General features: G+C 72.2%; 43 protein-coding genes and 2 pseudogenes (1 of these 45 only partly in view). 25 read left to right on the top strand and 20 right to left on the bottom strand.

Annotated elements, in window-relative coordinates:
- Positions 1-750, top strand: the end of a protein-coding gene (locus AC07FA_RS31425; protein ID WP_479079728.1) for a DNRLRE domain-containing protein. 2,847 nt of this gene lie to the left of the window's left edge; only the last 750 of its 3,597 coding nucleotides appear in the window; the start codon falls outside the window, past its left edge; it ends in the stop codon at positions 748-750.
- 458 nt (positions 751-1,208) lie between these two features.
- Here AC07FA_RS31425 and AC07FA_RS31430 read toward each other — a convergent pair whose 3' ends face one another.
- Positions 1,209-2,291 carry an N-acetylmuramoyl-L-alanine amidase gene (locus AC07FA_RS31430; protein WP_479079729.1) on the bottom strand — a complete coding sequence of 361 codons (1,083 nt, stop codon included), beginning with the start codon at positions 2,289-2,291 and terminating at the stop codon, positions 1,209-1,211.
- Between the two features lie 401 nt (positions 2,292-2,692).
- Here AC07FA_RS31430 and AC07FA_RS31435 point away from each other — a divergent pair, with 401 nt between their 5' ends.
- Positions 2,693-4,081, top strand: a complete 1,389-nt coding sequence (locus AC07FA_RS31435; protein WP_479079730.1) for an MFS transporter — start codon at positions 2,693-2,695, stop codon at positions 4,079-4,081.
- Between the two features lie 82 nt (positions 4,082-4,163).
- Here AC07FA_RS31435 and AC07FA_RS31440 read toward each other — a convergent pair whose 3' ends face one another.
- Positions 4,164-4,658 carry an NUDIX hydrolase gene (locus AC07FA_RS31440; protein ID WP_479079731.1) on the bottom strand — a complete coding sequence of 165 codons (495 nt, stop codon included), beginning with the start codon at positions 4,656-4,658 and terminating at the stop codon, positions 4,164-4,166.
- Positions 4,659-4,667: 9 nt separating this feature from the next.
- Positions 4,668-6,314, bottom strand: a complete 1,647-nt coding sequence (lnt, locus tag AC07FA_RS31445) for an apolipoprotein N-acyltransferase (RefSeq protein WP_479079732.1) — start codon at positions 6,312-6,314, stop codon at positions 4,668-4,670.
- Between the two features lie 234 nt (positions 6,315-6,548).
- Here lnt and AC07FA_RS31450 point away from each other — a divergent pair, with 234 nt between their 5' ends.
- Positions 6,549-7,580 carry an O-antigen ligase family protein gene (locus tag AC07FA_RS31450; RefSeq protein ID WP_479079733.1) on the top strand — a complete coding sequence of 344 codons (1,032 nt, stop codon included), beginning with the start codon at positions 6,549-6,551 and terminating at the stop codon, positions 7,578-7,580.
- A 78-nt stretch (positions 7,581-7,658) separates the two neighbouring features.
- Here the strand turns inward: AC07FA_RS31450 and AC07FA_RS31455 are convergent, their stop codons facing one another.
- Both AC07FA_RS31455 and AC07FA_RS31460 read right to left on the bottom strand, forming a co-directional pair.
- On the bottom strand, positions 7,659-8,225 hold the full coding sequence (locus tag AC07FA_RS31455) for a hypothetical protein (protein ID WP_479079734.1): 567 nt from the start codon (positions 8,223-8,225) through the stop codon (positions 7,659-7,661).
- 70 nt (positions 8,226-8,295) lie between these two features.
- On the bottom strand, positions 8,296-9,081 hold the full coding sequence (locus AC07FA_RS31460; protein ID WP_479079735.1) for a glutamate racemase: 786 nt from the start codon (positions 9,079-9,081) through the stop codon (positions 8,296-8,298).
- A gap of 58 nt (positions 9,082-9,139) precedes the next feature.
- Between AC07FA_RS31460 and AC07FA_RS31465 the strand changes: the two genes are divergently transcribed.
- Positions 9,140-10,321 (top strand): glycosyltransferase, encoded by a 1,182-nt coding sequence (locus AC07FA_RS31465; protein WP_479079736.1) that lies wholly within the window; start codon positions 9,140-9,142, stop codon positions 10,319-10,321.
- Between the two features lie 33 nt (positions 10,322-10,354).
- On the opposite strand, the gene AC07FA_RS31470 is transcribed toward AC07FA_RS31465, so the two are convergent.
- Complete coding sequence (locus AC07FA_RS31470) at positions 10,355-11,662, bottom strand: TerD family protein (protein ID WP_479079737.1); 1,308 nt, start codon at positions 11,660-11,662, stop codon at positions 10,355-10,357.
- Between the two features lie 259 nt (positions 11,663-11,921).
- Between AC07FA_RS31470 and AC07FA_RS31475 the strand changes: the two genes are divergently transcribed.
- The 4 genes from AC07FA_RS31475 to AC07FA_RS31490 all read left to right on the top strand — a co-directional run bounded on the left by AC07FA_RS31475 (position 11,922) and on the right by AC07FA_RS31490 (position 16,681).
- Positions 11,922-12,386 carry a DUF6643 family protein gene (locus AC07FA_RS31475; protein ID WP_479079738.1) on the top strand — a complete coding sequence of 155 codons (465 nt, stop codon included), beginning with the start codon at positions 11,922-11,924 and terminating at the stop codon, positions 12,384-12,386.
- A gap of 20 nt (positions 12,387-12,406) precedes the next feature.
- A complete protein-coding gene (locus tag AC07FA_RS31480) occupies positions 12,407-13,255 on the top strand; it encodes an MOSC domain-containing protein (protein WP_479079739.1) in 849 nt (282 codons plus the stop codon).
- A 147-nt stretch (positions 13,256-13,402) separates the two neighbouring features.
- Entirely contained in the window at positions 13,403-14,017 is a 615-nt protein-coding gene (locus AC07FA_RS31485; protein WP_479079740.1) for an Rv1733c family protein, read from the top strand.
- Positions 14,018-14,242: 225 nt separating this feature from the next.
- Positions 14,243-16,681 (top strand): right-handed parallel beta-helix repeat-containing protein, encoded by a 2,439-nt coding sequence (locus tag AC07FA_RS31490; RefSeq protein WP_479079741.1) that lies wholly within the window; start codon positions 14,243-14,245, stop codon positions 16,679-16,681.
- On the opposite strand, the gene AC07FA_RS31495 is transcribed toward AC07FA_RS31490, so the two are convergent.
- Entirely contained in the window at positions 16,651-19,035 is a 2,385-nt protein-coding gene (locus AC07FA_RS31495) for a hypothetical protein (RefSeq protein ID WP_479079742.1), read from the bottom strand. The genes AC07FA_RS31490 and AC07FA_RS31495 overlap by 31 nt on opposite strands.
- A gap of 227 nt (positions 19,036-19,262) precedes the next feature.
- Between AC07FA_RS31495 and AC07FA_RS31500 the strand changes: the two genes are divergently transcribed.
- The 4 genes and pseudogenes from AC07FA_RS31500 to AC07FA_RS31515 form a co-directional block, all read left to right on the top strand.
- The gene (locus AC07FA_RS31500; RefSeq protein ID WP_479079743.1) at positions 19,263-20,102 is read left to right on the top strand and encodes a DeoR/GlpR family DNA-binding transcription regulator; all 840 of its coding nucleotides are present in this window, start codon (positions 19,263-19,265) and stop codon (positions 20,100-20,102) included.
- Positions 20,103-20,171: 69 nt separating this feature from the next.
- Complete coding sequence (locus tag AC07FA_RS31505) at positions 20,172-20,624, top strand: SRPBCC family protein (protein ID WP_479079744.1); 453 nt, start codon at positions 20,172-20,174, stop codon at positions 20,622-20,624.
- A gap of 81 nt (positions 20,625-20,705) precedes the next feature.
- Positions 20,706-22,739, top strand: a complete 2,034-nt coding sequence (locus AC07FA_RS31510; protein WP_479079745.1) for a hypothetical protein — start codon at positions 20,706-20,708, stop codon at positions 22,737-22,739.
- A gap of 25 nt (positions 22,740-22,764) precedes the next feature.
- Positions 22,765-23,004, top strand: a pseudogene (locus AC07FA_RS31515) (SRPBCC family protein); the annotation flags it as partial.
- Between the two features lie 49 nt (positions 23,005-23,053).
- Here the strand turns inward: AC07FA_RS31515 and cds1 are convergent.
- Positions 23,054-24,187 carry an L-cysteine desulfhydrase Cds1 gene (gene cds1 / locus AC07FA_RS31520; protein ID WP_479079746.1) on the bottom strand — a complete coding sequence of 378 codons (1,134 nt, stop codon included), beginning with the start codon at positions 24,185-24,187 and terminating at the stop codon, positions 23,054-23,056.
- 182 nt (positions 24,188-24,369) lie between these two features.
- Between cds1 and AC07FA_RS31525 the strand changes: the two genes are divergently transcribed.
- Positions 24,370-24,687, top strand: coding sequence for a hypothetical protein (locus AC07FA_RS31525; protein ID WP_479079747.1), 318 nt, complete (start codon positions 24,370-24,372; stop codon positions 24,685-24,687).
- A gap of 194 nt (positions 24,688-24,881) precedes the next feature.
- Positions 24,882-25,394 carry an ATP-binding protein gene (locus tag AC07FA_RS31530; RefSeq protein WP_479079748.1) on the top strand — a complete coding sequence of 171 codons (513 nt, stop codon included), beginning with the start codon at positions 24,882-24,884 and terminating at the stop codon, positions 25,392-25,394.
- A gap of 27 nt (positions 25,395-25,421) precedes the next feature.
- Here the strand turns inward: AC07FA_RS31530 and AC07FA_RS31535 are convergent, their stop codons facing one another.
- Genes AC07FA_RS31535 through AC07FA_RS31545 form a run of 3 tightly spaced genes read right to left on the bottom strand, consistent with a single transcriptional unit; the run spans position 25,422 to position 29,058 of the window.
- A complete protein-coding gene (locus AC07FA_RS31535; RefSeq protein WP_479079749.1) occupies positions 25,422-27,992 on the bottom strand; it encodes an ABC transporter permease in 2,571 nt (856 codons plus the stop codon).
- Positions 27,989-28,774 (bottom strand): ABC transporter ATP-binding protein, encoded by a 786-nt coding sequence (locus AC07FA_RS31540; RefSeq protein WP_479079750.1) that lies wholly within the window; start codon positions 28,772-28,774, stop codon positions 27,989-27,991. Before AC07FA_RS31540 ends, AC07FA_RS31535 begins: the two co-directional genes overlap by 4 nt.
- Positions 28,771-29,058, bottom strand: coding sequence for an SHOCT domain-containing protein (locus AC07FA_RS31545; protein ID WP_479079751.1), 288 nt, complete (start codon positions 29,056-29,058; stop codon positions 28,771-28,773). The genes AC07FA_RS31540 and AC07FA_RS31545 overlap by 4 nt, the downstream gene beginning before the upstream one ends.
- A gap of 201 nt (positions 29,059-29,259) precedes the next feature.
- On the opposite strand from AC07FA_RS31545, the gene AC07FA_RS31550 reads away from it, so the two are divergent.
- The 3 genes and pseudogenes from AC07FA_RS31550 to AC07FA_RS31560 all read left to right on the top strand — a co-directional run bounded on the left by AC07FA_RS31550 (position 29,260) and on the right by AC07FA_RS31560 (position 31,308).
- Positions 29,260-29,829: a TetR/AcrR family transcriptional regulator gene (locus AC07FA_RS31550; protein ID WP_479079752.1), complete on the top strand. Its 570-nt coding sequence runs from the start codon at positions 29,260-29,262 to the stop codon at positions 29,827-29,829.
- 10 nt (positions 29,830-29,839) lie between these two features.
- A complete protein-coding gene (locus AC07FA_RS31555) occupies positions 29,840-30,421 on the top strand; it encodes a DUF4865 family protein (RefSeq protein ID WP_479079753.1) in 582 nt (193 codons plus the stop codon).
- Positions 30,415-31,308, top strand: a pseudogene (locus tag AC07FA_RS31560) (phosphotriesterase family protein). Before AC07FA_RS31555 ends, AC07FA_RS31560 begins: the two are co-directional and overlap by 7 nt.
- A 39-nt stretch (positions 31,309-31,347) precedes the next feature.
- On the opposite strand, the gene AC07FA_RS31565 reads toward AC07FA_RS31560, so the two are convergent.
- Positions 31,348-32,562, bottom strand: coding sequence for an ROK family protein (locus AC07FA_RS31565; RefSeq protein WP_479079754.1), 1,215 nt, complete (start codon positions 32,560-32,562; stop codon positions 31,348-31,350).
- Between the two features lie 217 nt (positions 32,563-32,779).
- On the opposite strand from AC07FA_RS31565, the gene AC07FA_RS31570 reads away from it, so the two are divergent.
- Together AC07FA_RS31570 and AC07FA_RS31575 are read left to right on the top strand one after the other, a co-directional pair.
- Positions 32,780-33,907, top strand: coding sequence for an MFS transporter (locus tag AC07FA_RS31570; protein WP_479079755.1), 1,128 nt, complete (start codon positions 32,780-32,782; stop codon positions 33,905-33,907).
- A 55-nt stretch (positions 33,908-33,962) separates the two neighbouring features.
- Positions 33,963-34,718, top strand: coding sequence for a maleylpyruvate isomerase family mycothiol-dependent enzyme (locus AC07FA_RS31575; protein WP_479079756.1), 756 nt, complete (start codon positions 33,963-33,965; stop codon positions 34,716-34,718).
- Between the two features lie 48 nt (positions 34,719-34,766).
- On the opposite strand, the gene AC07FA_RS31580 is transcribed toward AC07FA_RS31575, so the two are convergent.
- Entirely contained in the window at positions 34,767-35,168 is a 402-nt protein-coding gene (locus tag AC07FA_RS31580) for a MarR family winged helix-turn-helix transcriptional regulator (RefSeq protein ID WP_479079757.1), read from the bottom strand.
- An 86-nt stretch (positions 35,169-35,254) separates the two neighbouring features.
- Between AC07FA_RS31580 and AC07FA_RS31585 the strand changes: the two genes are divergently transcribed.
- Positions 35,255-36,847, top strand: a complete 1,593-nt coding sequence (locus AC07FA_RS31585; RefSeq protein ID WP_479079758.1) for an MFS transporter — start codon at positions 35,255-35,257, stop codon at positions 36,845-36,847.
- 92 nt (positions 36,848-36,939) lie between these two features.
- Here the strand turns inward: AC07FA_RS31585 and AC07FA_RS31590 are convergent, their stop codons facing one another.
- The 3 genes from AC07FA_RS31590 to AC07FA_RS31600 form a co-directional block, all read right to left on the bottom strand.
- Positions 36,940-37,605, bottom strand: a complete 666-nt coding sequence (locus AC07FA_RS31590; protein ID WP_479079771.1) for a response regulator — start codon at positions 37,603-37,605, stop codon at positions 36,940-36,942.
- Positions 37,602-38,876 (bottom strand): sensor histidine kinase, encoded by a 1,275-nt coding sequence (locus tag AC07FA_RS31595; protein WP_479079759.1) that lies wholly within the window; start codon positions 38,874-38,876, stop codon positions 37,602-37,604. The genes AC07FA_RS31590 and AC07FA_RS31595 overlap by 4 nt, the downstream gene beginning before the upstream one ends.
- Before the next feature lie 117 nt (positions 38,877-38,993).
- Positions 38,994-39,773 carry a TetR/AcrR family transcriptional regulator gene (locus AC07FA_RS31600; RefSeq protein WP_479079760.1) on the bottom strand — a complete coding sequence of 260 codons (780 nt, stop codon included), beginning with the start codon at positions 39,771-39,773 and terminating at the stop codon, positions 38,994-38,996.
- Positions 39,774-39,921: 148 nt separating this feature from the next.
- Between AC07FA_RS31600 and AC07FA_RS31605 the strand changes: the two genes are divergently transcribed.
- Positions 39,922-40,407, top strand: a complete 486-nt coding sequence (locus AC07FA_RS31605; protein ID WP_479079761.1) for a nitroreductase family deazaflavin-dependent oxidoreductase — start codon at positions 39,922-39,924, stop codon at positions 40,405-40,407.
- Positions 40,408-40,491: 84 nt separating this feature from the next.
- On the opposite strand, the gene AC07FA_RS31610 is transcribed toward AC07FA_RS31605, so the two are convergent.
- Complete coding sequence (locus AC07FA_RS31610; RefSeq protein WP_479079762.1) at positions 40,492-41,718, bottom strand: geranylgeranyl reductase family protein; 1,227 nt, start codon at positions 41,716-41,718, stop codon at positions 40,492-40,494.
- A gap of 194 nt (positions 41,719-41,912) precedes the next feature.
- Here AC07FA_RS31610 and AC07FA_RS31615 point away from each other — a divergent pair, with 194 nt between their 5' ends.
- A complete protein-coding gene (locus AC07FA_RS31615) occupies positions 41,913-43,277 on the top strand; it encodes a M20/M25/M40 family metallo-hydrolase (protein WP_479079763.1) in 1,365 nt (454 codons plus the stop codon).
- Positions 43,278-43,395: 118 nt separating this feature from the next.
- Positions 43,396-44,094, top strand: coding sequence for an MBL fold metallo-hydrolase (locus tag AC07FA_RS31620; protein ID WP_479079764.1), 699 nt, complete (start codon positions 43,396-43,398; stop codon positions 44,092-44,094).
- 71 nt (positions 44,095-44,165) lie between these two features.
- Here the strand turns inward: AC07FA_RS31620 and AC07FA_RS31625 are convergent, their stop codons facing one another.
- Positions 44,166-45,203, bottom strand: a complete 1,038-nt coding sequence (locus AC07FA_RS31625) for an NUDIX hydrolase (RefSeq protein WP_479079765.1) — start codon at positions 45,201-45,203, stop codon at positions 44,166-44,168.
- Between the two features lie 219 nt (positions 45,204-45,422).
- On the opposite strand from AC07FA_RS31625, the gene AC07FA_RS31630 reads away from it, so the two are divergent.
- Positions 45,423-45,599 (top strand): hypothetical protein, encoded by a 177-nt coding sequence (locus tag AC07FA_RS31630; protein ID WP_479079766.1) that lies wholly within the window; start codon positions 45,423-45,425, stop codon positions 45,597-45,599.
- Between the two features lie 94 nt (positions 45,600-45,693).
- On the opposite strand, the gene AC07FA_RS31635 is transcribed toward AC07FA_RS31630, so the two are convergent.
- Positions 45,694-46,668, bottom strand: a complete 975-nt coding sequence (locus tag AC07FA_RS31635) for an ROK family protein (RefSeq protein ID WP_479079767.1) — start codon at positions 46,666-46,668, stop codon at positions 45,694-45,696.
- A 183-nt stretch (positions 46,669-46,851) separates the two neighbouring features.
- Between AC07FA_RS31635 and AC07FA_RS31640 the strand changes: the two genes are divergently transcribed.
- Positions 46,852-47,880 (top strand): LacI family DNA-binding transcriptional regulator, encoded by a 1,029-nt coding sequence (locus tag AC07FA_RS31640; protein WP_479079768.1) that lies wholly within the window; start codon positions 46,852-46,854, stop codon positions 47,878-47,880.
- Between the two features lie 47 nt (positions 47,881-47,927).
- Here the strand turns inward: AC07FA_RS31640 and AC07FA_RS31645 are convergent, their stop codons facing one another.
- Complete coding sequence (locus AC07FA_RS31645) at positions 47,928-49,226, bottom strand: DUF6986 family protein (RefSeq protein WP_479079769.1); 1,299 nt, start codon at positions 49,224-49,226, stop codon at positions 47,928-47,930.
- Between the last annotated feature and the right edge of the window lie 257 nt (positions 49,227-49,483).

The raw sequence follows: 49,483 nt of genomic DNA on the forward strand, positions 1-49,483 counted from the left end.
GGCCTTCCCGCCTACGCCGCCGCCCCCTCCGGGTACTGGAAGAACACCCTGATCACCCACCTCGGTGACTTCTACGGCGGTGACGGGCTCCAGGATCTCGTGGCTGTCCGCGAGAACGCGCTGTGGGTCTATCCGGGCGACGGCTACGGCGCTGTCAACATCGACAAGCGCCAGCGGGTGCTGCTGCCGTCGAACGCGCCCGCCCCCTCCACGATCACCCAGATCGTGGCGGCCGGGGACGCCACAGGGGACGGGAAGACCGACTTCTTCCTCACCGTCGGCGACGCGATCTGGACCTTCACCGGCTACAACGGCGCCAGCGTCGAGCAGGCCGTCCAGCTGTCCAGCTCGCCGTGGACCGAGCGCGACATCGTCACCGTCCAGGACGTCACCGGCGACGGGATCACCGACCTGATCTACCGCACGGACGTCTCCAGCCGGCTCCTGCTGCGCACCGGCAAGCCGGCCGCGTCCGGGGGCGGGGTGGACCTCAACTCCCTCGCGGCGGCCGTCAACTCCGCGAACGGGGTGGACGACGAGTACGGGGCTTCGGGCTGGGGCAGCACCAACATCCGCTTCCTGTTCGGCACACCCGACTCCAACGGCGACAACATCCCGGACATCTGGACGGTCCGCACCGACGGCGCGGTCCGCTTCTACCCCGGCTCCCGTACCACCCTGAGCGGGTCCGGCACGGAGATCGTGAGCAACAGCGGAGGGGGCTGGGTCAACAAGAAGGCCATCGGCTGAGCCCACGCTTGAAGGAGCCCGGCACAGAGAACGGCTCCGCACCCCCGCCCGGGTGCGGAGCCGCTGGGCTTTTGGTCAGTTCGCACGCCTGTGGGAGAGTACGGGCCCCTTACGTGGCCGTGTCGTGCGCCGGCTACTTCATGGCATTTCGGGCCGCTCGCCCCGTGCGTGAGTTCCCCGGGGGTGCGGTCGGCGCGGCGAGGTGGGGCCGCCGGTCTCCGGCGCTGCTCACACCGACCTGGTCCGGGACCTTGGCCGCATCATTTGTCTTTGCGCGCAACCCTGGGGCGTGGTCGAGCCCGACTACGGCGGCGATGGAGCACGGCACCCGGAATGGGCCGAGGGCGGCAGGGGAAAGCAGAGGGGGGCGACCGCGCTGGGCGGCCGCCCCCGATGACGGCCACGCACACGGGCGGCGGCGAGCGTACAGCCGGCGCCGACGGGCGTACGGCCGTCCGTCAGCCGGAGAAGACCGCGGCGACGTCCGCCCGCAGCGCGGGCAGCTCGCCGTACAGCGTGGTGCCGGGGCACTCCGTGGCGAGCCAGTCGCGGTGGCCGCTGATCATGTGAACGTTCCTCGTGACCCCGTTGACCGGGTTGACGAAGGTGACGTCGGCCTGCGGGTCGAAGTCGTGCACCGCGGACAGCGCCGCCAGGAGCAGGGTGAGCGAGTCACGGGCCGCCGCGGTGGTGGACTGGTCGCTGAAGGTGCCGAGCAGGGCGATGCCGAGGTTGCCCGAGTTGAACCCGGCGGCGTGGAAGGCGGTCACCATGTTCCCGGTGGTGTCGTGCGCCGGGAGGCCGTCCTCGCCCGAGTACCGGCCCTCGTAGATCCGCCCGGCCTCGTCAATGAGGAAGTGGTAGCCGATGTCGCCCCAGTCGTTCGTGATCGCGTGCTGGTGGTAGTACGCACGGATCGTGGCCGCCGGGTCCGGGTCGCCGTTGACACCCGCCGTGTGATGGACGGTCAGGGTCTGCGCCGGGTAGTAGGTCGGCGGCGAGTTCTCGCTGCCGTCCGCCTTGAAACGCAGCGACTCGTCGGCTCCCCAGCCGGCGCGCGTGACGTACTCGACGCTCCCGATGCTGCGAGTCGCGGGGGCGCTGGAGGCCGCAACCGTAGGGCCGTTCACCGTGTCGAGCGCGGTCGCGCGCACGTCGCCGGCGCCGTCCGGCAGGCGGAGCTCGTATCCGGCGGCACCGCCGGCCGGCACCAGCACGCCGACGCGCGTGGCGGCGTCACCGTCGGCACCGCCCGCGCACATCGGGTGCAGCGCGGTCCACTCGCCGCGGCGGCCGTCCTGTCCGAGCAGCCGGATGCCCGCCCCGCGCCGGGGTCCGTTCCAGGAGACTCCGACGTACTCGATGGGGAAGTCCGCCCGGACCGTCCGTCCCGCCGCGCTGCTGACGGGCGTGGCGAGGGTCCGGGGCACCCGGGCCGCCCGGGCGGCCGGCGCGGCCGAGGCGGGGGCCGCGGTGGCGGCGGTGGCGAGTCCCGCAGCGGCGGCGACTCCGGCCGCCTGGAGGACGGTTCGCCGCTTCATGTATGGCTGGTGACGCAAGGTCAGTCCCTTCACAAGAGGACCAGCATCATAGACATGACACCTCCCGGCGTGACCAGCAGAACTCTGACGGCACCGGCTGCGGACCGCTTCGACTCCGGTGGTTTCCCAGGGCTCGGACCGCTCCGCCGCCGCTCCCGCTCCGGTGCATGCCCGACCGCAACGCACCGCCCACGCGAAATATGCCGAACGGCGCAACTCGGGCACCCCTCTCCCTCCCGTCCCCCCCACCGCAGGAAGAGCCCCGCGACACCACCCCGTAGCGCCCGCCCGCACACCGCGCGCCCGAACTATGGTGTCCCACCACATACGCCCCTGACCTGCGCCTTCCTACGGTATGGCGACACGGAAACGTCCCCGCCAACCGCCCGGAAGTGGTACCCATGGCCGCCCCAGCAACCTCTCCACCAGCACCTTCGAACCTTCGTCGGATCGTCGCCGCGAGCCTCGTCGGCACCACCATCGAGTGGTACGACTTCTTCCTGTACGGATCGGCCGCCGCGTTGGTCTTCAACAAGCTGTTCTTCCCCGGGTCCGATCCGCTCGTCGGCACCCTGCTCGCCTTCCTCACGTACGCGGTCGGATTCGCCGCCCGGCCCCTGGGTGCTCTCGTGTTCGGTCACTACGGTGACCGGCTCGGGCGCAAGAAGTTGCTGGTGCTGAGTCTGCTGCTGATGGGCGGCGCGACGTTCGCCATCGGGCTGCTGCCTACGCACGCCACCATCGGGACCGCCGCCCCCGTTCTGCTCACCGTCCTGCGTCTGGTGCAGGGCTTCGCCCTCGGGGGCGAGTGGGGTGGGGCCGTGCTGCTGGTGTCGGAGCACGGTGACGCCAAGCGGCGTGGTTTCTGGGCCTCTTGGCCGCAGACCGGAGCGCCGGCGGGGCAGTTGCTGGCTACCGGCGTGCTCTCGGCGCTGACGGCGCTGATGTCCGACTCGGCGTTCCTGGCCTGGGGTTGGCGTATTCCCTTCCTGCTCTCCGGTGTTCTCGTGATCGTCGGCTTGTGGATTCGTCTCTCTGTCGATGAATCACCCGTGTTCAAGGCCGCCCTGGCGCAGGCATCGGCGCGCAAGGCGACCAGCGGAACCGTCGAGAAGATGCCCCTGGTCGCCGTCCTGCGCCATCACTGGCGGGACGTGCTGATCGCGATGGGCGCGCGGATGGCGGAGAACATCAGTTACTACGTCATCACGGCCTTCATCCTCGTGTACGCGACCGTCGCGGCGGAGATGAGCAGGCAGACGGCGCTCAATGCCGTACTCGTCGCTTCCGCCGTGCACTTCGCGGTGATCCCGATGTGGGGCGCGCTGTCCGACCGGATCGGGCGCAGGCCGGTCTACCTCGTCGGCGCGGTCGGCGTGGGGTTGTGGATGTTCCCGTTCTTCGCCCTGATCGACACCCGCAGCTTCGGGAATCTGCTGCTGGCCATCACGGTGGGGCTCGTCTTCCACGGTGCGATGTACGCCCCGCAGGCGGCCTTCTTCTCGGAGATGTTCGCGACGCGCATGCGGTACTCGGGTGCGTCCATCGGTGCGCAGTTCTCGTCGGTCGCGGCCGGTGCGCCGGCGCCGCTGATCGCCACCGCGCTCCTCGACCACTACGACAGTCCGACGCCCATCGCCCTGTACGTCATCGCCGCCGCGCTGCTCACCATGGTGGCGATCGTCTGCGCGAAGGAGACCCGCAACCGGAATCTGTCGGACGTCGGGGCGGAGCCCGAGGGCGTACCGGACACACAGGCCCCGTTGTCCGCCGACGCCCGCACCGCCTGAAGGGGCCGCTCGACCTCGCCATGATCCGCCGAGGGGCCGCCTGCCACGGGCGGCCCCTCCGCATGGAGCCGGTGGCCGCCGCCTACGACTGCTGGGGCTCGGGCTGGGGGGTGCGTGCGAACCAGGTCGGCCCGTCGGTGAGGGCCTGCTTGATCCGGAACAGGCAGAACTCGTTCATCGGCGGCAGCGCGTCGACGGAGAACCAGCCCACCTCCAGCGACTCGTCGTCGTTGACCCGCGCCTCACCGCCGGTGGCCCGGCAGCGGAAGGTGATGTCGAGGTACTGGCACCGGTCGCCGTTGGCGTACTGCACGGGCTTCAAGGCCTGGGTGAGCACCACACGCTCCGCCACGCAATGCACGGCCGTCTCCTCGTACACCTCGCGTTCGGCTGTCGCCGCGGGCTCCTCCCCCGGCTCGCTGATACCGCCGATGACGGACCACTGGCCGGTGTCGGAACGCCGCGCGAGCAGCACCCTGCCCTCGTCGTCGAAGACGATCGCGGTGACCCCGGGCAGCAGGAGCAGTTGATGGCCCGCGGTCGCGCGGATGTCTCGGATGAAGTCGGGAGTAGCCATGCGCCGAGCCTACGTGTCCGTACCACCACCGGACACGGGGGCGGTGGACACGGAGGCGGCGGCCCCGCGCAGCTTGCGGGTGCGTACGCCGCGGACCGTCACCCAGCCGAGGCCGCCCACGGCGAGCAGCGCGAGAATCCCCTCGGGAAGCGGGCCCATGCAGGTCGCGGGGGTCAGCGAGGACCGCAGCGGCACCTCGTCGACCAGGGCGGCGGGGGTGAACATCTCCGTCTTCTGCGCGATCGTGCCGTCCGGCCGGATCACGGCGCTGACGCCACTGGTGACCGGGACGACGACGGACCGTCCGTGTTCGACCGCCCGCACCTGGCTCATCGCCAGTTGCTGGTAGGTCATCTCGCTGCGCCCGAAGGTCGCGTTGTTGCTCGGTACGGCGATGAGCTGCCCCCCGTGCTCGACCGTGTCGCGTACGGCGTCGTCGAACGCCGCCTCGTAACAGGTGACGAGCCCCACCTTCGTACCCGCCAGGTCGAACACGCCGACCTTTGAACCCGGTCCGAAGTCCCGCTGCACCCGGTCGACGTCCTTGCTGAAGATACGGACGAAGGAGCGCATCGGCATGTACTCGCCGAACGGCTGGATGTGGCGCTTGTCGTACGTGGCGACGGGCCCGCCCGCCGGGTCCCACTTGATGAGGGTGTTGCGCAGGGGGCCCGTTTCGGGGGTGACGACGGCACCGATGACGGTCGGGACGCCGATCGCCTTGACCGCGTCGTCGATCACAATGCGGGCGTCGGGGTTGCGGTAGGGATCGAGGTCGGAGGAGTTCTCCGGCCACAGGACGAAGTCGGGCTGGGGCACCTTGCCCGACTTCACCTCACGGGCGAGCTGTTCCGTGCGGCGGGCGTGGTTGTCCAGGACCGCGCGGCGCTGGGCGTTGAAGTCGAGGCCGAGGCGCGGCACGTTGCCCTGGATGGCGGCGACGGTCGCGGTGCCGTCCTCCGCCGAGGCGTCGACGAGGGGCAGCGCGGCGAATGCGGCCGCCAGGGGTACGCCGACGGTCGCCGCCGCGGCGGCGACTGCGGCCCGGGGGACGGTGCCGGTGGCACGGTACGTACGGAACTGGCGCGCCGCTTCGAAGAGTCCGAAGCCGCACAGCACCACCGCGAAGGAGAGCAGCGGAGTGCCACCCACTGCCGCGAGCGGCAGGAACACGCTCTCCGCCTGACCGAAGGCGATCTTCCCCCAGGGGAAACCGCCGAACGGCACGCGGGCCCGGACCGCTTCGTCGAGCGCCCAAACGGCGGCGGCCCAGACCGGCCAGTACGCGAGGCGGGTGACAGCGCTGATCCCGACGCAGCCCACCGCGATGAAGAGCGCCTCCGCGGCGGCCAGCGCCAGCCACGGCACGGGGCCGACCTCTTCTCCGGTCCAGTGCAGCAGCGGCAGCATGAAGCCGAGTCCCGCGAGGAGGCCGAGGCCGAAGGCGGCGCGCAGCCTACGGCCGAAAAGGACCCAGCCGAGCAGGGCGAAACCGGGCAGAACCAGCCACCACAGGGGGCGTGGCGGGAAGCTCGCGTACAGCAGCGCACCGGAGAGTGCGGCCGCGGCCGGGCGGACGAACCGCGGCAACAGCCTTCTGCCGCGGGAGGCGGGGGCGGACGGCGGCTCGTCTACGGAGGTGATGGTGGCGCTCACCTGGCGGAGTCTACGGCGGCGGCCTGTGGGGACCGCCGACCGGGACGGTCCGCCAGCGGTGCCTAAGTGCCGGACGGCATCCAGTCGCCGGCCCTGAGCGCACGAGGTCGCAACGTTTCTGCGCCATTTCCCCACACGGCGCCTCCACGGCCGTTAGCGTGTGCGCCAGTCTCTGCCGATCGGCCGGATTCCGGCCGTCGTGGGCGAGACGGTCGAGGTCGGGGGGTCGACACGATGACCGCATCAGTGGGCCGGTACGGCGCCAGGGGGCACGGCAGTGCCTCCGACGCGGCCGGAGCCGTGATTCTCGCCGCCTGCGCCGTCTGGTCGCTGGTCAGCGCCGCGGGCCGTGACACCAGACCCGAGGGGGTCCTGCTCGCGCTCCTCGCGGTCGCTGCCGGGTTCACCTGCGGCCGGATCTGCGGGACCCTCCTCCCGGTCGCCGCGGCCTCCGCCGCCGCGCTCGCCGCCCTGGTCATGGCCCTGTTCTCACGCCACGGCATGCCGGGCGCCACGGCCGCCGCCGATATCACCCCAGGTCACACGGGGGCCGCCGCCGCCCTGCTGGTACTCGCCGCGGGCTCGGCCTGCTGCGCGGCGGCCGCCTCGGACCGGGCATCGCTCGGCGTCACCCTGCGCCTGCTCGCTCTCGGTACCGCGTGCGCCGCACTCACCCTCGGCTCGGTCTTCGGCTTCATGGCCGCCCTGGGGGTGCTGCTCTGTTCGCTGGCCGCCACCCGGATGCGCCACAGGCTGCTGGGTCTCGCCGGGCTCGGGCTGGTCGCCGGGCTGATGGTGGGGCTGTCCTGGGCAGTCGCCGAGGACACGTTGCCGGAGGGCCTCTCGGTCTCGCTGGAGGGGCCACTCACCCGGAACCGGGTGCTGCTCTGGCAGGACGCCGTGCAGCTGGCGAAAAAGAACCCCCTGCTGGGCGTGGGCCCGGACCGCTTCGGTGAGCTGAGCCCCACCGCACGCGAGTCCCTGCGCTCCGACGGCAAACCGCACTCCGCGCCCTTTCAGCAGGCCGCCGAGCAGGGGGTGGCCGGTGTCGCACTGCTGGGCATCGCCTTCGGCTGGCTGCTGTACGTGCTGTGGCGCTCGCCCCGGACGACGGCCGTGGTGCTGACGGCGGGTGCTGCGCTCACCGCGCTCGCGGCCCTCGCGGCGGTCGGCAACGCCCTGAGCTTCACCCCGGTGACGACGGGAGCGGGCCTGCTCGCGGGACTCGCCTCGGCACGGCGTCCGGTGGGAGAGGACGCGGACTGAGGGGTGAGCGGACCGGGGGTAAGGGTGAGGGGTGAGCGGACCGAGGGGTGAAAGGTGAGGGGTGAGCGAGCGGCCGCTTCAGGGGCCGGTCGGCCGGGGCCCCGTCGTCGACAGGTGCAGGCGGTCGCGGATGAACCGTACGGCCGCTTCCGCGTCGTCCACCGTGACCGTGAAGGTTCTGCCGTCACCGAGTCTCAGCACCAGGCCCTCGCCCCGGCGCACCACCACGGCCGTGCCCCGTTCGGGGCGCCAGCGGTAGCCCCAGCCGCCCCATTCCCGTGGGGTGACCTTGGGTGCGAACTCGGCTCCGACCACATGGGTGAGCAGGATGCGGCGGCGCGGCAGGCCCATGTGGCCGCAGCGCACCTCCAGGGCGTCGCCGTCCACCTTGACGGCCACGTGGACGAAGGCGAGGGTGCCGAACAGGATGAGCAGTCCGGCGGCGATGCAGCCGATGACGGACATCAGCAGGGGCGCGATTCCGGAGGTCCACGCCGAGCCGACGGCGAGCTGGATGCCGAGGGCCATGCACCCCGCGCCCGCGACCGCGAGCAGCCACTGCGCACGGTTGGTCGCGCGGCCGTGCCAGACCGTGGACGGGGCCTCGCTCGAACCGTGGCTGCCATTGCCGGTGTGGTCCCTCATGCCAAGCAGCGTACTCAGATTCCGCCTGCCGGGGAGGGGGCGTGAGCCCGGTCGAGGGCCGTCCGAGCGGTCAGCGGAGGGGGCTGAGCGCCTTCAGCAGACGCCCTTCCTCGTAGGCCAGAGCGGCTTCCGGCAGCTCGGCCGCGCGTCCGCTGAGGATGACGGCGAGCGTGCCGGCCGGTTCGGCCGACGGGGGGGTCCCGGCGCCGATGCGGCGCAGCGCCTGGGCGGCGACGGCGCCGGCCGAGCGGTGCAGCGTGACGGGGCCGCGGCCGGACCGCTGGACGGCGGCACGGATGCGCTCGCCGACCAGTTCGTAGTGGGTGCAGCCGAGGACGACGGCCCGTACGTCCGGCGGAGTGAGGGCCGCCGCCGCCGCGATGGCGCGGTCGATGGCGGGCTCGTCGGCGTACTGCACGGCGTCGGCGAGGCCGGGGCAGGGGACCTCGGTGACGGCGACGGAGCCGGCGAAGTCACGGATCAGGGCGCGCTGATACGGGCTGCCGGTGGTGGCCGGGGTGGCCCAGATGGCGACGGGTCCGCCGTCCGTGGCCGCCGGCTTGATCGCGGGCACGGTGCCGATGACCGGCAGCGCCGGCTCCAGTTCGGCGCGGAGCGCGGGCAGGGCGTGGACGGACGCCGTGTTGCAGGCGACGATCAGTGCGTCCGGCCGGTGCGCGGCCGCCGCCCGGGCGACGGCGAGAGCCCGCGCGGTCACGACCTGCGGTGTATGCGGCCCCCATGGCATCCCGTCCGGGTCGGAGGAGAGCACCAGGTCGGCGTCCGGCCGCAGTCGACGCACCGCCGCCGCCGTCGGGAGCAGGCCGATTCCGGAGTCCATCAGGGCAATCTTCACCCGGTCACCATAGTCGACACCCCTTGCGGCCCTGCGGAAGTGGGGCAGACTTCGGCGGATGAGCGCCATTGCCTGGATCGCCGTTGTCTCGCTGATCGTGTGGGTCTGGCTGCTGCTGGGGCAGGGGTTCTTCTGGCGCACCGACCAGCGGCTTCCCCGGCGTACGGACCCCGCGCGCTGGCCCTCCGTCGCCGTTGTCGTGCCGGCCCGCGACGAGGCCGACATGCTGCCCGTGAGTCTGCCGTCGCTGCTCGCACAGGATTATCCGGGCGAGGCGGAGATCTTCCTGGTCGACGACTGCAGCAAGGACGGCACCGGCGACCTCGCCCGCGCGCTGTCCGTACGGTACGGAGGGCTGCCGCTTACGGTGTCATCGCCCGGTGAGCCGGAGGCGGGGTGGACCGGCAAGCTGTGGGCCGTCCGGCACGGGATCTCGCTGGCCCGGACCCGCAAGCCGGAGTTTTTGCTGCTGACGGACGCCGATATCGCTCATGAACCGGACAGCCTGCGCGAGCTCGTCGCCGCCGCGACCACGGGGACCGAGGAGGGATTCGACCTGGTCTCGCAGATGGCCCGGCTGCGGGTGGTCAGTGCCTGGGAGCGGCTCATCGTCCCGGCGTTCGTCTACTTCTTCGGACAGCTCTACCCCTTCCGCCGGGTGAACCGGGCGGGCTCGGGGACGGCCGCCGCCGCGGGCGGCTGCGTGCTGCTGCGCACCGAGGCCGCCGAGCGGGCCCGGATTCCGGAGTCCATCCGGGATGCGGTGATCGACGACGTCTCGCTGGCGCGTGCGGTACGGCGCAGCGGTGGCCGGATCTGGCTGGGGCTGGCGGAACGGGTGGACAGTGTGCGCCCGTACCCGCGGCTCGGGGATCTGTGGCGGATGGTGTCGCGGAGCGCGTACACCCAGTTGCGGCACAGCCCGCTGCTGCTCGCCGGGACGGTGCCGGGGCTCGCGCTCGTCTATCTCGCCCCGCCCGTCACGCTCGTCACCGGGCTGCTGACGGGCGACGCCGTGGCCGCGTGGGCGGGCGGGGCGGCGTGGGCGGTGATGGCGGGGACGTACATGCCGATGCTGGCGTACTACCGGCAGTCGCTGTGGCTCGCGCCCCTGCTGCCGGTCACCGCGCTGCTGTACCTGCTGATGACGGTCGACTCGGCGGTGCAGCACCGCCGGGGGCGCGGGGCGGCCTGGAAGGGGCGTACGTACGCCCGTCCCGAGGCCGCACCGGACCGGTGAGCCGCACCGGACCGGTGGCGTGGCGGCGCGGGCTCACTTACGGCCCGGGGTCCAGTTCATTCCCCAGCCGTAGGCGGCGTCGATGGTGCGCTGCGGGCTCACTCCACGCTGCGGGACGAGGTAGCGGGCCTCGCGCTGCACCGTGAGGTCTCCCCCGTTGTTGGTGATCAGTGCGAGGGCGCAGACGGTGGACGGCACGGTGCACTCGTCGAGGGAGAAGTCGATGGCCGCGCCGTGCTGCGGCTGGAGGGTGACCGTGGCATGCAGATCGGCGAAACTCCGGGCACCTTCATAGATGGTGACGAAGATCAGAAGGCGGCGCAGCCGGTCCTTGTGGTCGAGGTTGACCGTGAGGTTCTCACCGGTGGAGAGTGCGCCGGTCCGGTCGTCGCCGTCGAGATGGATATAGGGCGGCCGGCCGAGAGAGCCGAAGGCGTTTCCGAGTGCCTGGACAACTCCCTTGCTGCCGTCGGTGAGTTCGTAGAGTGCGCAGAGATCGAGATCGAGGTCTGCGTGCATCGCGACGGCCCGGCCGAGTTTGGCGCCCCAGCTCTTGAACTGTTTGCGCACTTCCCAGTTGAGATTTACGCGAAGGGCGCCGGAGGTGCCGCCCTGTTTGGCGAGGGAGACGGAAGGCGTTTCCTTGGTGAGCGTCACCTTCGTCAGCCTCACGGGCTGAGTCGCGGGCGGAACCGGCGGGGCGGGCGGGGCGGCGGGTGCGGGAGGCGGTGCCATGGGGACCGGCGGGGGCGAGCTCGGGGTCCGTTGTGACGCCTGGGGCCGGGGAGCCTGCTGTGCCTGTTGTGGTTCGTCGACGGAGATACCGAAGTCCGTGGCGAGACCCTCCAGCCCGGTGCCGTACCCCTGGCCGACGGCCCGGAACTTCCAGGCCCCCTGGCGCAGGTAGAGCTCTCCGAGGATGAATGCCGTCTCGACGGTGGCGTCGGCGCTCTCGAACCGGGCTGTCTCCGCGCCGCTCGCCGCGTCCACGACCCGTACGTACAGCCCCGCCACCCGGCCGAAGCTCCCGCCGTCCGCCGAGGCCGCGACGACGATGCGGTCGATGGCGGGCTCGATACGCGAGAAGTCCACCGCGAGGGTGTCCGTGACCCGGTCGCCGTCCGTCGCCTTGCCCTCGTGTCGTACCGCGCCCGACGCGTGGGCGGGCTGGTTGTAAAAGACGAAGTCCGCGTCGCTGCGTACCTTTCCGGAGACAAGGAGGAGCGCCGAGGCATCCACGTCCGGCGACCCGGGGGTGGTACGCCACCCCAATTCGACCCGCACGGCCTGAGCCCGCACCGGAACATTGGTTCCTTTTAGCATGGTCATGATCGCCCCCATCGCGAGTCCGGCTGCCCGAAAGCCTTTCCCGGGACAACCTAATCCTTGGTGCGGCGGGGAGCCCACAGCCGTGACGGGCCGGTCCGGGCGATCCGCCGGTAACCCCCCGTGAACTCGCCCTTTACACGATCACGGAGCGGTTTGGTGCCCTTTTTTCCCAAGTTCGCTCGCATTGGGGATCGCTGTTCACTCACAACACCCAAATCAACCCTCTTATCGGGCTCCCCAATCAGCACATCGTGGGCTTAACTTAGGTGCCATGACCTCCCCCCGCTCCACCTACGGCGGCGGCTACTACGCCGCACCGTCGTTCCCCGACACTCCGATCTACGACTCCCTGGTCGCGGAGCGGGGCACCCCTCAGATCGCACCGATCCGAGTGCCTGCCGCCTATGACACCGGCAACAGCTATCTGCCGGCCCTCCCGTCGGCGCTGCCCGCCCTTCCCGCGGCTCCCTCCCAGCCGTCCTACGGGTACCAGCAGCCCACGCCGCAGCAGTACCAACAGGCGCCGATGCAGCCCGTGCAGCTGCAGCACGCCCCTGCGCCGTACATCCCGCAGCAGCCGAACGCGCCGCGCGGCTACCAGCAGCAGCCCCAGCCGCAGCGCCCCGCGCCCGGCACGGGTTACGAGTCGATGCGCCCGGCTTCGCCCCGGCCCGCCCCGGTGCCGTCTCCGTACGAGGACCCGTACAACCGCCCGTACCAGGGCCGGGGGTACTGACCGGCTGGCAGGATGGCCGCATGGATCTTCCCGTGCTTCAGGCCGTCCATATCCATCCGGTCAAGTCACTGGCCGCGTATGCGCGAAGCGAGGCCGCCGTCGAGCCATGGGGACTCGACGGCGACCGGCGCTGGATGGTCGTCGACGCGGCGGACAAGGCCGTCACGCAGCGTCGGAACGCCCGGATGGCGCTGGTATCCGCCAGGCCGCTGGCGGGCGGCGGGATCGAGCTGTCGGCGCCGGGGAGCGCGCCACTGGTCGTGGAGGTCCCGGCACCGGGCCGCACGGTGACCGTGGATCTGTTCAAGCAGAAGACCGAGGCCGTGGAAGCGGCGCGGGCCGCCCACGAGTGGCTCGGCACCTGCCTCGGCGCGGAGGTCCGGCTCGTCCATCTCGACGCGCCCGCGGTCCGCAGGCCGATCCCGCCCGAGCACAGCAGACTCCTCGATCCGGCACACGCGCGCCCGGGAGAGACCGTCAGCTTCGCCGACGAGTTCCCGCTCCTGCTCACCGGCACCGCCTCGCTGGACGCGCTCAACTCCCTCATCGCCCAGGGCGAGTACCCGCACGAGGGGCCGCTGCCGATGAACCGGTTCCGGCCGAATGTCGTCGTGGCGGGCACCCCCGCCTGGGCCGAGGACGCGTGGCGGCGGATCGCCATCGGCGAGGTCTCCTTCCGGGTGGTGAAGTCCTGCGGGCGCTGCGCCATCACCACCACCGACCAGGTGACCGCCGAGCGCGGCAGGGAACCGCTGCGGACGCTCGCCCGCCACCGCCGGACCGGGACGGACCTGATCTTCGGCCGGTATCTGATCCCTGACGGAACCGGAGTGATCCGCGTCGGTGACCCGGTCCGCGTCCTGGAGTGACCAGCTGCCCGGCAGCCTGGCTGACGCTGCTGCCCCGGGAACTCTCCCGGACAGACCGGACGTTGGCAGCGTGAGGTTGCTCTCTCTTCGCTTCTCCGCGGTGCGAAACCTGCCGTATCGGGTTATCACGGATACGGAAGGGGGTGGGTGGCTGTGCGAGCGGTCTCGGGAGTCTGGCGTTGGCGGCACAATCCTTTGCGCCGTGCCACCGATCGCACCGAGGCGTGGGTGGCGCTGCTCGCCCTGCTCCTGATGCTGCTGGCGGCGCCGGTGGCCGGCTGGACGTGCGGTGCGCTCACGGACGACGCCCTCCAGCGGTCGGTCCGGGCCCAGCAGGCCGAGCGTCATGTCACGAAGGCCGTCGTGGTGCGCCGGGTGGACAGGCCCGGTCAGTTCGCCGGTGATTCCGAAGTGGCCTCGGAGCGTGCGGCCCAGACCTCGGTCGTGGCCCGCTGGCGCGCCCCCGACGGCACGATGCGTACGGGAAGAGTCTCCACGGCTTCCCGGGTCACCGGCCCCGGTTCCGAGGTGCGGATCTGGACGGACGACCGGGGCAGGCCCGCGCTGCGGCCCATGGACGCTCCCACCGCGCACACCCACGCGGCACTGGCCGGATTCGGTGTGTTCCTCCTCTCCGCCGGCCTGGTCGAGGCGGCCCGCCGGCTGATCGTGTGGCGGCTGCTGTCGCAGCGGTACGCACGGCTGGACCGGGCCTGGGCGAAGGCCGGTCCTGACTGGGGCAGGACCGGGACGGGCAGCTGACGAAGCGCCTCCGGGAAACCGCCGACGGGCCCCCGTGCGGCTGATGAGCAGCCGACTCGTCAACTCCCGCCCGTCGCGCGCGCTACGGTGGACCGGCCCGCCCGACTCCTCGGCAGGCGGACCCGGACACAGCGCTGCCGGAAGGCCGGCCGCACCGGCAGTCGTACAGGATGCGGACAGGCACGAGGCAGCGCACACAGCACGAGGTGGGGGCACAGCAGCGCCATGGCACAGGGCACGGTCCAGGTGACGCACACCGGCACATCGCGATGGCGGCGCCGCACGGGTGAATACGCTTCCCTCACCGCCGCCCTGGAGGCCGCGGCCGACGGGGACGTGCTTACCATCGCCCCCGGCACGTACCGGGAGAATCTCGTGGTCCAGCGCGCGGTGACGCTGCGCGGCCCCGAAGGGTCCGTCGGTTCCGTGCGGATCGCGCCGGTCGACGGAGTACCCCTGACCGTGCGGGCATCCGCGGTCATCCAGGATCTCCATGTGGAGGGCCAGGACTCGGCGGCCCCCGGTCTGCTCGTCGAGGAGGGCACTCCGGAGCTCTCGGATCTGCGGATCGTGACCCGGTCGGCCGCCGGGATAGAGGTACGGGGCGCCGCCAGGCCCTCCGTGCGCCGCTGCACCGTGGACAATCCGGCCGGCGTCGGCATCGCCGTGCTGGACGGGGCGGGCGGGGTGTTCGAGGAGTGCGAGATCGTCTCCGCCGGGCAGTCCGGTGTTTCCGTCCGCGACGGCGCACATCCGCGGCTGGAGCGCTGCCGGGTCCACCACGCCTCCGGCGCCGGACTGAGCGTGACCGGCGAGGGCAGTTCCCTGGAGGCGGTGGGCTGCGAGGTGTACGAGATCAAGGGCAGCGGGGTCCAGATCACGGCCCGCGGCACCGCGCACCTCACCGACTGCACGGTGCACCGCACCGCCGCCGACGGCATCACACTGGACACCGACGCCGTCCTCACACTGGCCGACTGCGACATCCACGACATTCCGGAGAACGCGGTCGATCTGCGGTCCCGTTCGGTCCTCACCCTGACCCGTTCGACCGTGCGCAGATTCGGCCGCAACGGCCTGTCCGTCTGGGACCCCGGCACGCGGGTGGACGCCAACCAGTGCGAGATCCACGACAGCACGGGCGACTACCCGGCGGTCTGGGTCAGCGACGGCGCCACCGTGATACTCGATTCGTGCCGCGTCCACGACGTGCCGGACGCGCTCTTCGTCCTCGACCGGGGCTCGCGCGCCGATGTGGTGGACAGCGACCTCACACAGATCCGCAACACCGCCGTGTCGGTGAGCGACGGGGCCACCGCCCAGCTGGACGACTGCCGCATCCGGGAGGCGTCCACGGGCGCCTGGTTCCGTGACCACGGCAGCGGCGGCACCCTGAACAACTGCACCATCGACGCCGCGCAGACCGGTGTCATCGTCACCAAGGGCGCCGACCCCACCATCGAGCGGTGCACGGTCACCTCGCCCGCCGAGGCCGGTTTCTACGTCTCCGCCGAGGGGCGCGGCACCTTCGACAGCTGCCGCGTCACCGGGAGCGACGGCTACGGCTTCCATGTCATGGACGGCTGCCGCACCACGCTCAGCCGCTGCCGTACGGAGCGCTGCGCCCGCGGCGGGTACGAGTTCGCGGACGGCGGCACGTCGCAGGGCGACGGACACGGGACCGGTCCCGTGGTGGAGGACTGCACGAGTGACGAGAGCGGTGTGCGCGGCGCCGCGACCCCGCCGCCCGCTGTGCTGACGGCGACCCAGTCGACGCCGGGACTGCTCACTGCGCTGCCGGACCAGCGGGTGCGCGCCGTCGAGCCCTCCCCCGCGCCTCCGGCCGAGCCGGTACGCGACTCGGGAGCCGTCCTCGGTGAACTGGACGCGCTGGTGGGCCTCGACAGCGTCAAGCGCGAGGTGCGGGCCCTGACCGACATGATCGAGGTCGGCAGGCGGCGCAGGGAGGCCGGACTCAAGGCCGCCTCGGTGCGCCGCCACCTCGTCTTCACCGGCTCCCCCGGGACGGGCAAGACGACGGTGGCGCGGCTGTACGGGGAAATCCTGGCCTCCCTCGGGGTGCTGGAGCGCGGCCACCTCGTCGAGGTGTCCCGGGTGGATCTCGTCGGCGAGCACATCGGCTCCACCGCCATCAGGACCCAGGAGGCGTTCGACCGGGCGCGCGGCGGGGTCCTGTTCGTCGACGAGGCGTACGCCCTGTCGCCGGAGGACTCCGGCCGGGACTTCGGCCGCGAGGCGATCGACACGCTGGTGAAACTCATGGAGGACCACCGGGACGCGGTGGTGGTGATCGTCGCCGGATACACCCACGAGATGGAGCGGTTCCTCACCGTCAACCCAGGTGTGGCATCCCGCTTCTCACGGACCATCACCTTCAGCGACTACCTTCCCGAGGAACTGCTGCGCATCGTCGAGCAGCAGGCCGAGGAGCACGAGTACAGCCTGGCGGACGGCACAGGGGAGGCCCTGCTCAAGTACTTCACCGAGCTCCCCAAGGGCCCCGCCTTCGGCAACGGCCGTACCGCCCGCCAGACCTTCGAGTCGATGGTGGAGCGTCATGCCGGAAGGGTCGCCCAGCTCGCCGAGACGAGCACGGACGACCTCACGCTGCTCTATCCGGAGGACCTGCCCGAGCTGCCCTGAACCTCCCCCTCGGTCTGCCGGGGCAGGACCGGGCCGAGCCGTTCGAGCAGGCCGGCGCGCTCCTGGGCGAAGACCGGGTCGGCCTGGTAGTCCGAGTGCCCCAGGATCGGTTCGGGCAGCGGGAGTTCGGTGGTTCGGCCGTAGACCAGCGGGTCCTTCAGCGGCCCCCGGTCCACCTCGTGCCGCCCGCCCTCCTCGATGCGCACCGGACCACCGATCGGGTCGGTCGCGCGCCACAGGTTGCGCCAGCAGTGCACGGAGCGGTGCAGCCCTTCCAGGGGTACGGGGCCGAAGTAGGCCGGGAACCAGCGCCCGTACAGCCGCTCGATCGGCGAACCGTAGGTGAGCAGCGCGACCCGGCGGCGGGTGGCGGCGGGGAGCTGCCAGACCGCGGACGCGGCCAGGACGCTGCCCTGGGAGTGCCCCGAGATGACGAGCCGGCCGCGGGTGCGTCCGGTCCAGGCCGACATCCGGGAGGACAGGTCGGGGACGGCCCGCTCGGCGTAGCAGGGCGGCGCGAAGGGGTGGGCGGCGCGCGGCCAGAACGTGCCGACGTCCCACAGAATGCCGATGGTGCGCCTGGCGGAGACATCGCGGTAGGCGCGCCGGCCCCAGGTCACGAAGAGTATGAAGCCGACGCCGACCATCCAGGAGCCGGTCGACTGCGCGGCCTCGGCGAGCGATTCGACGACGGGGGCCGATCCGTCCATGGCCAGTCCGGGCACCTGTCCGGTGGCCCAGGAACCGGCGACCGCCCCCGCGCCGAGCAGCAGCGTGGCGCCGGAGAGTGCGCCGATGAGCCGGGGCGCGGAGTCGGTGAGCGCGGCGGTGGCCCGGGTCCTGGCGATCCGCCGCGTCCTTTCGGGGTCGGGGCACAGCTCTCCGTACTCCTCCTCGACGGCAGGGCCCATGCGGCGGGCGCTGCGCGCGGTGCGGACGATCAGGGCGAGGACCGGGACGAGCAGGAGCAGGAGGAGCACCGGGATCACGGACGCCTGCCAGCTGAGCAGGACGGGCGGGCCCTCGATGACGGAGCCGCGGCCCATGCCGGGGGTGCCGGAGCCGTCGAGCCAGTCGGCGACGCGCTGGGCGACCCCGCCGGTCATGACGCCGCCGAGTGCGCAGGCGAGCATCGCCACCGCGGGGCCGCCCAAGCCGTAGAGGGTGGTGCGGGGTTCGGGGTTGCGGGCGTACAGGCTCAGGGCGACGGCGGCGAGAGCGACGATCAGGACGCCCTGGCCGACGACGAGGAGCCGGAAGGTGGCCTCGCCGGGCAGTGCGCCGTCGGACACCCAGCCGGGGCGCGACCAGGAGGCGTACACCGCGATGAGGAGGAGCAGGACCATGGCCGTGCCGGGCAGGAAGGTGACGACGGCGCGGTCGAGTGTGTTGTCCAGGCGGCGTTCGCTGCGGCCCCGGCGGCAGACCACGAGGACGACGACGAGGCCGCACGCCACGAGAGCGGCCCCGAACAGGCCGCCCAGGACGCCCAGGACGGGGCTGTCGGCGGTCCGGTCGTGGCGGGCGGCGGCGCCTCCCACGGCGGCGGCGACGGTGAGGAATCCGGCGGCGGTGTGCGCGGCGCGCAGCCGGGCGACGAGACGGCGTCCGTACCAGAAGCCGGGCCTGCCGAGCGCGGGGCGGACGGCGGGCGGGACGACCGTCCCGGTACCGCCGGCTTCCGCCCCGGCCGCGTCCGCCTCGTCCGGCTCGGGTTCGGAGCCCGTGAGCGGGCGCGCGGACTCGTAGGCGCTCCAGGTCCGGTTGGAGAGGTACCAGAGCAGCCCCACCAGCGCGGTGGGCACGAGCGCGGCCACGACGAGCCGGCGGCCGGGCTGCGACCACCACCCGCCCTGGGCCGTCGAGAGGAAGCCCAGCCAGGAACGCCGTCCGGAGCACGCCGGTTCCCCCGCGCACTGCCAGGCCGCCAGGTCGAGGGCGACTTCGCAGGCCGCTGCCGTGAGGAGCACGGTGAGGCTGAGGGCCAGGAGGCGCACCACCAGCCCGTACAGGCGGATCGCCCGGGTGCGGCCGGGCGCGCTGGGCCGCATCCAGTGGGCGAGGTTGACGACCATGAAGGGGAGCAGGAGCAGCCAGAGGGCGCGGGAGCCGTTGCCCGACGTGAGGTTGCACCAGCAGTACGCCTCGGCGACCGGTTCGTCGCGGTGCCGTTCCGGGTCGTGTTCCGCGGCGATGTCGTCCGTGCGCCGGTAGATGGCCGCGGTTGCGTCACCGGTGACGCGGGTCGTGCGCGGGTCGCGCAGCATTTCCTGGGGGGTGGTTCCGCCGACACCGTGGACCAGGAGTTCCAGCGCGGCTCCGGCGCTCTGCGGGGGCGGGATGGCAGGGTCCAATTCGGTGACTCGCTCTCTGGACCGCGCGGCCCGTGGGGGGCCGGCGAGAAGGGACGGTGCCGCGCGGGGCGGCGCGCTGTCTCCAGAATCGCGGACGCGGGCCGCCGGCGGCACCCGTGTCACCGAATCTCCCCAGTGACGCGGCCGGAAGGGGTGCGTGGCAGGATGAACACGTCCGGCAGGCCGCTGCGGGACCGTACGGCCAGAGGGAAGGACCGGACCCGACGTTGAGCGAGAATCAGAATCTGCTCGCGGAGCAGCGGCGTGCCCTGATCCTCGACGAGGTGCGCAAGCGTGGCGGAGTCCGGGTCAACGAGCTGACCCGCAGGCTGAGTGTCTCCGACATGACGATCCGTCGGGATCTGGACGCGCTGGCGCGCCAGGGTGTCATCGAGAAGGTGCACGGCGGTGCGGTTCCGCTGGTCGGGACGAGCACGCACGAGCCCGGTTTCGAGGCCAAGTCGGCGCTGGAGCTGAGCGCCAAGGAGGACATCGCGCGGGTCGCCGCGGCGATGGCGGCGCCGGGCAGCGCGATCGCCCTGTCCGGCGGGACGACCACGTACGCGCTGGCCCAGCAGCTCCTGGACGTGCCCGACCTCACGGTCGTGACGAACTCGGTGCGGGTCGCCGACGTGTTCCACGGCGCGCAGCGCACGGCCTCGACCGGCGGTGCGCGGGCGGGGGCTGCCACGGTCGTGCTGACCGGTGGCGTGCGGACGCCCTCGGATTCCCTCGTCGGCCCCGTCGCCGACCAGGCGATCGCTTCGCTCCACTTCGATGTGCTGTTCCTCGGAGTGCACGGCATCTCGGTCGAGGCCGGGCTGTCGACGCCGAATCTGGCGGAGGCCGAGACGAACCGCCGTTTCGTGCGGGCCGCTCGACGGGTCGTCGTGGTGGCCGACCACACCAAGTGGGGCACCGTGGGCCTGAGTTCGTTCGCGACTCTCGACGAGGTGGACACCTTCGTCACCGACGCCGGGCTGCCCGCCGGTTCGCGCGCGGAGATCGAGGAGCATCTGCCGGGCCTGGTGGTGGCGGGCGATTCCGCCGACGCGGGCGCGGTGTAGGCGCTCACCGCCCCCGACCGGCGGTTCCGCTCAGCTCGCGGCGCTCCCGTGAGGTCCTAGGATCGTGGTGTGGCCGTTTTCCGGATCGAGCGCTTCACTCCCCTTCCCGCCGCCGAGGCATGGCGCCGGGTGACCGACTGGGAGCGGCACGGCGCGCTCGTCCCCCTCACCTCGGTGACCGTACCCACCGGCCCTCCCACCAGGATCGGCACCGTCTTCGTGGCCCGGACGGGCCTGGGTCCGCTGGCGTTCGACGACCCGATGGAAGTGGTCAGGTGGACGCCGCCCGCAGCCGGGCGGGCGGGTCTCTGCCAGCTGGAGAAGCGCGGCTCCGTGGTGCTGGGCCGGGCGGCGATCGATGTCTATCCGACGGATTCCGGTTCCCATGTGGTGTGGGTGGAGGAGCTGCGCGTGCGGTCGCTGCCGCGGTGGGCCGATCCGCTGGTCGCCTCCGCGGGCCGCCGGGCCTTCGCGCGGGTGCTCGACAGGCTGCTGGACGGGGCGACGGGGCGCCACCCGTAGCGCCGGCGGTGTGACCGTCACATGATTGGCTCGTTTGTCGGTGTGACGGTTTTCGCCTACGGCTCAGAAGGCACCGATTTCATGCCGATCCACCACCCGCGGCAATCGCGGCAGTTGTCCGACGGCGACAGCGCGCGTTCCGGAGTACAACAGGCCGAGGCCGCGCTCGTCGAGCACTATCCACGTCTCGTCCGGCTCGCCTACCTCGTCCTTCCGCCGTCGCTCGGCCGGCACCGGCGGGTGCTCGCCGCGCACGCCACGGTGCAGCGGGCGCTCCCCGGCCCGCGAACGAGCCCCGAGCGGCCGCCCGTTCCCGTTCTCTCGCGGATTCCGGCGCAGACCCGCGGCGCCATACCGGCGGGGGGCGCGGGCACCCGCCCGGAGGCTCCCGCGTACGTCTGGATGCGGCTACGGGTGCTCCGTACCGCACTGGCGTACGAACGGCGGCCCCGCTGGTGGCCCGGCCGGCTCCCGGCGCCGGCCGCTCTGCGCCCGACGGTCCCGCTCGTCTGGGGACTGCGGCTCTTCCCCCGGGCGGGCGGCGTCGAGGAACTGGTGCTGGACCGGGCGCTGTCCCAGGTGCCCGGGCCCGTGCGCGCCGCGTTCGCCCTCCAGATGCTGGAGGCACTGTCCGACGCGGAGGTCCGTGCGCTGCTCGGGCAGGCGGGCGCCGTCGATCCGGCGCTCGCGGTGCGCGCGGCCGGGCGGCTCGCGGCGCCCGACCGCCCAGGAGCCGAACTCCTGCTGCGTTCGGGCGAGTTCGATCCGTGCATGGTGCAGACGCGGCCCAGCGATCTGCTGCGGCGCAGACACCGGTTGCGTGCCGCCGCGGCCGCCGCCGCACTGTGCGTGGTCGCGGGTGCGCTCGTGATCGCGGCCGGGGGCGCCTCCACGGGTGTCGCGGACGCCGGAGCGGGGGCGCGCTCCGCGTTCGCCCCCGCGCTCGATCCCGCCGGGCTGCTGCGGACGGCCGCGGAGGAGTGGGCGGACACCTCACGTGTCGACTTCACCGCCTGGCCGGCCCGCGGCGACCGCGCCGACGACCGGGAGCTGCTGGGCCGGGCGCTGCGCGCCTGGGGGCGGACACCGCGCACGGCGACGGTCTCCGCGACTCCGGGCACCGTCGTGGTACCGCCCGCCCAGCCGCCCAGGCTGCTGTACGCGGGCGAGGTGGACGGGGCGGCGGTGGTGCTTTTCCACGACGGGGGCGTACGTCTCGTGCGGTACGCGGAGCCGTTGTCCGGGGCCGGTGGGTCCGCGCTGGACTTCGCTCGGGCCGATGACGCCGGGGTGACCACGGGCGCCGCCGTGGTGATCAGCCGCAGCGGTGAGGGGGCCCGGTTTCTGCTGGCTCCGTGGATCGCGCGGAGCGCCACACGGGATCTGCTCGCCCCGGACGCCCCGGCCCGCGCGCTGGACGTGGGCCGGGACGGGGTGACGGCCACGGTGCCGCGGCCCGCGCCGGGCGGCACCTGCGATGCCTGGCCGGCGCTCCAGTTGAGCTCGTCGCAACGGATCGTGGAGAAGCACGCGTTCCTCCTCACCGATCTGGGCGATCTGACCCCGGCACACCTCACCTACACGCCGCGGCCGGCCTCGGATGCCGCACCGCGTCAGCCGCGCGAGGCGACGAGCGCATCCGCGCTGCTGAGCTGGGCGCGTACGGCCTGCTCACTGCGGGCGGTACGCGGCGGCGGCGTCCGCGCGGTCAACAACTGGGAGTTCGCCGAGCAGGCCCTGCCCGAGACCCGGGCTTCGGCGAGCTGGCTCTGCACCAGGGCGGACACCTGGCAGGGGCCGGGCCGGGTGCTGGTGCAGTTCGCCCAGCCCGGCCCCTCCCGCACGGCCCCCGCCACGGTGGTCGCCGACCGCGGTGACACGGCGCTGTGCAGCCGCTTCGGGCAGCACATCCTGGCGGGGACGCACTGGAAGGCACCGTCGGGCCGGTGGTACGTCCTGGCGGCGGGCAGCCGGGCGGTGAGCCGCATCGAGGCGCGCGGAGCGGCGCGTGGCAGCGCGGAGGGTACGACGCTGGCGGTACGCGCTCCGCGGAGCGCGTCGGTCGGCCTGACGGCCCGGCTGCACTCGGGCGGGACGCTGTCCGCCGTGCGATGACGAGCACGGCGACGGACATCTGGAGCAACCCGGTGAGCGGTACGCCTACCGGGCCGATGAGACCAACGCCCCCGGCATGACCGCCCTGTTGGAGGAGTGGCGGCTCTCTCCGGCCGGTAGGGGGACGCGGGTGCGGTGGACGTTCGCCACCGACGGCGGGGCGCTGTTCCGGTGTGCGGTGCGGCTGGGGCGGGCGGGGATCGGCCGCGCCTTCCGGAGCGCCGTGCGCGATCTCGGGAGGCGGCCGGCCGGGACCGCCGGCTGACGCCCGCGAAGACCCGGGGCCCGCCCGGCGGATCATGGCCGGACAGACTCTAGGCCGGCCAGTTCCCCGTAGCCAGGAAGTGGTCGATCGTCTCGGTGTACGGGGCAATGTCCAGCCCCTGTCCGCCGAGCCAGCTGTCGGAGTAGTACTTGTCGAGGTAGCGGTCGCCCGGGTCGCAGATCAGGGTCACGATGCTGCCGGTGCTGCCCTGTTCCACCATCTCGGCGACCAGCTTGAAGGCGCTCCACAGTCCCGTACCCGTCGAGCCGCCCGCCTTGCGGCCGATGGCGCGTTCCAGTGCGCGGACCGCGGCGATACTGGCCGCGTCCGGCACCTTCATCATCCGGTCGATGGCACCGGGCAGGAAGCTGGGCTCCATCCGGGGCCTGCCGATGCCCTCGATGCGGGAACCGCAGTCGCTGGTCGCCAGCGGGTTGTGATGGGTCCAGCCGTCGAAGAAACAGGAGTTCTCCGGGTCGGGCACACAGATCCGGGTGTCGTACTGCATGTAGTGGACGTAGCGGGCGATCGTCGCCGAGGTGCCGCCCGTCCCCGCCGTCGCGACGATCCAGGCGGGCTCCGGGTACCGCTCCAGCCGGAGCTGCTGGTAGATGGATTCGGCGATGTTGTTGTTGCCGCGCCAGTCCGTGGCCCGCTCCGCGTAGGTGAACTGGTCCATGTAGTGCCCGCCGGTCTCGGCGGCGAGCGCCGCGGACTCCTCGTACATCTTCCGGGAGTCGTCGACGAAGTGGCACTGTCCGCCGTGGAATTCGATCAGCCGGCACTTCTCGGGGCTGGTGGTGCGGGGCATCACCGCGATGAACGGCACACCGATCAGCTTCGCGAAGTACGCCTCCGACACGGCCGTCGAACCGCTGGACGCCTCGATGACCGGCTTGCCCCGGCGGATCCAGCCGTTGCAGAGCCCGTACAGGAAGAGCGAACGGGCCAGCCGGTGCTTGAGGCTGCCGGTGGGGTGCGTCGACTCGTCCTTGAGATAGAGGTCGATCCCCCACTGCTCGGGCAGCGGGAAGCGCAGGAGGTGGGTGTCGGCCGAGCGGTTGGCGTCGGCCTGGACCTTGCGTACGGCTTCCTTCAGCCAGGCCCGGTACTCCGGGTCCGTGCGGTCGATGTCCACGGTCGCAGCGGCCCCACCGTCACGTCTGTGCCCACTGGTGTCCATCAGCGTTCCTCCTCGTGTCACCGATACTCGCCGCCCCCACGATATTCCCCCCACCTGCACAAACGTTGACTTTGATGGTCCATAGCCCTGCCTTGGTGGCGACCGGCCGGGCGGCCTGGTGCGGACGCGTCCGGCCAGGCACACTGCACAGGAGGAGACAGCCGAAAAGGGGGCGATTCACCGTGCGGGAAACGGAGTTCAGCGCGAGCGGGGTCAGGATCGAACGGTGGGCCCGCTCACTCACCAGGGCCGGCTGCGTGGTCGTCAAGGACGGCCGGGTGGCCCTCCTGACGAGCAACGGCCGGGAGATCGACAGTGCTCCGGTGGGCGCGGTCAGGGTGGGAAGGGGATGGTTCCCCGCGGCCGACGCGGCGATCGCGCGGCTCAACGGGGTGCGCTACCGGCTGACGATGGGGCAGCGGAGCCGTGGCCGCGACGGGGCGGCGCGGGCTCGCCGTCTGCTCGACGTACTGCGCCGCGCGGGGGCGGACGGCAGCTGACGGTCACGGTCGGCGACCGCGAGTTGCGGAGTGCGACCGCCTGCGGCACGCTGAACCCACGTCACTGATGGCGCACCGGCGGTGACACTGTGATCCAGTCTCCGCCGGAGCGCGACCACAGACCAGAGACAGCAGCCAGCATCTGCTATCCGTTCCTTCGTCTTCTTCCGGACCTATTTCGGGGAGTCGCAGCCGTGATCAGCGAGCCAAGCAGGCACTGCGCGGTGGAGCTCCAGGCCCTGCCGTCGCGGATCGGTCAGGTCCGCAGAATAATCTCGGCGCAACTGCGCTACTGGCATCTCGATCCTCTGATCGACCAGGCAGCGCTCGGCGTCACCGAACTGCTGACCAACGTCCACCGGCACGCACAGCCGGACAAATCATGCACCGTCGAGATCGAGCTGCTGCTCGACCGTCTGACGGTCTCCGTCCACGACCACGACCCACGGATGCCGACCCTGGGCGACGCCGATTCGGACTCCACCTCGGGGCGCGGACTGGCACTGATCGCCGCGGTCAGCGAGAGCTGGGGCGTGCGGCCGGCCGGCGGGGCGGGCAAGGTCGTCTGGTTCACCCTCCCCGCACCGTGCGGCACGTCCACGCTGCCGCCGCTCGCGGTGTACGGGTCGACCACCGACGGCCCGTTCGCCTTCCGTCCCCTGGAGAGGGGCGCGCAGGCGCCCGCCCGGTCGGCCGTCGTCGGCTGACCGGGCGGGGGCTCGGCGGGTGTCCCGCTACTCCGTGGCGATGGCGCGCAGTACGTCGAGGCGTGCGGCGCGCCGGGCCGGCCGCCAGCCGGCCAGCGCGCCGGCGGCGAGTCCGACCAGGCCCACCACGAGCAGCCTGCCGGGGGCCAGGGCGAACGCGAAGGCGGTATCGCCCGAGCCTTCCGACGCCTCGACGAGGACCCAGCCGAGGAAGGCGCCGAGGAGCAGCCCGCCTGCCGTGCCGAACGCGGCGACCAGGACCGACTCCCAGCGGACCATGGCCCGCAGCTGGTTCCTGGTCTGTCCGACGGCCCTCAGCAGGCCCAGTTCCCTGGTGCGTTCGTGAAGGGCCAGGGTGAGGGTGTTGGCGATGCCCAGTAGTGCGATCAGCACGGCGAGTGCCAGCAGCGCGTAGATCAGCGTGAGCATCATGTCGATGCCGCCGGCCGAGGACCGCGCGTACTCCTCGCGGGTCTGGACCTCCGGGCTGCCGTAGGCCTCCGCGGTCCGTTCCACGGCGGCTTTTCCGGCGGCCATGGACACTCCGTCCCTGAAGGCCACGGCGATCAGGGAGTCGGAGTCCTGGGCCCGGTGCGGAGCCCACGCCGCGCGGGTGATGAGGTAGTCGCCCGCGAGCTCCGGCTGTGCGAAGACGGCGCGGACGGTGAAGGTCTGCGTGGTGCCGTCGGTGAAGGTGAGCCGGGTGGTGGAGCCGGTACGCAGGTCGCGCTCCGCGGCCTCCGTGTCCGACAGGGCGAGGCCGTCCGCACCGAGCGAGGCGAGTGATCCGTCGACCGCTCCGAGGTCGAGGACTTCGGCGAGTGCGGCCGGGTCGGTGACGGTGAGGGCCCGCCCCGAACCGTCCACCTCGGCGACGCCCTTGCCGAGACCGACCGCGGCGGCGACCTCGGGCCGCTGGTCCACGGCCGGGGCGAGTTTCGGGCTGAGCCCGCTGCCGCCCGCGCCGAACGCGGGTGCGCTGATCGCCACGTCGCCTGCGAAGGACCGGTCCACGGTCTCGTCCATGGTCGCCTTCAGCGAGGCGCCGAAGACGGTGAAGAGGGACACGACGGCGACACCGGTCATCAGGGCCGTGGCGGTGGCCGATGTCCGCTTCGGGCTGCGCAGCGCGTTGCGCTTGGCCAGCGCCCCTGTGACGCCCCGCAGCCGGTCGAGCGGTGCGCCGAGGATGCGTACGGCGTACGAGGAGGCGACCGGGCCGAGCACCACGAAGGAGACGAGCATGAGAACGGCTCCCGCGGCCGACAGCCATACGGACGGGGTGACGAGGACGCCGGTCAGGGTGACGGCGACTGCGGCGAGGAGCAGCGCGCCACCGAGGACGGCCCGCTTGCGGGAGGCAGCCGAGTCGTCGACCGCGGTCTCGCGCAGGGCGGCGAGCGGCGCGATGCGGCCGGCCCGGACGGCGGGCACCAGGGCGGAGCCGAGGCAGACGACGATGCCGACGCCCAGGGGCAGAAGCATGGAGAGCCCGCTGATGACCAGCGCGCCTTCGGGGAACGGGAATCCGATGACGGGGAACAGTGCCTGGAGTCCGGCGGCGATCGCGATGCCACCGATCAGACCGGCCGCGGAGGCGATGATCCCGACGACGGTGGCCTCGACGAGGGTCGAGCCGACGATCTGGCGGCGGGAGGCACCCAGTGCGCGCAGCAGCGCGTTCTCGCGGGTGCGCTGGGCGACGACGATCGCGAAGGTGTTGTGGATGGAGAACGTCGCGACCAGCAGCACGATCCCGGAGAACACCAGGAGCAGCGTGGTGAACAGGCTGAGGAAGGCGCCGGAGATCATGTCCTGGTTCTCGGTGGCGGACGCCTGTCCGGTGATGGCCTCCACTCCCTCGGGCAGGACGGGGCGCAGCGCGTCGACGAGTTCCTGCTGGCCGGTGCCGGGGCCGGCCCTCACCTGGATGCTCGCCGCCCCGCCGGGTTTCGGCGTGAGGTACTTCTCCGCGTCAGCCTGCGTCATTCCGGTGTAGGTGACTTGGGCCATGCCGTCCTCGCCGCCGAACGTGGCGAGGCCGACGAGGGTGACGCGTACGGGGTCGGGGGTGCGCAGCACGGTCGTGTCGCCGATCTTCAGCCCGCCCCTGTCGGCGGTGCCACGGTTGACGACGACCTCGCCGGGCGCCGAGGGAGTCCGTCCCTCGGCGAGCCGGTAGGGGTTGAGCTCGGGGTCCTCGATCCAGTTCCCCGCGACGGTGGGCGGTCCCTGGCCGCCGATGGGTTCGCCGTCGGAGCCGATGAGCTGGCCGGCGCCCTCGATACGGGGAGCCGCGGCGGCGACCCCGGGGGTCCGCTCGATCTGCCGCACCAGTCCGGTGTTCACGGGCCGCCGGGTGCCCTGGGTCTCACCGGAGACGGTGACCACGTCGGCGCTGCGCACGACAGCGTCCGTACCGCCGGCCGCGGTGCCGAACATGCTGTCGAAACCGGCGCGGAGGGTGTCGCCCATGACGAGGGTTCCGGCGAGGAAGGCCACCCCGAGCAGGACGGCGGTGAAGGTCCCGGCGAAGCGTCGTTTGTGGGCGCGGAGCGAGGAGAGACTGAGGCGCGCGGAGGCGCGGGCGCTGCTCATGAGGTCACCGCCGATGTGCCGGACGGAGAGTCGAACGCCTTGAGCCGGTCGAGTACGCGCTCCGCCGTGGGGTCCTGCATCCGGTCGACGAGCCGGCCGTCCGCGAGGAAGAGGACCTCGTCGGCGTGGGCGGCCGCGACCGGGTCGTGGGTGACCATCACGACCGTACGGGAGGTGGTGCGGACCGTGCGGCCCAGGAGCCGCAGGACCTCGTCGCCCGCACGGGAGTCGAGGTTGCCGGTCGGCTCGTCGGCGAAGACGACGTCCGGGCTGCCCGCGAACGCCCGTGCCACGGCGACGCGTTGCTGCTGACCGCCGGAGAGTTCGCTCGGCCGGTGGTGCAGCCGGTCGCGCAGTCCGACGGTGTCGATGAGTGCGTCGAGCCACTCACGGTCGCCCCGCTCCCCCGCGAGGTCCATCGGCAGGGTGATGTTCTCGGCGACCGTGAGGGTCGGGATGAGGTTGAAGGACTGGAAGACGAAACCGATACGCCGGCGCCGCAGCAGGGTGAGCCTGCGGTCGTCGAGCGTGCTGAGATCGGTGCCGCCGACGAAGGCCGAGCCGGAGGTGAGGGTGTCGAGTCCGGCGGCGCAGTGCATCAGCGTCGACTTGCCGGAGCCCGAGGGGCCCATGATCGCGGTGAAACGGCCGGCCGGGAAGCCGACGCTCACCCCGTCCAGGGCCCTGACCTCGGTGTCCCCGGAGCCGTAGACCTTCACGGCGTCGACGACCTGAGCGGCTGTGGTGCCCGCGGCGGGCGTGGTGCGGACGGAGGTGGTCATGCCGCACCGCCCTTGGTACGGCCGAACTGCTCGTCCAGGACGGAGAGCCGGCGCCAGTACTCCTCCTCGTCGATCTCGCCCGCCGCGAAGCGCCGGCCGAGAAGGGCGATCGGAGAGGAGACACCGGGGCCGCCCTCGGACGTCCGCGCCTGCCAGGGGGCTCGGCGTCCGCGCCAGATGGTGCGGCGCAGGAGGGTCACGCCACCGGCCACGACGGCCGCCCAGATGAGCGGGAAGAGGAGGATCCAGGGTCCGGGCCCGCCGGAGTGCGCCAAAGTGTTCATCTCGGTCAGCTCCCTCGTCAGAGGTCGTGGCTCGCGTTCTTCTGTCGCTCACGAGCCTGTCGTGGGAGGGGGGTCCCGGTCGTCGTACGGCCAGCGGCAGTGCGCGTACCCCCGCGGGAGTACACCGGGCCGACGGGACTGCTCCCGGTGGGTACGCGCGCTTCCATGGATTCTGTACCTACTGGTATGTACAGTGAGCGCATGAGCACTCCGGAGCGTCTGATCGAGGCCACCCAGGAGCTGCTGTGGGAGCGCGGCTACGTGGGGACGAGCCCCAAGGCCATCCAGCAGCAGGCGGGGGCGGGCCAGGGCAGCATGTACCACCACTTCACGGGCAAGCCCGGCCTCGCACGCGCAGCCATCCTCCGCACGACCGAACAACTCCGCGCCGCTGCGGGGCAGTCGCTCGACGGGCCCGGGACGGCGCGGGAGCGGCTCTCGGCGTATCTCCTGCGTGAACGGGACGTGTTGCGTGGCTGCCCGGTGGGCCGTCTGACGATGGACCCGGATGTGGTGGCGAGCGACGAGCTGCGCACCCCGGTCGACGAGACCCTCGCCTGGCTCCGCGGCCGGCTCGCCGAGATCGTCCAGGAGGGCCTGGAGCAGGGTGAGTTCGGTCCGGGGATCGTGCCGGAGGAGATCGCGGCGACGATCGTCGCCACCGTCCAGGGCGGCTATGTGCTCGCGCGTGCCTCGGGCTCACCCGCCGCGTTCGACGCGGCTGTGGCCGGCCTGCTCGCCCTGCTCACGTCTCGTCACCCCACCGCCTGAGGAGAACCCGATGCATGCGATGCAGTACGAGATCACTCTGCCCGCCGACTACGACATGGGGATCATCCGCGAACGGGTGGCCATGAAGGGGCACCTCCTGGACGAGTTCCCGGGTCTCGGCCTCAAGGCGTTTCTGATACGTGAGCGGGGCGGGAGTTCGCCGGTCAACCAGTACGCACCGTTCTACCTCTGGTCCGCCCCCGAAGGCATGAACGCCTTCCTCCTCGGACCCGGATTCCAGGGCATCGTCAATGACTTCGGCCGGCCCCCGGTGCAGCACTGGACGGGCCTCTCGTACGCCGAGGGGCGCGCGGCGTCCGCACGCCCCCGCACCGCGGTGCGCCGCCGCGAACTCCTCCCTGAATCGGTCGACCCGGGGGTGGCGATCGCCGCCGCCGCCGAGAAGTCGCTGCGGCAGGCCACGGAGCCGGGGGCCGTCGCCACGGCGCTGGCCGTCGACCCGCGGCACTGGGAGCTGGTTCATCTCAGCCTCTGGGAGCAGGAGGCACCGGAGGCCGAGGGTGACCGCTACGAGGTGCTGCATCTGTCGGCGCCCGAGCGCGACCGGCTGGACCGCGGGAGGCAGTGGTGAGCACGGTCCGGACGGTCCTCGGCGACATCCCCGCCGGGGAGCTGGGCGTCTGTGACGCCCACGACCATCTCTTCATCCGCAGTCCCCGGCTGCCGGGGCAGGAACTCGCCGACCCCGCCCTGGCCGGGGAGCGGCTGCGCGCCTTCCACGGACTCGGCGGGCGGTCGGTGGTGCAGTGGACTCCGTACGGGATGGGACGACGGGCCGAAGACCTGGCGGCGCTCGCCCGCGCCACCGGGGTCCATGTGGTGGCGGCGACGGGTCTGCATCAAGCGGCCCAGTAAGCACCGGAGTTGCTGGGGCGGATCGCGGACGGTCTGGCCGGTCTGTTCGTCGCGGGGCTGACGGACGGCATCGGGACGACCGGGGTGCGGGCGGGGCTGATCAAGGTCGCGGGCGCCTTCCACGGCGTGGACCGTCACGCCCGGTCCACCATGACGGCGGCGGCCGAGGCGCACCACCGCACGGGCGCGCCGATCGCGGTCCATCTGGAGCTCGGGACGGGTGCGATCGACGTACTGGAGTTGCTGTGCGGGGAGTTGGAGGTCGATCCGGGGCGCGTGATCCTCGGCCACCTGGGCCGCTCGCCGGACGGGTTCGTGCAGCGCGAAGCGGCGCGGGCGGGAGCGTTCCTCGCCTTCGACGGGCCGTCGCGCGCCCATCACGCCACCGACTGGCGGCTGCCTGAGCAGCTGTCGGAGCTGGCCGACGCCGGATTCGGCGGGCAGTTGCTGATCGGTGGCGACACGACGGTGCCGGAGACCCCGGGGATGCCGTATCTGCTGCGCCGGCTGCGTCCTCGGCTGGAGCACGTCCTCGGTGCGGAGTTGCTGGACACCGTGCTGGTCGGCAATCCGGCGCGGGCGTTCGCGTTCGGCCCGCCGTAGCCGCCCCGGCAGGCATGGCGGCACCCCGCCCGATCGCTGTCAGGCGAGGGCGGCGAGCGGGTCGTCGAGCACCGGCTGCCAGGCCAGTTCGGCCGCGCCCACCAGGCTGTTGTGGGCCAGGGTGCACGGCAGGATCGGCACGCTCCCGCTGCGCCCCCACAGGCTGCGGTCGGCGACGACCGCACGGAGCCGTTCGGGGTCGGCGTCGAGGAGGTCGCGGTGGAGTCCGCCGAGGATGATGCGGTCCGGGTTGAGGATGTTGACCAGTCCGGCGAGGCCCAGGCCGAGCCGGTCGATCAGCTCCTCGGCGGCGTTGCGTACGGCCGCGTCCTCGTACTCCGTACGCAGCAGATCGCCGGCCTGCTTGAGCAGTGACTCCTCCGGCCCCGGCTCCCGGCGGGCCGTGGTGAGGAAGGCGAGCGGGTCGGTCTCGACGTCCAGGCAGCCGCGGCCACCGCAGTGACAGGGGCGCCCCTCGGCGTTCACCGTGAGATGCCCCACCTCCAGCGCGAGTCCCGAACTGCCGCTGTGCAGACGCCCGTCGAGGACCAGGGCGCCGCCCACACCGCGGTGCCCGGTGGCGACACACAGCAGGTGCTGGGCGCCGCGCCCGGCACCGTGCCGGTGTTCGGCGAGGGCGGCCAGGTTGACGTCGTTCCCGGTGAACGCGGGGCCGGTGATGCCCGTCTCACGGACGCAGTCGGCGAAGATCTCGCGGACGGGCGAGCCCGCGGGCCAGGCGATGTGCAGCGGATTGAGGGCGGTGCCCTCCGGTTCGGCGACGGCGGAGGGCACGGCGAGTCCGGCACCGACGCACCGCAGTCCGGTGTCCCTCAGCAGTTGGGCGCCCGCCGCGACGACCTCGCCGAGGACCTGGGCGGGGTCGGCCATGACGGTGACACAGCCGGGTGCGGTGGCGACGATCCGGCCGCCGAGTCCGACCAGCGCGGCGCGGAATCCGTCGGCGTGGACCTGGGCGGCGAGAGCCACCGGGCCGGTCTCGCTGACGGCGAGGCGGTGCGAGGGGCGGCCCTGCGAACCGGCGGCGGAGCCGGGGCTCGAGTCGACCCGGATGAGCCCGAGCGCCTCCAGTTCCGCGGCGACAGCGCCCGCGGTCGCGCGGGTGACGCCGAGTTCGGAGGTCAGTACGGCGCGCGTGGGCGCGCGTCCGGTGTGGACCAGTTCGAGCGCGGGCCCGAGCGCGCTGCGGCCCCGCTCCAACTTTGTCCGGGTAGTGGTCGCCTTGCCGTTCATGGGGGCGAGTCTCCCATGATCCGGAGGTCCCGCCGACGCTCAGGTGCCGTGCGGTGTCCGCCGGGGTGCGCGGCGGGCAGCCGTCTTGCGTCTGTTGTCCGGGCGCCTCTATGCTGAGTTTGTGCCGCAACTAAACAAACTGCGGACGGCCCTCCCGGGGGGACCTGGCGGAGACACCGCCCCACCCTCGTCGGCCCGACTCCGTACCGCCCTGACCGTGTTCTTCGCCCTCGACGGTTTCCTCTTCGCCGGCTGGGTGGTCCGCATCCCGACCATCAAGCACCAGACCGGCGCCACCGCCTCCACCCTCGGGCTCGCTCTGCTGGGCGTCTCCGCCGGCGCCGTGATCACCATGATGCTCACGGGCAAGCTCTGCCGGCGCTACGGAAGTCATGCCGTCACCGTGGTCTGCGGCGTTCTGCTCCCCCTGAGCATCGCGCTCCCCGCGCAGACCCGCTCACCGCTCGGCCTCGGCCTGGTACTGCTGGTGTTCGGCGCCGCGTACGGCGGCATGAACGTGGCGATGAACAGCGCCGCCGTCGACCTGGTCTCCGCCCTCCGCCGCCCCGTGATGCCGAGCTTCCACGCCGCGTTCAGTCTCGGTGGCATGATCGGCGCCGGGCTCGGCGGCCTGGTCGCCGGTAGCCTCTCCGCCGCCACGCATCTGACGGCGCTCACCTGCATCGGGCTGGTGGTGACCGCGGCCGCCGGACCGGCGCTGCTGCGCCATCGGAACGCCTCGGCGGCCACCCCCGCCCCCGGGCGGGCCACCCCCGCTCCCCCGCGACCGCTGAGCGGGCGGGCCCGCCGGATCGTGCTCCTCTTCGGAGTGATCGCCCTCTGCACCGCGTACGGCGAAGGCGCGCTGGCCGACTGGGGCGCCCTGCATCTGGAGCAGGATCTGAACGCCGCGCCCGGTCTGGCCGCCGCCGGATACTCCCTGTTCGCCCTGACCATGACCATCGGGCGACTCAGCGGAACCGCGCTGCTGGAGCGGCTCGGCCAGACCCGGACGCTCGCCCTGGGCGGTGCGACGGCCTCGGCCGGAATGCTGCTCGGAGCCCTCGCGCCGACCGCCTGGCTCGCCCTTCTCGGCTTCGCCGTCACGGGTCTGGGACTGGCCAACATCTTCCCCGTCGCCGTCGGCCGGGCCGGCGAACTCGCGGGCTCGAGCGGGGTGGCCGCCGCGTCGACGCTCGGTTACGGCGGCATGCTGCTGGGCCCGCCCGCCATCGGCTTCCTGGCCGACTGGTTCTCGCTGCCGGTGGCACTCACGACCGTGGCTCTCCTGGCCGCTGCCGCGGCGGCGCTGGGATACGGCGCACGCAACGCCGCGCACGCCTGAAGGGCATGAGAGAAAGGGGCCGGGCCACCATCCGTACCCCTGGCAGAATCACGACATGAAGATCGCCGAGCACATCACGTCGCTGTCCGACGAAGGCCGTTCACTCGCGGCCGCGGCCGAGAAGGCGGGGCCCGACGCCCAGGTGCCGACCTGCCCCGACTGGCAGGTGCGCCATCTTCTCCGGCACACCGGCATGGTGCACCGCTGGGCGACCGCGTTCGTGGCCGAGGGCCACACGGCGTACCACCCGGACGGCGGTGAACCGGACCTGGACGGGGCCGAGTTGCTGGACTGGTTCCGTGAGGGTCACGGGCTGCTGGTCGATGCGCTGAAGGCCGCGCCCGCCGACCTCGACTGCTGGTCCTTCATGCCCGCGCCGTCCCCGCTGGCCTTCTGGGCCCGGCGTCAGGCCCATGAGACGACAGTGCACCGGGTGGACGCCGAGTCGGCGCTCGGCGGGTCGCTCTCCCCCGTCGGCGAAGCTCTCGCGCTGGACGGGATCGACGAACTGCTCACCTGCTTCCACGCCCGGCCGAAGAGCCGCGTACGGACCGGTATACCGCGCACGCTGCGGGTGCGGGTCACGGACGCGGACGCGGCGTGGACCGTACGACTGTCGGCCGAGCCGCCGCAGGCCGTGCGGAGTGGGACCTCCTTTGGACAGGAGCCCGTCGACTGCGAGGTGAGCGGTACCGCCGAGCAGCTCTACCTCACACTCTGGAACCGGCTCCCACTGTCCGCGGTCACGCTCGACGGCGACCACGGACTGGCCCGGCTGTGGACGGAGAACTCCGGGATCACCTGGTCGTGACCGTCCGGCGCCCGCCGGACCGGCGGGCGCCGGCCGTATGGAACGCACTCAGCCCCGCGGCCCGTTCAGCATGCGGGAGAGCACCGATCGCTGGAGCGGCCGGACCTCGGCGTGGAGGGCCCGCCCCTTGTCCGTGAGCGTGACGCGCACGCCACGGCGGTCCTCGCTGCACATGCCCCGGCAGACCAGCCCGTCCTTCTCCAGCCGCGCGATGAGACGCGAGAGCGCGCTCTGACTGAGATGGATCCGGGAGGCGATCTCCTGTACACGACAGGAGGCGTCGCCGTCCCCGGCCGGGCCCTCCGCGAGAACGTCGAGCACCTCGAAATCACTTGCTCCGAGGCCGTGTTGATGAAGCGCACGGTCGAGCTCGCACAGGGTCCTGGCATGCAGCGCGAGGATGTCACGCCACTCGTCGACGAGTGCCCGCTCGGACTTGTTCCCTGCCATAACCGCACGTTAGCAGAGAGGGAGCCATTTGTTGCATGAGAATTAAATGCATTTGCATTCAATGCATGTGCATGTACTGTCACCGCATGACCTCTCCGCTCAACGTCCCCCAATCACAAGAGCGTTGGAGCCCCCGCCTCTGGGGCACCCTGCTGGTGCTCTGCGGCGCGATGTTCCTGGATGCTCTCGACGTCTCCATGGTCGGCGTCGCCCTCCCGTCCATCGCCGACGATCTCGGCCTCGGCACCTCCAGCCTGCAATGGATCGTCAGCGGCTACATCCTCGGCTACGGCGGGCTGCTCCTCCTCGGCGGCCGCGCGGCCGACCTGCTCGGCAGGCGTCGCGTGTTCCTGATCGCCCTCGCCGTGTTCGCCCTCGCCTCGCTTCTCGGCGGGCTCGTCGATTCGGGGCCGCTGCTCATCGCCAGCCGCTTCATCAAGGGGCTGAGTGCCGCGTTCACCGCCCCGGCGGGTCTCTCGATCATCACCACGACCTTCAAGGAGGGCACGCAGCGCAACCGTGCCCTGTCCATCTACACCACCTGCGCGGCCACCGGCTTCTCCATGGGCCTCGTACTGTCCGGTCTGCTCACCCAGCTCTCCTGGCGCTGGACGATGCTGCTGCCCGCCCCCATCGCCCTGCTGGCACTGGTGGCCGGCCTGAAGCTGATCCCGCACAGCGACCGCGACCGCACCAACCGCGGCTACGACCTGCCGGGCGCCGTCACCGGCACGGTCTCCATGCTGCTGCTGGTCTTCACCGTCGTACAGGCCCCCGAGGTGGGCTGGACCTCCGCCCGCACGCTCCTGTCGTTCCTCACCGTGATCGTCCTCCTCACCTCCTTCGTCCTGATCGAGCAGCGCACCGCGAACCCGCTCATCCGGCTCGGAGTCCTGCGCTCCGGCGACCAGGTCAGGGCGCAGCTGGGCGCAGCGGCCTTCTTCGGCAGCTATGTCGGCTTCCAGTTCCTGGTCACCCAGTACATGCAGTCACTGCTCGGCTGGTCCGCGCTCCAGACGGCGCTCGCCTTCCTGCCCGCGGGCGTGCTGGTCGCCCTCTCCTCGACGAAGATCGGCGCCGTGGTGGACCGGTTCGGCACACCACGCCTGATCGCGGCCGGTTTCGCCTTCCTCGTCGTCGGCTACGCGCTCTTCCTGCGCATCAGCCTCACCCCGTCCTACGCCGCGGTGATCCTGCCTTCGATGCTGCTGCTCGGCGCGGCCTGCGCGGTGGCCTTCCCCTCGCTCAACATCCAGGCCACCAACGGGGTGGACGACAACGAACAGGGCATGGTCTCCGGACTGCTGAACACCTCCTTCCAGGTGGGCGGTGCCATCTTCCTGGCCGTGGTGACCGCCGCGATCACGGCGGACGGCGGTGGCGACGGATCGCCACAGGCCGTGCTCGACAGCTTCCGGCCGGGCCTGGTCGTGGTGACCGTGGTCGCGCTCGCCGGACTGCTGATCACCCTCACCGGGCTGCGCCGGAGCCGTCCCGCGCAGCACTCGGTGCTCGTCGCCTCGTCCGAGGGGGACCGGGCCGCGGCGGCCGAGGCCGGTTCAGCGGCCGGGGTCGGTTCAGCGGCCGGGGTCGGTTCAGCGGCCGGGGTCGGTTCAGCGGCCGGGGTCGGTTCAGCCACCGAGGTCGGTTCAGCCGCCGGGGCAGGGATCGGAAAGTGACGGTCCGGGACTGACGCGGCGGCAGGGGGCGGTGGCTGTAGGGGTGTTGTCGCCGTACAGCCACTGCCCCCTGCGACAGCCCGGCTGTCGCCTCAGCCGAGCCAGCCCGGCCGTACGAGTCCCGACTCGTAGGCGAGTACGACGAGTTGGGCCCGGTCCCGGGCGCCGAGCTTCACCATCGTGCGGCTGACATGAGTCTTGGCGGTCAACGGGCTGACGACGAGCCTGCGGGCGATCTCCTCGTTGGACAGACCGATCCCGACGAGCGCCATCACTTCCCTTTCCCGCTCGGTGAGTTCGTCCAGGGCCGTCGCAGCGGCGGGCTCCTTGGAACGCGCCGCGAACTCCGCGATCAGACGGCGCGTCACGCCCGGCGAGAGCAGGGCGTCTCCCCCGACCACCGCACGTACCGCACGCAGAAGCTCCTCGGGCTCGGTGTCCTTGACGAGGAAGCCGGAAGCGCCGGACCTGATGGCCTCGAAGACGTACTCGTCCAGTTCGAAGGTGGTGAGCATGACCACCTTCACCTCGTTCAGCGCGGGATCGCCGGTGATCGTGCGTGTCGCGGCGAGACCGTCCATCCGCGGCATCCGGATGTCCATCAGCACCGCGTCGGGCCGCAGTTCACGCACCAGACGTACGGCCTGCTCACCGTCGGCCGCCTCACCCGCCACCTCGATGTCCGGCTGGGCGTCCAGCAACGCCCGGAAGCCGGCCCGGACCAGCAGTTGGTCGTCGGCGAGCAGTACGCGGATCACCATGTCTCCTCTTCCTGCGGCGCCGCCGGGTCCTGCGAACCGGTCGGCAGCGGGAACTCCGCGCTCACCCGGAAGCCGCCTCCGGGCCGGGGGCCCGCCTCGATGGTGCCACCGAGCGCCGCGGCCCGCTCCCGCATTCCGACGAGTCCGTTGCCGCTGCCTCCTGCGTCACTGCCGGTGGCGGGGCCCTCGTCGTCGATACGGAGCCGGATGCGCCCGGCGCCGTATCCGACACGGACCGCGGCCGTACGCGAGCCCGAGTGCCGCACCACGTTCGTCAGAGCCTCCTGCACGATGCGGAAGGCGGCGAGGTCGGTGCCGGGCGGGACCGCGCCGCGCGCCCCCTCGGTCTCGACGGTGACGGTCAGCCCCGCGCCCGATGCCTGCTCCACGAGTTCGGGCAGCCGGTCGAGTCCCGGGGCCGGGGCCCGGGGGGCGTCGCCTGGGGTACGGAGGTTGGCGAGGACCTGGCGCACCTCGCCCAGGGCCTCCTTGCTGGCGGACTTGATGGTGGTGAGCGCGATACGGGCCTGCTCCGGGTCCGAGTCGAGGAGCGCGAGGCCCACCCCGGCCTGGACGTTGATCACCGAAATGCTGTGGGCGAGGACGTCGTGGAGCTCCCGGGCCATCCGCAGCCGCTCCTCGTCGGCCCGCCGCTTCTCCGCCGCCTCGCGCTCGGCACGGGCCGCCGCCCATTGCTCACGCCGTACGCGCAGCAGCTCGGCGGCGGCGACGATCGCGATCACCCAGGCGGTGACGAGGGCCTCCTGCCCCCAGCCGGCCGCGCCGTCACCGGCCGGCGGCAGCCATCGGTAGAGCCAGTGCGCCAGGAGCAGATGACCGGCCCAGAGCACACCGAGCGACCACCAGGCGGCCCGCCGATGCCCGGAGACGATGGCACCGAAGCAGCCGACGGCGACGGCGACGAAGACGGGGCCGTACGGATATCCCGCCCCGAGATAGACGAGCGTCGCGGCCGAGGTACCGGCCACCGCCGCCACCGGTTGACGGTGCCGGAACAGCAGCGGCGCGACAGCGAGGAACAGCAGAACCCGCGCGAACACGTCCAGCGCCTGCCGGTCCTGGGACTGGGCCGCGAAGTTCGTGCCCGCCATCACGAAGACCAGAAGCGCGGCGGTCGAGGGCCACGGCAGTCCCGCGGCGGTCGGCATCCCGACTCCGGACAGCCGACGCGGGAATCCGCCACGCCCCCAGGGGCCATCGCATCCCCGGTCGGCCCCGTCACTTCTGCGCCAGCGCTGCTCTTCCATGCCGGCCACGCTAGACGGAGAGCCCCCAGGCGGGCGTCAGCCGGGCGTGGTGATCAGGCGTACTCCCAGGGGAGTACGCCGGGGCGGAATCGGGCGCGGCCCGGGCCTCGTGCCCCGTCAGTCGCGCCGGGGCGGCACGGCGGGCACATCCGTCATGCCGACCGAGCGGGCCAGATCGCCCGCCGCCTGACGGAACAACGACTCCCTGGCCTCGACGACCCGGTTGAACTGGCCGAAGACCTCGAACGAGATCAGCCCGAAGAGCTGAGCCCAGGCGGCGACAAGCGCGGCCACCACCGCCGGAGGCAGGTCGGGCGCCAGGTCGGCTGTCATGCGGTCGGCCTCGGCGCGCAGTTCCCCGGGCAGCGGCGGAACCGCCAGACCATCGGTGCGATAGGCGTCCCGGACGAGATCGATGAGCACGAGTCCCACGCGCGAGGCGGGCCCGATGGTGTCCTGCGGGGCGATGTAACCCGGCACGGGCGACCCGTAGATCAGGGCGTACTCATGGGGATGGGCGAGGGCCCAGTCGCGTACCGCGCAGGCGACCGCCGTCCAGCGCCGGCGATGCGGGGCGGCGACCGTGGTGCCGCCCGCCGCCCGGGCCACCGGCTCCTCCCCCGCCGGTCCGCCGAGGGGGTCGCGGGCGGCGTCGCGGGCGGCTTCCGCCGTCTCGCCCACGGCCTCGTAGGCATCGACGATGAGCGCCGTGAGCAGCTCGTCACGGCTGGGGAAGTAGCGGTAGAGAGCGGAGGAGACCATGCCCAGCTCGCGGGCGACCGCCCGCAGCGACAGTTTCGCCGCTCCGTCCGCCGCGAGCTGCTTCCTCGCCTCGTCCTTGATCGCGGCGGTCACTTCGATGCGGGCGCGCTCCCGCGCCCCTTTGATCTTGCTCATGGCTTCCACTCTGCCACGGGATCAGATCACTGACCACTATCGAGAGCACTGCTCTTGCATTTGTGCAGCTGTCTCGTACACACTGATCTCAAGCGAGAGCACCGCTCTCCGAATCTCTCCACAGCTCTCCACAAGCCGGAGGTTTCCCATGTCCCAGCCGCAGCCCCGACCGCAACCTCAGCCCCAGCCGTACTACCTTCAGGGAAACGCCTTCGCCGTCCGGATGAACAGCGTCATCGGCTGGCTGGCCCGGCACGGCGTGAGCCTGCTCGGTACGGCGGAGATGTCGGTGCGCGGCCGCAAGAGCGGGCAGATGCAGCGCATCCCCGTGAACCCCCACGTCCACGACGGCGCGCAGTACCTGGTCTCCGCCCGCGGTCACTCCCAGTGGGTGCGCAACATGCGGGCCGCGGGCGGCGGCGAGCTGCGCGTGGGCCGCAGGACCCGGACCTTCACCGCGGTGGAGATCGCGGACGACGAGCAGAAGATGCGGATCGTCCGCGCCTACCTGGAGCGGTGGGGATGGGAGGTCAACCAGTACTTCAAGGGCATCACCGCGAAGTCGACCGACGAGGAACTCCTCGCCGCCTGCCCCGACCACCCCGTCTTCCGGATCACCGTCCGGAAGGACTGAGCCGCCGGGCCCTGACAGCCCCGTCCCGGCTCCGCCGCTCCGTTCCGGCTCCTCGGCCCGGCTCCGCTCCCCCGCCCCGCCCCGCTAGCGGTCCATCGCGGACAGGGCCCGCTGCGCCAGCGGATGCGTACGGACGAGCTCGGCCAGCGAGGTCGTCCCCCGGGTCACCCCGGCGAACGCCGTCCAGGCCGGCCGGAAGCCCGTCAGCACCGCGTGCAGCACCCCGGGGCGGCGCTCGAACAGCTTGAGCATGCGGCGGCCGACGCTCATCTCGACGCCCAGCCCCGCCTTGATGGCGAACGCGTAGTTGAGGGCCTGGCGTCGTGCGTCCACCGCGTCGTGCGACTCCGCGATCCGGACCGCCCACTCGCCCGCGAGGCGACCGGAGCGCAGGGCGAACGAGATCCCCTCCCGGGTCCACGGCTCCAGCAGGCCCGCCGCGTCACCGCACACCAGCACCCGCCCGCGCGAGAGCGGCGAGTCGTCGCTGCGGCAGCGCGTCAGATGGCCGGAGGAGATCTTCGGTTCGAAGCCGGCGAGCCCCAGCCGGGCGATGAAGTCCTCCAGATACCGCTTGGTCCCCGCGCCGTCGCCGCGCGCCGAGATCACACCCACCGTCAGCGTGTCGCCCTTGGGGAAGACCCACCCGTAACTCCCGGGCATCGGGCCCCAGTCGATGAGCACCCGCCCCGCCCAGTCCTCCGCGACCGTCTCCGGGACCGGGATCTCCGCCTCCAGACCGAGGTCCACCTGGTCGAGCTTCACCCCGACATGTGCTCCTATCCGGCCCGCGCTGCCGTCCGCACCGACGACCGCCCGGGCGAGGACGGTCTCGCCACCGGTGAGCACCACGGCGACCGTGCGCCGGTCCGGCACGGCGGACCCGTGCTGCTCGACACGCAGCACCGCCACCCCCGTACGCAGCTCGGCGCCCGCCTTCTGCGCGTGCTCCACCAGGCCGGCGTCGAACTCGGGCCTGTTGATCAGCCCGAAGAGCATGCGCCTGGACCGACGGGTGCGGGCGAACTTCCCGTTGAGCGAGAAGGTGACCGCGTGGATCCGGTCCTGCAGGGGCAGTTCGAAGCCCGGGGGCAGGGAGTCGCGCGAATATCCGATGATGCCGCCGCCGCAGGTCTTGTACCGGGGCAGTTCCGCCTTCTCCAGGAGCAGTACCCGCCGGCCCGCGACGGCCGCCGCATACGCCGCGGAGGCTCCGGCCGGACCCGCGCCCACTACGACGACGTCCCATACCGACTCCGGTACCGACGGCTCTTCGTGCTCACGTCCGGCGTCTGCGTTCTCGCTGCTCACGATGTGCTTCTGCTCCCGATCCGACCAGTGGCCCCAGCTGCTCACGGCATCCTACGGCGCGGCGCGGCCGGTCCCCCCTGTGGGAGGATCGGCCATGCTTTTGTCATACGTTCGACGCCGCACCCACGGTGTCACCCACAAGGCGTGCACCACCGCGCCGTACTCATAACGTCGCACCCACGAGGAGCGTGCCCATGACCGCCCGTCCGATTTCCGAGACCGTCGCCTCGCTGATGCCCCGGGCCAAGGCGGAGCTGGCCGAGCTGGTGGCCTTCCGGTCGGTCGCGGACCCCGCGCAGTTCCCGAAGAGCGAGTGCGAGGGGGCCGCCCGCTGGGTCGCCGACGCGCTGCGCGCCGAGGACTTCCAGGACGTGGCCCTGCTCGACACGCCGGACGGCACCCAGTCGGTCTACGGGTTCCTGCCCGGACCGGCCGGCGCCCCGACCGTGCTGCTGTACGCGCACTACGACGTACAGCCGCCGCTCGACGAGCCCGCCTGGCTCTCCCCGCCGTTCGAGCTGACCGAGCGCGACGGCCGGTGGTTCGGCCGCGGTGCCGCCGACTGCAAGGGCGGATTCCTGATGCATCTGCTCGCGCTGCGCGCCCTCAAGGCGAACGGCGGTGTGCCGGTCTCCGTCAAGGTGATCGTCGAGGGTTCGGAGGAGCAGGGCACCGGCGGTCTTGAGCGGTACGCGGAGGCGAACCCGGAACTGCTCGCCGCCGACACGGTCGTCATCGGTGACACCGGGAACTTCCGGGTCGGTCTCCCCACGGTCACCGCGACGCTGCGCGGTATGACGATGCTCCGGGTGACGCTCGACACCCTCGAAGGGAACCTGCACTCGGGACAGTTCGGCGGCGCGGCCCCCGACGCGCTGGCCGCCATGATCCAGCTGCTGGCGTCGCTGCGCGCGGCGGACGGCACGACCACGGTCGACGGCCTCACCGCGGACACGGAGTGGGACGGGCTGCAGTACCCGGAAGCCGAGTTCCGCAAGGACGCGAAGGTGCTCGACGGCGTGGAGCTGATCGGTACGGGCACGGTCGCGGACCGCATCTGGGCGCGCCCCGCCGTCACCGTCATCGGTATCGACTGCCCGCCCGTCGTGGGGGCCACGCCCTCGCTCCAGGCGAGCGCGCGGGCCCAGATCAGCCTGCGGGTGCCGCCGGGCCACGACGCCGCCGAGGCGACGAAGCTGCTGACCGCACATCTGGAGTCGCACGCCCCGTGGGGTGCGCGGGTCTCCGTGGAGCAGATCGGTCAGGGCCAGCCGTTCCGGGCCGACATCACCAGCCCCGCGTACACGTCGATGGCGGAAGCCATGCGGGTGGCGTACCCGGGCGAGGAGATGCAGTCCTCCGGCATGGGCGGCTCGATCCCGCTGTGCAACACCCTCGCGTGCCTCTACCCGGACGCGGAGATCCTGCTCATCGGCCTGAGCGAACCCGAGGCCCAGATCCACGCGGTGAACGAGAGCGTGTCGCCCGAGGAGCTGGAGCGGCTCTCGGTCACCGAGGCACTGTTCCTGCGGAACTACGCGGAGTCCAGGAGCGCCTGACCGACGTCCCGTCGCCGACGGGCGCCCGGGCGCTCGGGCGAACCGGCGGGCTTTCGGGCGAAGTCGCCAGGAGCAGAATTCTGTGCGGCGGACGTGCGCCGGTGCGTACGTTCGCCGCATGGAACTCGTCGAGGTGCTCCCTCAGCTGCACATGTTCCGTTTCCGGATCGGCCAGGCGTATCTCTGGCGGGACGGCGCGGACCTGACCCTGATCGACGCGGGCGACCTCGATGCGGCGCCCGCCATCGAGGACGCGGTACGCGGGCTCGGCCTGGACCCGGCGGGGATCAGCCGGATCGTCATCACCCACGGCCACCGCGACCACTACGGTGCCGCTCAGGAACTCGCGGACCGGTACGGCGCCGACATCCTGGCCCACGGCCTCGACGCCCCGGCGATCCGGGGCGTCGAGCCGGTGCCCGATCCCGTAATCCTCGACTGGGAACAGCCGTTGTACGAGAACAGCCTGACCGTCCCGGACGCTCCCCCCACCCGGGTCGACCACGAGCTGTCGGACGGCGACGAGCTGCCGTTCGCCGGCGGCGCCCGGGTCGTCCACTCCCCCGGCCACACCCCCGGCTCCATCGGTATCCACCTGCCGCGCCACGACGTGCTGTTCACCGGCGACTGCGTGGCCGGGGTGGACCAGGCGATGCTGGGCGTTTTCAACATCGACCGTGCGCAGGCCCAGGCCTCGTTCCGGCGGCTGGCCGCGCTGGCCCCGGCCACCGCCTGTTTCGGCCATGGCGACCCTCTCACCACCGACGCGGCGGCGATCCTGCGCGCAGCCGCCGACCGCGACTCGGCCGACGGCTGAAGGACTGAAGGAAGGACTGAACGACTGATGGGTGGCGGGCTGACGGGCTGACCGAAGCCGCGCGGCGCCCGTCAGCCCACCGGCACCCCGGCCTCCAGATTGAGCACCGTCGACCGCTCGCGGGCCCGCAGCGCCCACCGCAGCCGTTCGTAGCGCGTGGGCGGCAGCATCGACGCCGCCTCCTCCTCGGTAACGAACCGCCAGCCGCGCAACTCCTCGCCGGGCAGCACCAGTTGGTCGGCGACCTCACGGCGCAGCAGTCCGCCGTCGAAGAGGAAGCGCAGCCCGCCGTAGCCGGGTGGCCGGGGCGCCTCCCAGTCGACGAGCAGGAGCTTCGGCACGGTGTCGAGACGCAGCCCTATCTCCTCGGCGACCTCCCGGATCCCGGCCTCCGCCGGCGCCTCGCCCGCCTCCACGACGCCGCCGGGGAACTCCCAGCCCTGCTTGTACGTCGGGTCGACGAGCAGGACCCGGTCCTGTTCGTCGAAGAGCAGGACCCCGGCGGCGACCGTCTCCGCGGTGGGTTCCGGCGTCTGGACGATCCCGCACCCCTTCGCGGTCCCGGTGCGTATGGCTTCGGCTATGCGCTCGGCCGTCTCGTACGGAGTGAGGGTGCTGGTGTCGATCGTGTGGGCGTCGGCGGTGATCCAGTCGAGGGCCGCCCGGTAGGGCTCGATGTGCTCCAGGGCCCACCCACGGGCTCGTTCGCCGGACTCGACGTCGTCGGTGGCATCCTCCCGGCCGGCGATACGCGCACGCAGGATCGTTTCCTCAGGTGAGAGCAGCACATGACACACGGGAATCCGCCGGGCGGCGAGTCCTCCGAAGATCTCGTCGCGGTACTCCTGCCGCAACAACGTCATCGGTACGACGAGCACCCCGGGGAGTTCGGCGAGCAGCGCCGCTGCCGTGTCCACCACCAGACGCCGCCAGATCGGCAGGTCCTGGAAGTCGGTCACCTCGGCGAGCTTCTTCTGCGGCAGCAGGTGGCGCAGCCCCTCACCGGTCAGCTCGGGGTCGTACAAGGTGCTGTTCGGGATCAGATCGATCAGTCCGCACGCGGCGCTCGTCTTGCCCGCACCGAACGCACCGTTGATCCAGACGATCACGGTTCCCCCTCTTCCGTAGCCCCCTGTGGCTTGCCCGCAACACCCTGCCGCGGAAACCCCGCTGTGGCGACGCCGTTGCGGCGACATGGCCGACGGGCACTCGGAGGGCGTCCCACTGTACGAGTCCTCCGACCGCGGGTCCCGGTGGGAACGGCCGTAACGAGAAGCGCCGGACGTCGTTGGAGCCATCATCGACAGGGACGACAAGGGGGGCGCGCCATGCGCCGGACAGTGCTTGAGCAGTTTCCCGCAGGCGGGCCACGGGGCAGCTGGCCCGCGGAGGAGTTCGCCGCGGCCCGGCGCGGGGAAGGCATGGCGGTCGAAGTGGTGATGGACCTGGAGCAGGACGCCTTCCTGGTGATCGTGCCGCAGCAGGGGACGGACCGGGGCCGCTGACCGGCCCCGGCGCCCCGCCGGGAGAGACCGGAAACAGCCCAGGGGGTGCCCGGCCTGACGAACCGGGCACCCCCTGGAAGAGCGTTCCCGGCCGCTACCGAACGGCTGCGGCCGGGGCTCCCGTCGCCCGTACCCCCTTCGCCCCCGACGCCCAGGCGGCGGCGGCCGCGCCCACCAGGCCCGCGTCGGTGCCCATCACCGCGGGCGCCACCGTGAGCTGCCGGACGAAGGAGAGCGTGGCGTAGTCACGCAGGAATCGCCGCAGCGGCGCGAAAAGAACCTCTCCGGCTCCCGCCACTCCCCCGCCGATCACCGCGATGTCGATCTCGGCCAGCGTCGCGGTGGCGGCGATTCCGGCGGCCAGCGCCTGCGCGGCCCGCTCGTACGAGGCGATGGCCACCGGGTCCCCCGCACGGGCGGAGGCGGCCACGGCGGCGGCGGTGGCGTCGCCGTCCGGGCCGGGGAGCCAGCCGCCGTCGAGGGCACGGCGCGCGATGTTCGGACCGCTGGCGATGCGCTCGACGCAGCCTCGCGCCCCGCACGGGCAGGCATCGCCGTCGAGGTCCACGCAGATGTGACCGATGTGCCCGGCGTTCCCCGTGGGACCCGGGTGCAGTTTCCCGCCGAGCACCAGACCACCGCCGACCCCGGTGGAGACGACCAGGCAGAGCGCGTTGTCGTAGCCCCGGGCGGCGCCGAGCCAGTGCTCGGCCGCCGTCATCGCGACGCCGTCGCCGACCAGCACGACGGGCAGCCCGCCCGTCGACGAGGCGACCCGGTCCACGAGGGGGAAGCCACGCCAGCCGGGGACGTTGACCGGGCTCACCGTGCCGGCTGACGCGTCCACCGGGCCCGCGCTGCCGATCCCGACGGCGCCTGCCCGCTCCCACAGCGAGGACGCCCTCAGTTCGGACAGGACGTCACCGACCGCACCCATCACCGTCTCGGCGCCGTCACGGGCGGGCGTGGGACGCTGCGCCCGTACGAGGAGGGCGCCGCCGCCGTCCACCAACGCGCCGGCGATCTTGGTGCCGCCGATGTCGAGCGCGGCGACGAGGTCGGTATGCATCGGTGTGGGCTCTCCGGATGGTGAGGGGGCGGGACCTGCGAATTCAGCCAATGGTCTGCACAGTCTCCATTCAGCTGACAACGTTGTCCAGGGCCTATGCTCGACGCCACAGCCTCCGGCCCTCCATGGCACCGCCCGCATGGGCCGCCGGACCACCCGTACCCGACGACAGGACAGCGCACCGTGGCCGAGACCGCCCGTCATTCCGAGAACCGCTACGGCAACCGGCCGACCATGAAAGATGTGGCAGCCCGCGCCGGAGTGGGCCTCAAGACGGTCTCCCGGGTGGTGAACAGCGAGGCCGGCGTCACGCCCGACACCGAACGCCGTGTCCAGGAGGCGATCGACGCCCTGGGCTTCCGCCGCAACGACAGTGCCCGTGTCCTGCGCAAGGGCCGTACCGCCTCCATCGGGCTGGTCCTGGAGGACCTGGCCGACCCGTTCTACGGACCGTTGAGCCGTGCCGTCGAAGAGGTCGCCCGGGCCCATGGCGCGCTCCTGATCAACGGTTCGAGCGCCGAGGACCCCGACCGCGAGCAGGAGTTGGTCCTCGCCCTGTGCGCCCGCCGGGTGGACGGCCTGATCGTGATCCCGGCCGGCGACGACCACCGCTATCTGGAGCCCGAGATAAAGGCGGGCATCGCCACCGTCTTCGTGGACCGCCCGGCCGGACGGATCGACGCCGACATGGTCCTCTCCGACAGTTTCGGCGGCGCACGCGAAGGGGTCGCCCATCTGATCGCGCACGGCCACCGCAGGATCGGCTTCATCGGCGACCAGCCGCGCATCCACACGGCGACCGAGCGACTGCGCGGCTACCACGCGGCCATGACCGACGCCGGGATCGCCGTGGAGGACACCTGGGTCTCCCTCGGATCGACCGAACCCGCCCGGGTCAGGGAGGCGGCCGAGACGATGCTGAGCGGCCCCGAACCGGTCACCGCCCTCTTCGCGGGCAACAACCGTGTGACGGTGACGGCGGTACGCGTCCTGGCGGACCGTGAACGGCCCGTCGCCCTGGTCGGCTTCGACGACATCGAGCTGGCCGACCTGCTCGGCATCACCGTCATCTCCCAGGACGCCGCCGCGGTCGGCCGCACGGCCGCCGAGCACCTCTTCCGCCGCCTCGACGGGGCCGACCACGCCCCGGCCCGCGTCGAACTCCCCACCACACTCGTCCCCCGCGGCTCGGGCGAACTCCCGCCCGCCTGACGACCGGTTCGCGGACCGGGCGCCGGGCCGACGGGAGCCGTGGACCGCTACGGCGCCGTGACCGTCAGGTCGCCGCGACGGGGTGAGGCGAAGGCGTCGAGGTCGGCGCGGGTCAGACCGGTGAGGCGGGCGACCTCGGCGGTGTCGAGCGCTCCGCAGTCGATGCCGCGCAGCAGATAGCCGCTGAGGGCCTTGGCCGTGGCGGGTTCGTCCATGACATCGCCGCCGGCCTTGGCCACATAGGCGGCGAGGCGGGCGGCCGCCTGCTCCAGCCCCTCGCGGTAGAAGGTGTAGACGGCCGCGTAACGGGTCGGCAGGTGGCCGGGGTGCATGTCCCAGCCCTGGTAGTAGGCGCGGGCCAGGGCGCGGCGGGTGAGCCCGTAGTGGAGACGCCAGGCCTCGTGGACCTGGCGGGTGGGGCCGACCGGCAGCACGTTCGTGGAGCCGTCGGACACCCGTACGCCGGTTCCCGCGGCGGCGACCTGCATGACGGCCTTCGCGTGGTCGGCGGCCGGGTGGTCGCTCGCCTGGTACGCGGCACTGACACCTACGCAGGCGCTGTAGTCGAAGGTGCCGTAGTGCAGGCCGGTCGCGCGGCCCCGCGCGGCGTCGATCATGCGGGCGACGGCGGCGGTCCCGTCGGCGGCGAGAATCGACTGACTGGTCTCGATCTGGATCTCGAAGCCGAGCCGCCCCGAGGGCAGTCCGTGCGCGGTCTCGAAGGCTTCGAGCAGCTGGACGAAGGCCGTGACCTGCTCCGGGTACGTCACCTTCGGCAGCGTCAGGACGAGTCCCTCGGGCAGACCTCCGGCCTCCATCAGCCCGGTGAGGAACACATCGGTCGTACGGATGCCCCGGTCGCGCACGGCGGCTTCCATGCACTTCATCCGGATGCCCATGTAGGGGGCGGCCGTCCCGTTCGCGTACGCCTCGGAGATCAGCCGGGCGGCGCGGGCGGCGGCCTCGTCCTCCTCGGCGTCGGGGCGGGGGCCGTAGCCGTCCTCGAAGTCGATGCGCAGGTCCTCGATCGGCTCGCGCTCCAGCTTGGCGCGTACGCGGTCGTGGACGGGGCCCGCGAGTGCGGCCGGGATGCCGAGCACCTCGGCCAGCGTCCCGGCGTCGGGGGCGTGCTCGTCGAGGGCCTTCAGCGCCTGGTCGCCCCAGGAACGGATGGTGTCCGGGGTGAAGGCGTCTCCGGGGACGTAGACGGTGTGGACGGGCTGGCGAGTTCCGGGGTCTCCCGGGTAGCGGCGGGCGAGTTCCGCGTCCACCGGCGTCAGGGAGGCACTGATGCTCTCGCTGACGGCACCGGCGAGGCTCGTTGCCACCTTCTCCTGCTGACCCATTCCCACACCCTCCAGACACTCACTGTTTCCGCTTCCCGGAATCAGTAATCCACATAGCGAAGTTAGTAGGCGGTCGCGACCTGCGTCAATGGTTGCCCGAAAGCGGCCGGGGCCGCGCGGTGAGATCACCACGCGGCCCCGGTCCTCAGGAACTTCCCCTGCTCAGCCCTTGCGGGTGTGTACTTCTTCGGTGAGTTGGGGGACGACGGTGAAGAGGTCTCCGACGATGCCGTAGTCGACGAGGTCGAAGATGGGGG

This window comes from Streptomyces sp. NPDC045968 (assembly GCF_056430475.1).

What these genes read in the sequence shown, in the direction of transcription:
- AC07FA_RS31565 (WP_479079754.1), bottom strand. Translation starts at nt 32,562, where the DNA reads ATGAACGGCAAGGCGACCACTACCCGGACAAAGTTGGAGCGGGGCCGC.
- AC07FA_RS31575 (WP_479079756.1), top strand. Translation starts at nt 33,963, where the DNA reads ATGAAGATCGCCGAGCACATCACGTCGCTGTCCGACGAAGGCCGTTCA.
- AC07FA_RS31555 (WP_479079753.1), top strand. Translation starts at nt 29,840, where the DNA reads ATGCATGCGATGCAGTACGAGATCACTCTGCCCGCCGACTACGACATG.
- AC07FA_RS31630 (WP_479079766.1), top strand. Translation starts at nt 45,423, where the DNA reads ATGCGCCGGACAGTGCTTGAGCAGTTTCCCGCAGGCGGGCCACGGGGC.
- AC07FA_RS31620 (WP_479079764.1), top strand. Translation starts at nt 43,396, where the DNA reads ATGGAACTCGTCGAGGTGCTCCCTCAGCTGCACATGTTCCGTTTCCGG.
- AC07FA_RS31615 (WP_479079763.1), top strand. Translation starts at nt 41,913, where the DNA reads ATGACCGCCCGTCCGATTTCCGAGACCGTCGCCTCGCTGATGCCCCGG.
- AC07FA_RS31550 (WP_479079752.1), top strand. Translation starts at nt 29,260, where the DNA reads ATGAGCACTCCGGAGCGTCTGATCGAGGCCACCCAGGAGCTGCTGTGG.
- AC07FA_RS31605 (WP_479079761.1), top strand. Translation starts at nt 39,922, where the DNA reads ATGTCCCAGCCGCAGCCCCGACCGCAACCTCAGCCCCAGCCGTACTAC.
- AC07FA_RS31585 (WP_479079758.1), top strand. Translation starts at nt 35,255, where the DNA reads ATGACCTCTCCGCTCAACGTCCCCCAATCACAAGAGCGTTGGAGCCCC.
- AC07FA_RS31545 (WP_479079751.1), bottom strand. Translation starts at nt 29,058, where the DNA reads ATGAACACTTTGGCGCACTCCGGCGGGCCCGGACCCTGGATCCTCCTC.
- AC07FA_RS31580 (WP_479079757.1), bottom strand. Translation starts at nt 35,168, where the DNA reads ATGGCAGGGAACAAGTCCGAGCGGGCACTCGTCGACGAGTGGCGTGAC.
- AC07FA_RS31435 (WP_479079730.1), top strand. Translation starts at nt 2,693, where the DNA reads ATGGCCGCCCCAGCAACCTCTCCACCAGCACCTTCGAACCTTCGTCGG.
- AC07FA_RS31470 (WP_479079737.1), bottom strand. Translation starts at nt 11,662, where the DNA reads ATGGGGGCGATCATGACCATGCTAAAAGGAACCAATGTTCCGGTGCGG.
- AC07FA_RS31595 (WP_479079759.1), bottom strand. Translation starts at nt 38,876, where the DNA reads ATGGAAGAGCAGCGCTGGCGCAGAAGTGACGGGGCCGACCGGGGATGC.
- AC07FA_RS31450 (WP_479079733.1), top strand. Translation starts at nt 6,549, where the DNA reads ATGACCGCATCAGTGGGCCGGTACGGCGCCAGGGGGCACGGCAGTGCC.
- AC07FA_RS31645 (WP_479079769.1), bottom strand. Translation starts at nt 49,226, where the DNA reads ATGGGTCAGCAGGAGAAGGTGGCAACGAGCCTCGCCGGTGCCGTCAGC.
- AC07FA_RS31475 (WP_479079738.1), top strand. Translation starts at nt 11,922, where the DNA reads ATGACCTCCCCCCGCTCCACCTACGGCGGCGGCTACTACGCCGCACCG.
- AC07FA_RS31535 (WP_479079749.1), bottom strand. Translation starts at nt 27,992, where the DNA reads ATGAGCAGCGCCCGCGCCTCCGCGCGCCTCAGTCTCTCCTCGCTCCGC.
- AC07FA_RS31455 (WP_479079734.1), bottom strand. Translation starts at nt 8,225, where the DNA reads ATGAGGGACCACACCGGCAATGGCAGCCACGGTTCGAGCGAGGCCCCG.
- AC07FA_RS31635 (WP_479079767.1), bottom strand. Translation starts at nt 46,668, where the DNA reads ATGCATACCGACCTCGTCGCCGCGCTCGACATCGGCGGCACCAAGATC.
- AC07FA_RS31430 (WP_479079729.1), bottom strand. Translation starts at nt 2,291, where the DNA reads ATGAAGCGGCGAACCGTCCTCCAGGCGGCCGGAGTCGCCGCCGCTGCG.
- AC07FA_RS31465 (WP_479079736.1), top strand. Translation starts at nt 9,140, where the DNA reads ATGAGCGCCATTGCCTGGATCGCCGTTGTCTCGCTGATCGTGTGGGTC.
- AC07FA_RS31540 (WP_479079750.1), bottom strand. Translation starts at nt 28,774, where the DNA reads ATGACCACCTCCGTCCGCACCACGCCCGCCGCGGGCACCACAGCCGCT.
- AC07FA_RS31440 (WP_479079731.1), bottom strand. Translation starts at nt 4,658, where the DNA reads ATGGCTACTCCCGACTTCATCCGAGACATCCGCGCGACCGCGGGCCAT.
- AC07FA_RS31480 (WP_479079739.1), top strand. Translation starts at nt 12,407, where the DNA reads ATGGATCTTCCCGTGCTTCAGGCCGTCCATATCCATCCGGTCAAGTCA.
- AC07FA_RS31510 (WP_479079745.1), top strand. Translation starts at nt 20,706, where the DNA reads ATGCCGATCCACCACCCGCGGCAATCGCGGCAGTTGTCCGACGGCGAC.
- AC07FA_RS31490 (WP_479079741.1), top strand. Translation starts at nt 14,243, where the DNA reads ATGGCACAGGGCACGGTCCAGGTGACGCACACCGGCACATCGCGATGG.
- cds1 (WP_479079746.1), bottom strand. Translation starts at nt 24,187, where the DNA reads ATGGACACCAGTGGGCACAGACGTGACGGTGGGGCCGCTGCGACCGTG.
- AC07FA_RS31600 (WP_479079760.1), bottom strand. Translation starts at nt 39,773, where the DNA reads ATGAGCAAGATCAAAGGGGCGCGGGAGCGCGCCCGCATCGAAGTGACC.